The organism is Streptomyces sp. NPDC006134, from assembly GCF_040628835.1.
In the GTDB taxonomy this organism is placed as follows: domain Bacteria; phylum Actinomycetota; class Actinomycetes; order Streptomycetales; family Streptomycetaceae; genus Streptomyces.
Window position 1 is genome coordinate 31,878 of the sequence record NZ_JBEXTV010000023.1, and the last position, 57,671, is coordinate 89,548.

At 69.6% G+C, this 57,671-nt stretch carries 40 protein-coding genes, 10 pseudogenes and 1 CRISPR repeat array (1 of these 51 only partly in view); of the genes and pseudogenes, 27 read left to right on the forward strand and 23 right to left on the reverse strand.

The genetic code is table 11. The features are described from left to right. Window positions 1-58: 58 nt before the first annotated feature. Window positions 59-586, reverse strand: coding sequence for a hypothetical protein (locus ABZ340_RS17205; RefSeq protein WP_358782591.1), 528 nt, complete (start codon window positions 584-586; stop codon window positions 59-61). Window positions 587-1,298: 712 nt separating this feature from the next. On the opposite strand from ABZ340_RS17205, the gene ABZ340_RS17210 reads away from it, so the two are divergent. Further along, the gene (locus tag ABZ340_RS17210) at window positions 1,299-1,721 is read left to right on the forward strand and encodes a DUF350 domain-containing protein (RefSeq protein WP_358782592.1); all 423 of its coding nucleotides are present in this window, start codon (window positions 1,299-1,301) and stop codon (window positions 1,719-1,721) included. 52 nt (window positions 1,722-1,773) lie between these two features. On the opposite strand, the gene ABZ340_RS17215 is transcribed toward ABZ340_RS17210, so the two are convergent. Further along, window positions 1,774-3,372 (reverse strand): hypothetical protein, encoded by a 1,599-nt coding sequence (locus ABZ340_RS17215; RefSeq protein WP_358782593.1) that lies wholly within the window; start codon window positions 3,370-3,372, stop codon window positions 1,774-1,776. A 1,220-nt stretch (window positions 3,373-4,592) separates the two neighbouring features. On the opposite strand from ABZ340_RS17215, the gene ABZ340_RS17220 reads away from it, so the two are divergent. From ABZ340_RS17220 to ABZ340_RS17240, 5 genes and pseudogenes are all read left to right on the forward strand, one after another. Next, window positions 4,593-4,796: a hypothetical protein gene (locus tag ABZ340_RS17220; protein WP_358782594.1), complete on the forward strand. Its 204-nt coding sequence runs from the start codon at window positions 4,593-4,595 to the stop codon at window positions 4,794-4,796. Beyond that, window positions 4,793-4,954, forward strand: a complete 162-nt coding sequence (locus ABZ340_RS17225; RefSeq protein WP_358782595.1) for a hypothetical protein — start codon at window positions 4,793-4,795, stop codon at window positions 4,952-4,954. The genes ABZ340_RS17220 and ABZ340_RS17225 overlap by 4 nt, the downstream gene beginning before the upstream one ends. Window positions 4,955-4,984: 30 nt before the next feature. Next, window positions 4,985-5,083: pseudogene (locus tag ABZ340_RS17230) on the forward strand (3-oxoadipate enol-lactone hydrolase); the annotation flags it as partial. Window positions 5,084-5,309: 226 nt separating this feature from the next. After that, window positions 5,310-5,419: pseudogene (locus ABZ340_RS17235) on the forward strand (IS5/IS1182 family transposase); the annotation flags it as partial. Between the two features lie 213 nt (window positions 5,420-5,632). Further along, the gene (locus ABZ340_RS17240) at window positions 5,633-6,319 is read left to right on the forward strand and encodes a TetR/AcrR family transcriptional regulator (protein ID WP_358782596.1); all 687 of its coding nucleotides are present in this window, start codon (window positions 5,633-5,635) and stop codon (window positions 6,317-6,319) included. A gap of 52 nt (window positions 6,320-6,371) precedes the next feature. Here ABZ340_RS17240 and ABZ340_RS17245 read toward each other — a convergent pair whose 3' ends face one another. The 3 genes from ABZ340_RS17245 to ABZ340_RS17255 all read right to left on the reverse strand — a co-directional run bounded on the left by ABZ340_RS17245 (window position 6,372) and on the right by ABZ340_RS17255 (window position 10,666). Beyond that, window positions 6,372-8,843: a glycoside hydrolase family 3 C-terminal domain-containing protein gene (locus ABZ340_RS17245; protein WP_358782597.1), complete on the reverse strand. Its 2,472-nt coding sequence runs from the start codon at window positions 8,841-8,843 to the stop codon at window positions 6,372-6,374. Window positions 8,844-8,956: 113 nt separating this feature from the next. Continuing rightward, the gene (locus ABZ340_RS17250) at window positions 8,957-9,547 is read right to left on the reverse strand and encodes an NADPH-dependent FMN reductase (RefSeq protein WP_358782598.1); all 591 of its coding nucleotides are present in this window, start codon (window positions 9,545-9,547) and stop codon (window positions 8,957-8,959) included. Between the two features lie 15 nt (window positions 9,548-9,562). After that, window positions 9,563-10,666 (reverse strand): LLM class flavin-dependent oxidoreductase, encoded by a 1,104-nt coding sequence (locus ABZ340_RS17255; protein ID WP_358782599.1) that lies wholly within the window; start codon window positions 10,664-10,666, stop codon window positions 9,563-9,565. 266 nt (window positions 10,667-10,932) lie between these two features. On the opposite strand from ABZ340_RS17255, the gene ABZ340_RS17260 reads away from it, so the two are divergent. Continuing rightward, window positions 10,933-12,318: a glycoside-pentoside-hexuronide (GPH):cation symporter gene (locus ABZ340_RS17260; protein ID WP_358782600.1), complete on the forward strand. Its 1,386-nt coding sequence runs from the start codon at window positions 10,933-10,935 to the stop codon at window positions 12,316-12,318. Between the two features lie 436 nt (window positions 12,319-12,754). On the opposite strand, the gene ABZ340_RS17265 is transcribed toward ABZ340_RS17260, so the two are convergent. Continuing rightward, entirely contained in the window at window positions 12,755-13,057 is a 303-nt protein-coding gene (locus ABZ340_RS17265) for a hypothetical protein (protein WP_358782652.1), read from the reverse strand. Between ABZ340_RS17265 and ABZ340_RS17270 the strand changes: the two genes are divergently transcribed. Then, window positions 13,022-13,477 carry a proline racemase family protein gene (locus ABZ340_RS17270; protein WP_358782601.1) on the forward strand — a complete coding sequence of 152 codons (456 nt, stop codon included), beginning with the start codon at window positions 13,022-13,024 and terminating at the stop codon, window positions 13,475-13,477. The genes ABZ340_RS17265 and ABZ340_RS17270 overlap by 36 nt on opposite strands. Here the strand turns inward: ABZ340_RS17270 and ABZ340_RS17275 are convergent. The 3 genes from ABZ340_RS17275 to ABZ340_RS17285 form a co-directional block, all read right to left on the reverse strand. Beyond that, window positions 13,394-14,407, reverse strand: a complete 1,014-nt coding sequence (locus ABZ340_RS17275; RefSeq protein ID WP_358782602.1) for an EamA family transporter — start codon at window positions 14,405-14,407, stop codon at window positions 13,394-13,396. The two genes, ABZ340_RS17270 and ABZ340_RS17275, sit on opposite strands and share 84 nt — an antisense overlap. Continuing rightward, window positions 14,404-15,012, reverse strand: coding sequence for a TetR/AcrR family transcriptional regulator (locus tag ABZ340_RS17280; protein WP_358782603.1), 609 nt, complete (start codon window positions 15,010-15,012; stop codon window positions 14,404-14,406). The genes ABZ340_RS17275 and ABZ340_RS17280 overlap by 4 nt, the downstream gene beginning before the upstream one ends. A gap of 378 nt (window positions 15,013-15,390) precedes the next feature. Further along, complete coding sequence (locus ABZ340_RS17285; RefSeq protein ID WP_358782604.1) at window positions 15,391-16,014, reverse strand: transposase; 624 nt, start codon at window positions 16,012-16,014, stop codon at window positions 15,391-15,393. Here ABZ340_RS17285 and ABZ340_RS17290 point away from each other — a divergent pair. The 3 genes from ABZ340_RS17290 to ABZ340_RS17300 all read left to right on the forward strand — a co-directional run bounded on the left by ABZ340_RS17290 (window position 15,989) and on the right by ABZ340_RS17300 (window position 17,724). Next, window positions 15,989-16,507 (forward strand): hypothetical protein, encoded by a 519-nt coding sequence (locus tag ABZ340_RS17290; RefSeq protein WP_358782605.1) that lies wholly within the window; start codon window positions 15,989-15,991, stop codon window positions 16,505-16,507. The two genes, ABZ340_RS17285 and ABZ340_RS17290, sit on opposite strands and share 26 nt — an antisense overlap. A gap of 251 nt (window positions 16,508-16,758) precedes the next feature. After that, window positions 16,759-17,301, forward strand: coding sequence for a hypothetical protein (locus ABZ340_RS17295; RefSeq protein WP_358782606.1), 543 nt, complete (start codon window positions 16,759-16,761; stop codon window positions 17,299-17,301). Between the two features lie 150 nt (window positions 17,302-17,451). Continuing rightward, the gene (locus ABZ340_RS17300) at window positions 17,452-17,724 is read left to right on the forward strand and encodes a hypothetical protein (RefSeq protein WP_358782607.1); all 273 of its coding nucleotides are present in this window, start codon (window positions 17,452-17,454) and stop codon (window positions 17,722-17,724) included. A 274-nt stretch (window positions 17,725-17,998) separates the two neighbouring features. Here the strand turns inward: ABZ340_RS17300 and ABZ340_RS17305 are convergent, their stop codons facing one another. Together ABZ340_RS17305 and ABZ340_RS17310 are read right to left on the reverse strand one after the other, a co-directional pair. Next, complete coding sequence (locus ABZ340_RS17305; RefSeq protein ID WP_358782608.1) at window positions 17,999-18,298, reverse strand: hypothetical protein; 300 nt, start codon at window positions 18,296-18,298, stop codon at window positions 17,999-18,001. A 79-nt stretch (window positions 18,299-18,377) separates the two neighbouring features. Next, window positions 18,378-19,007: a hypothetical protein gene (locus tag ABZ340_RS17310; RefSeq protein WP_358782609.1), complete on the reverse strand. Its 630-nt coding sequence runs from the start codon at window positions 19,005-19,007 to the stop codon at window positions 18,378-18,380. Between the two features lie 355 nt (window positions 19,008-19,362). Between ABZ340_RS17310 and ABZ340_RS17315 the strand changes: the two genes are divergently transcribed. Beyond that, entirely contained in the window at window positions 19,363-20,223 is an 861-nt protein-coding gene (locus ABZ340_RS17315; RefSeq protein WP_358782610.1) for a helix-turn-helix transcriptional regulator, read from the forward strand. Here the strand turns inward: ABZ340_RS17315 and ABZ340_RS17320 are convergent. From ABZ340_RS17320 to ABZ340_RS17330, 3 pseudogenes are all read right to left on the reverse strand, one after another. Beyond that, window positions 20,174-20,679: pseudogene (locus ABZ340_RS17320) on the reverse strand (hypothetical protein). The gene ABZ340_RS17315 and the pseudogene ABZ340_RS17320 sit on opposite strands and share 50 nt — an antisense overlap. A 44-nt stretch (window positions 20,680-20,723) precedes the next feature. Next, window positions 20,724-20,992 (reverse strand): annotated as a pseudogene (locus tag ABZ340_RS17325) (histidinol-phosphatase); the annotation flags it as partial. A 117-nt stretch (window positions 20,993-21,109) separates the two neighbouring features. Then, window positions 21,110-22,102: pseudogene (locus ABZ340_RS17330) on the reverse strand (mobilization protein); the annotation flags it as partial. 95 nt (window positions 22,103-22,197) lie between these two features. On the opposite strand from ABZ340_RS17330, the pseudogene ABZ340_RS17335 reads away from it, so the two are divergent. The 4 genes and pseudogenes from ABZ340_RS17335 to ABZ340_RS17350 all read left to right on the forward strand — a co-directional run. After that, a pseudogene (locus ABZ340_RS17335) lies at window positions 22,198-22,452 on the forward strand (transposase); the annotation flags it as partial. Window position 22,453: 1 nt separating this feature from the next. After that, window positions 22,454-23,353, forward strand: a pseudogene (locus tag ABZ340_RS17340) (IS3 family transposase); the annotation flags it as partial. Window positions 23,354-23,872: 519 nt separating this feature from the next. After that, window positions 23,873-23,971 (forward strand): annotated as a pseudogene (locus ABZ340_RS17345) (3-oxoadipate enol-lactone hydrolase); the annotation flags it as partial. A 442-nt stretch (window positions 23,972-24,413) separates the two neighbouring features. Then, window positions 24,414-24,998 carry a hypothetical protein gene (locus tag ABZ340_RS17350; protein WP_358782611.1) on the forward strand — a complete coding sequence of 195 codons (585 nt, stop codon included), beginning with the start codon at window positions 24,414-24,416 and terminating at the stop codon, window positions 24,996-24,998. Here the strand turns inward: ABZ340_RS17350 and ABZ340_RS17355 are convergent. Together ABZ340_RS17355 and ABZ340_RS17360 are read right to left on the reverse strand one after the other, a co-directional pair. After that, a complete protein-coding gene (locus ABZ340_RS17355; protein ID WP_358782650.1) occupies window positions 24,940-25,242 on the reverse strand; it encodes a transposase in 303 nt (100 codons plus the stop codon). The genes ABZ340_RS17350 and ABZ340_RS17355 overlap by 59 nt on opposite strands. Continuing rightward, window positions 25,137-25,874: an IS5 family transposase gene (locus tag ABZ340_RS17360; protein ID WP_358782612.1), complete on the reverse strand. Its 738-nt coding sequence runs from the start codon at window positions 25,872-25,874 to the stop codon at window positions 25,137-25,139. Before ABZ340_RS17360 ends, ABZ340_RS17355 begins: the two co-directional genes overlap by 106 nt. Window positions 25,875-26,725: 851 nt before the next feature. Between ABZ340_RS17360 and ABZ340_RS17365 the strand changes: the two genes are divergently transcribed. After that, window positions 26,726-27,646 carry a DUF559 domain-containing protein gene (locus ABZ340_RS17365; RefSeq protein ID WP_358782613.1) on the forward strand — a complete coding sequence of 307 codons (921 nt, stop codon included), beginning with the start codon at window positions 26,726-26,728 and terminating at the stop codon, window positions 27,644-27,646. A gap of 57 nt (window positions 27,647-27,703) precedes the next feature. Continuing rightward, window positions 27,704-27,856: pseudogene (locus tag ABZ340_RS17370) on the forward strand (GNAT family N-acetyltransferase); the annotation flags it as partial. 307 nt (window positions 27,857-28,163) lie between these two features. Here the strand turns inward: ABZ340_RS17370 and ABZ340_RS17375 are convergent. From ABZ340_RS17375 to ABZ340_RS17395, 5 genes are all read right to left on the reverse strand, one after another. Beyond that, a complete protein-coding gene (locus ABZ340_RS17375) occupies window positions 28,164-28,655 on the reverse strand; it encodes a hypothetical protein (protein WP_358782614.1) in 492 nt (163 codons plus the stop codon). Window positions 28,656-28,861: 206 nt separating this feature from the next. Continuing rightward, complete coding sequence (locus tag ABZ340_RS17380; protein WP_358782615.1) at window positions 28,862-31,123, reverse strand: hypothetical protein; 2,262 nt, start codon at window positions 31,121-31,123, stop codon at window positions 28,862-28,864. 54 nt (window positions 31,124-31,177) lie between these two features. Next, window positions 31,178-31,993: a hypothetical protein gene (locus ABZ340_RS17385; RefSeq protein ID WP_358782616.1), complete on the reverse strand. Its 816-nt coding sequence runs from the start codon at window positions 31,991-31,993 to the stop codon at window positions 31,178-31,180. 102 nt (window positions 31,994-32,095) lie between these two features. Further along, entirely contained in the window at window positions 32,096-32,755 is a 660-nt protein-coding gene (locus ABZ340_RS17390; RefSeq protein ID WP_358782617.1) for a Crp/Fnr family transcriptional regulator, read from the reverse strand. A 43-nt stretch (window positions 32,756-32,798) separates the two neighbouring features. Then, window positions 32,799-33,290: a hypothetical protein gene (locus ABZ340_RS17395; protein ID WP_358782618.1), complete on the reverse strand. Its 492-nt coding sequence runs from the start codon at window positions 33,288-33,290 to the stop codon at window positions 32,799-32,801. An 881-nt stretch (window positions 33,291-34,171) separates the two neighbouring features. On the opposite strand from ABZ340_RS17395, the gene ABZ340_RS17400 reads away from it, so the two are divergent. From ABZ340_RS17400 to ABZ340_RS17425, 6 genes and pseudogenes are all read left to right on the forward strand, one after another. Next, window positions 34,172-37,222, forward strand: coding sequence for a DEAD/DEAH box helicase family protein (locus tag ABZ340_RS17400; protein WP_358782619.1), 3,051 nt, complete (start codon window positions 34,172-34,174; stop codon window positions 37,220-37,222). Beyond that, window positions 37,222-38,571, forward strand: a complete 1,350-nt coding sequence (locus ABZ340_RS17405; RefSeq protein ID WP_358782620.1) for a hypothetical protein — start codon at window positions 37,222-37,224, stop codon at window positions 38,569-38,571. The genes ABZ340_RS17400 and ABZ340_RS17405 overlap by 1 nt, the downstream gene beginning before the upstream one ends. Then, window positions 38,568-40,067, forward strand: a complete 1,500-nt coding sequence (locus ABZ340_RS17410; RefSeq protein ID WP_358782621.1) for a class I SAM-dependent DNA methyltransferase — start codon at window positions 38,568-38,570, stop codon at window positions 40,065-40,067. Before ABZ340_RS17405 ends, ABZ340_RS17410 begins: the two co-directional genes overlap by 4 nt. Window positions 40,068-40,101: 34 nt before the next feature. Next, entirely contained in the window at window positions 40,102-41,742 is a 1,641-nt protein-coding gene (locus tag ABZ340_RS17415; protein ID WP_181810944.1) for an AAA family ATPase, read from the forward strand. 5 nt (window positions 41,743-41,747) lie between these two features. Next, window positions 41,748-42,863 (forward strand): HNH endonuclease, encoded by a 1,116-nt coding sequence (locus ABZ340_RS17420; protein ID WP_358782622.1) that lies wholly within the window; start codon window positions 41,748-41,750, stop codon window positions 42,861-42,863. 356 nt (window positions 42,864-43,219) lie between these two features. Further along, window positions 43,220-43,579: pseudogene (locus tag ABZ340_RS17425) on the forward strand (transposase family protein); the annotation flags it as partial. A gap of 217 nt (window positions 43,580-43,796) precedes the next feature. Here ABZ340_RS17425 and ABZ340_RS17430 read toward each other — a convergent pair. After that, the gene (locus tag ABZ340_RS17430) at window positions 43,797-44,003 is read right to left on the reverse strand and encodes a hypothetical protein (RefSeq protein WP_358782623.1); all 207 of its coding nucleotides are present in this window, start codon (window positions 44,001-44,003) and stop codon (window positions 43,797-43,799) included. 120 nt (window positions 44,004-44,123) lie between these two features. Further along, a complete protein-coding gene (locus tag ABZ340_RS17435; protein ID WP_358782624.1) occupies window positions 44,124-49,127 on the reverse strand; it encodes a hypothetical protein in 5,004 nt (1,667 codons plus the stop codon). A gap of 499 nt (window positions 49,128-49,626) precedes the next feature. On the opposite strand from ABZ340_RS17435, the gene ABZ340_RS17440 reads away from it, so the two are divergent. From ABZ340_RS17440 to ABZ340_RS17450, 3 genes are all read left to right on the forward strand, one after another. Next, a complete protein-coding gene (locus tag ABZ340_RS17440) occupies window positions 49,627-49,896 on the forward strand; it encodes a transposase (protein WP_358782625.1) in 270 nt (89 codons plus the stop codon). Between the two features lie 9 nt (window positions 49,897-49,905). Continuing rightward, on the forward strand, window positions 49,906-50,724 hold the full coding sequence (locus ABZ340_RS17445) for a transposase (protein ID WP_358782626.1): 819 nt from the start codon (window positions 49,906-49,908) through the stop codon (window positions 50,722-50,724). Between the two features lie 892 nt (window positions 50,725-51,616). After that, window positions 51,617-54,999: a CRISPR direct-repeat array (repeat unit 29 nt; unit sequence CGGACCACCCCCGCGTCGGCGGGGAGGAC). Between the two features lie 513 nt (window positions 55,000-55,512). Continuing rightward, on the forward strand, window positions 55,513-57,671 hold the 5' portion of the coding sequence (locus ABZ340_RS17450; protein ID WP_358782627.1) for a CRISPR-associated endonuclease Cas3''. Its footprint extends 547 nt past the window's final position; the window shows 2,159 of its 2,706 coding nt (coding positions 1-2,159); the start codon lies at window positions 55,513-55,515; the stop codon falls past the right edge of the window.

Here is a 57,671-nt window from a genome sequence, read left to right on the forward strand (position 1 = left end):
CGGCCGGGGCGGGGCGGGGTGGGCCGGTTTCCGGCCAACGCCTCACCCGGTGTGTGCGTCAGGCGCAGAGAACGCGCGTCTCGGGCGTGTAGACCGGACCGCCGCTGTAGTTCGTGCTGTCGCTGAACTCGGCGTAGAAGTACGAGTAGAAGCCGATGTTCCCGTTGCAGCCGGAGTCGGCGGCGATCTGCAGCGTCAGGGTCACCGTCCGGCTCTGGCCGGGCGGGATGGGGGCGTTGTAGTTGGTGCCGAGGTTGGACGGACCGGTGCCCGAACAGGGGGTGCTGCCGTCGGCGGTGGCGAGGCTGCACCCGGTGATCGCGTACTTCAGGTCGGGGCGCTGGGTGGTCAGCCAGGTGGGGTCGATCGTCTGGTAGACGAACCAGAGGTCGTAGGTCTTGTTGTTGGTCAGGGTCATCGTCAGGTTCACCGTGCCGCCCGGAGTGGTGGTGGCGGCGTCGGTGGTGAACTTCAGATCGGCGGGGTCCGGGTCGGCCGCGCTCGCGGAGGGGGCCAGGCCGAACACGGCGAGGACGAGGGCGAGGACGGCGCTGAGACCGAGACGTCTCATCAAGGGCGATCGCATGGGCCGGGAGGCTAGGGGCGGGGTGAGCGCGCCGTCTGCCCCCGCGCCGGCGCCAGGGGGCGAGGACGGCCGAAAGTGGGCGCCCCGTGAAGTGAATGTGGAAGAAGTGTGTGGGGGGAGTGGAGGGTGTAGCGCGCACGGTGGAGGCGGTGCGGCGGACGGGGCCGGTGACGAGGCCGGCCCCGGCACCTCGGGAGGAGGGCGACGGCGGTATTGGCCGGTACTCGCCGTACCGCCTTCCGCCCGGAGGGACCGCCCCCGGGGCCGGCCGCGCACTTCCGGCCGGCGGACCGTTGCCCGGCGGCCCGCCGGACCGGCGCCCGGAACCCCGCGCCGAGCCGGGCGGTCATGACCTTGCGCGGTCGGCCGGAAGCCGCCGGTGGTCACGTCCCCACTGAAGTGCCGGTCCGTCACCGATGGGCGTCACCGACGGGCAGCGCCGCACTCGTCGTTGCGGCGGTGCCCGTGGCGCGCAGGGCACCTGCAAGGGCCGCGTTTCCTGTGACCGCGGCGGCCAGACACCCCCCGCGGCCGTCGACGGCAGCCAGGTGGTGTGGCTGGACGCGACGACGGGCACCACCGACGTGATGACCCGCGCCCGGTCGGCCGGGTCCCGGGCCGCACCGGTCGGGACACCGAACGAATGCGCTACATTTTGCCTCGCCTTGACCGCGATCTTTCACACGCCTCATGCCTGGGAGCCGGCAGACTCATGACCGACATCGTCAACGGACTGGGGCGGGCCGCCGCTTACGGCGCGCTGGGCCTCGTCCTGCTCGTCCTCGGCATCGTCCTGGTCGACGCGCTGACCCCGGGGAAGCTGGGCCGGCAGATATGGGAACAGCGCAACCGCAACGCCGCCCTGGTCCTCAGCTCCGCACTGCTCGGCATCGGCGGCATCGTCTTCACCTCCATCTGGACGACGTACGAGGACTTCGGCAAGGGCCTGGTGTCGACCGCGGTGTTCGGGCTGCTGGGCCTGGTGATGATGGCGGTGGCCTTCCTCGTGGTGGACCTGATCACGCCGGGCCGCCTGGGCGCGACACTGGTCGACCCGGAGCCTCACCCGGCGGTGTGGGTCACCGCGTGCTGCAACCTCGCCGTGTCCGCCGTCATCGCGGCCTCCATCGCCTGATCCCCGCACGCGGGCACCGCTCGACGCGGGGCCGCGGTCTCCGGCGCGAGGCTCACCCGCCGAAGACCTTGCCCGTGAACTGGACGCTGCGCGCCGCCATCGTGCCCGACTCCGCGACCGCCGCCGTCTCCGCGGGCTTGAAGATCAGATCGTAGACCCGCTGCATGGCGGCGACGTCGTGCCCGTGGTGCCCCTGCCCTCCGTGTCCCTGTCCGTGTCCGTGACCGCCGTCGTGGCCGTCCGGTCCATGTCCGGAGACCGCCGGTCCCACCCACGGTGCCTCGACGCTGACCCATGGCCCCTCGGCGAACCAGGAGACGCCCCCCACGGTCTTGCGGGTGACCTGCCCCGGATGCGCGGCGGCGTGCGCCGCGTACCAGTCCTCGATGCGGTCGTCGACCCAGCCGTGCAGGCGCCAGAAGAGGGGGTGTACGTGTGACGAGAACGTGTCGTTGAGATCGTCGTAGTAGAACGGCTTGCCGTCGCGCGTCACCTTGATCCACTTCTCGGACGTCTCGGTGGGCGGCCGGCCGCCCGGCAGCGGCGTGAGCGGATTCTCGGGATCCGTCGGAAGCGAGCACCACCGGACGTGCATCAGGTTGTGGATCAGCCACTCGATCTTCGCGCCGAGCTGGTCGAGGGACAGCGTCGCAAGGTACTCCGGGTTCTTGAACTGCCGCTCGAGGAACGTCATCCGTGATCGCCAGTACTCATCGCTCTTGACGGTCGCCAGCCCCTTGGCGGCGGTGTCACCCTGTCCTTGATCCCAGGCCCGGGGCACGGAAAATCCGTCGCGATTCCGTGACTTCCGGTCCGGGGAGGGAATGGACGCCCATGCCTGGATCATGGGCAGGCCGTGTCCGCTCAGCAGCTCGCGGACCTCCTGGATCATCTGGCGGTGCATGTAGAGGAAATCCTCACCGGCGCCGTTGTCCGGCTCCCGCACGTCGACGGTCCCGCGCGTGGGGAACTGGTTCGGGCGCGGCGGGGCCCAGCCGAGCTGAGTGATCTCCGCCTTGTCGCTCTCCGAGATGTCGCCGTCGCTCGGCCTGACCCAGTTGTCCCGCAATCCGTGCCAGATCGCGTGGTGCAGGCGATGGTGCCGCGAGCCCATCAACTCGAGCACCTCGGGGGGAAGCGGGATCACCTCGCGCGCCTCGACGAACGCGGGGCGCACCATGATGAACGAGGCGACGGCGCCGGCCGGGGACGCGCGATCGGCCGTCTGGTTCGGCGCGAGGTCGTCGTGCGGCTGGCTGCGCACGACCGAGCCGACGATCGCGTCGGTCTGCCGGCGGCCGTTCGGCCACCTGGTGGTGTAGTACCCGTCGTACTCGTACAGCCAGCCGTCGCTCCGGGTCTCGGGCAAGCCGTGGGCGTTCCACTTGATCCAGGTGACTCCGTCGCGTTCCTCGATCTTGCCGTTCAGGCGCATGTCGAGCGGCCTTTCCTCGGTGCCCATCTCGAACAGCCCGGTGAGCGCGCCCGTGACCGTGGGATGAAAGGTCATCACCCCCTGGCCGAAGAGGTAGCGGGACCACTTGTCGACGTCACCCTTCACGATGTTCCCGGGGTCGAGGCCGGGCAGGAGGTCGGATCGGTTGGTGAAGCTGCGGTAGGTCCAGCTGCCGGCGAGCAAGTCGTAGATCATGGCCATTCGCCCTCATCTCGTTCGACGCCGCGCTCGCTTGGAATCCGATGGGCGGCATGCCTCATCGACGCAGGATCCGCGGAAGGAAGTCCTCGCGTCGCGGCGACTGGTTCCGGTACGGACCGGGCTGTGCAGGCCCGAAGCCGCACAGGTGGTGACGGTGCCCGGGCAGGGCGCGTTGTGCGACGGAACCCCCGGCTCGACACCCGGTGCCGGCATGCCGCCGAGGGCGCATACACGGAGTGCGCCCGAGGTGCCGACCCGTACGGTTCTCGACGCACAAGCTCATGGCTCCGGCACCGTCAGGCACATCGCACATGGCGTCGGCTGCCGGCGATCGCCACCGCGTCACCGGCCGCGGCCACGATGGGCGCAAGAGGACCGGGCATGTCGAGCCTCCCCGCATGCCGGCCACCCCACGGGACCTTCAGCGGTTGCGGCCGAGCCGAAGCTGTGTCTCCACCAGTGTCCGCCACGCGCGCTCCCTCCGCATCCGGACGACCTTGAGCGCGGATTCCGCGGCATGAAGCCCGGACCGCTGCCACGACCGGTCTGCCACCGGCTGGAGCACCACATCCGCGCACACGTGCCGACCTGCTGCCCGGCCCTGCCGCTCACCCGCGTCACCGAGCGCTCGTGCGGTCGAGGCCGGCGACGGAGCGACAGCACGCTGCCCACGCTGCGCCGTTTCCTCGCTCACGTGGAAACCCCTGATCGGCGCCTTCGTCCGACGCGGACGTCCCGGATCCCGGTACCTGTCCCGGCTCGGCCGTCGAGGCGGCCGCGGCCCGCGGGGGAGCCGGTGGTGAGCACCGTCCGGAAGGTGCGCACCACGGGGCTCGCCTCACCGCGCCGCCAGACGAGCCGGACGGGCAGCGGCCCGGGTCAGGCTGGTGATCCGGCCGTGCGGGGACGGTCCCATGCGGAGGGGGAACATGATGAACGGTCCCCCCCGCGAGTCTGGCCGTCGGCAGGAGTGAGGCCGGCGCCAGGGGATGCCGGCGGGGCAGGGCCGCGACCAGGACGTCACGGAAGATCACCCGGCCGGTCAGGCCTCCGGGATCTCGTTCTCGTTCAGGGCGTGCGGGATCTCGCGTCGATGGCGGTGCCGTTCTGCTCCTCTTCATCGGCGGCGGACACTCCGTGGCGCGCCGCGGCAACAGGGCCTGATCAAGTGAACGACTTCTTCTCCCGGCCGGAACGGTCCGGCCTGGGCGCGGATGCTGCCCGTCACGGCGGCCGCCCGGCATCTGCTGCCGCCGGCCCGCTTCGGATGCGCGCTCACGGTCGTGACCGGAGCGGTGTTGTTCGTCTCCGGCACCGTCGCCGTCGGCAACAGCGGCGCGGCGCCCTGGAAACCCGGCCTCCTGATCGTGGCGGGGACCAACGTGGTGGTCTTCCACCGGGGGTCTGCCGTGGCGTGAACAGCTGGGACATCGACGCCCCGACGCCGGCGAGAGCGAGGATCGCGGCCACCGTGTCGATCCTCGTGTGGTGCGCGGTGATCGCCGCCGGCCGGCTGCTCGCCCACACCCGAGGGCGCCGTGAAGGGCAGGAGCCGCCGGGTTCCCCGGCCGTGTGAGATCCCGTGGTACACGAGAGGGTCTGGGGCGTGAGTGAGACACCCCCGAACACCCTGCAATACCGTTTTGACGGGCCGGAAGAGGCCCTGGTCCTGATCCTGGGCCCCTCACTGGGCACCACATGGCACAGGTTGCAGAGACCGTCTACGGGTGGCCACGCCAGTCCATGATGGGTGCTTTGTAGCAGGTCAAGGCATCGGGTCCGGTGGCGTCGGCGTAGTTGGTGACAGGCGTGTGACAGAGCCGATGACAGACCGAGGCTCCGTCGGGGAGCATCCTGGTGGGCCCTTGTCCGGAGGAGCCATGGGACGAAGCCTCCGCTTTGCCCAGTGGAGCCAGGACCGGGTGCGGGCCAGGCTGCACCGGGTCGTCCTCGACGAGCTCGGTGCTCGGGGTGAGCCGGACCGGTCGCGGTGCGCGATCGGCTCCGTCAGCGTGCGGGCGGCGAAAGGGGGCCGCTGACCTGACCGAATCCGACCGGCCGTGGCGAGCCGGGATCGAAGATTCACCTCATCACCGACCGATCGGCCGACACCGCCGGGCCGCCGAAAGGACCGTGTCCCAGCCACCGTCGGCTCACCAGATGAAACGGCGTCTGAGCCACGAAGCGGCTCCCGTCGCGGACCTCGGCTGACGGCCGGGGCCGGCCCCGGCCGGCGGTTGCCTAGACTGGGCGGGTGTCCACGTCCCAGAACCGCCCCGCCAAGCCGTCCGGTGTCCGAGCCCCGAAGCAGGAGCGCAGTCAGCGGTCGTTCGAGCTGGTTCTGGACACCACGCTGGAACTGCTCGCCGAGAAGGGCTACCAGGGTTTCTCGCTCACTGAGGTGAGCCGCCGCTCCAAGGTGTCGGTGGGTGCCATCTACACCCGCGTCGACGGCAAGGACGCCATCCTGCGCGCGGCCCAGGAGCGGTTCCAGGAGCTGCTGTCCGCCGAACACCGGGAACTCGTCCGGGGCGACCGGTGGGAAGGCAAGCCACTGGCGGGCCTGCTTCCCGAACTGGTCGGGGAGTTCGCCCGTCTGCTGCAACGGCGCGGGAGGGTACTGGGCGCCTTCATGCAACTGGGCGCGGTGGACGAGACGGTGGCCAGGGTCGGCAAGGCCGGCTACTTCGATCTCCGGGACCGTTTCACCGCCCTGCTGCTGGAGCGCCGCGACGAGATCCGTCACCCCGATCCCGAGCGGGCGGTCAGGGCCTGCTTCGTCACCGTCTACGCGACGCTCGCCCGCGCCATGGCGCTCGACGTCGCCGCGGAGGCCGCGGAGGCGGCCGGGAGCGACAGCGGTGACCTGTCCGACCTCATCGAAGATCTGGGCGGGATGGCGCTGTCGTTCCTGCGCTGCGAGGCCCCCGCGGGGAACTGACGGAAGGGCTCCGGTGCCGGGCGCGGGCACAGGCGCCCGGCACACCGCTTCGTCAACCGGTCGGGCCGGTACGGAGCCTGCCCGCCCGGTCGACGTACACCCGGAAGCGGTGGAAGACGTCCCGGCTGGAGCGGGCCAGCCGAATCTCCCAGCGCCCCGCGCGCGGCCGCCAGCCCCCCGCTCGGGTGTCCCATACGCTGAGGTCCCTCATGTCCAGGGGGATGTCGACGCGCCGATCCTGTCCCGGGGCGACGTGGACGGCGGCGAAGCCGGCCAGCTGCTGTTCGGGGCGGCCGGGTTCCGCCTCGCCGGTCTCCGTGAGCGGGGCGACGTACACCTGGACCACCTCCTTGCCGCCCTGCCCCGCCTCGCAGCCGAGGGTGACTCCGACGAGGGCGAGATGCCGGCCGGCGGGGTCGGCGTGCAGATGCGCGGCGCGCCAGCGGATGTCCGCGTAGCCGAGACCGTGGCCGAAGCAGAAGCGCGGCGTGATCTGCCGGGCGTCGAAGTGCCGGTAGCCGACCAGTGCGCCCTCGGTGTAGGCGAGGCGGCCGTCGGCGGACGGGCCGGTCGAGGTCACGGCGTGGTCGGAGTCCTTGCGGGCCAGCGTGACCGGAAGCCGGCCGCCGGGCTCCAGCACCCCGGTCAGGACGTCGGCCAGGGCCGGCCCGTACTCCTGACCGGGGAACCACGTCAGCAGGACGGCAGCCGCCCGGTCCGCCCAGGGCATGTCCACGGCGAAAGGGGCGTTCACCACCACGACGGTGCGCGGATTGGCCGCGCAGACCTGCTCGATCAAGTGGGTCTGGGCAGTGGGCAGGGCGAGCGCGTCCCGGTCCTGACTCTCCAGCGAACTGTCCTGGGTGACCCCGGCGAACACGAGGGCCGTGTCCGCCGCACGGGCGGCGCGTACCGCGCGCTCGACCAGATCGGTGGGGGCGGTGGGACGTGCGCCGAACTGCATGCCCTGGGCTCGGCCGCCGCCGGTGAAGCGCATCTCGAAATCGACGCGGACCTGTCGGCCGGCGGTGAGCTCGACCGGGATGCGGGTGACGTCGCCGTGGAGAAGGGCCCCCATCACGTCGGCGGGCATGGCCCGGGAGCCCCCGCGCCCGGCCTCCGCACCGTCGATGGACAGGCGTACGTCGCCGGTGCCGGCGAAGTGGAAGTCGTAGGTGCCGTCGGTTTCGGGTGTGAGCAGGCACGAGACGCGTACGAGACCGCCGGAGCCTGCGGGCAGGCCGGCGAGGGCGCCTATGCCGGGCAGCTCGGTGAACCAGACGAGCATGCCGGTGGCCCGGGTGTCGGTGGCCAACGGCTCGGAGACGGTGCCGTCGGTGCCGATCCGGTGGTAGGTGACGGTGAACCCGGGTTCGTCGGGTGAGCCGGTGGCCTTGGGCGCGAGGGGCAGCAGAGAAGGGACGCGGGGCTCGGACCGGGCGCCGGGTTCATGGGCCACCACCCGGGGTCCGAGTGTCTCGCGCAGTGCCGCCAGAGGGGTGCGCACCTCGGGTCCGAGCGCGATCCGCGCGAAGGTGCCGCCTTGGTAGGCGGGCTCGTCCGCGTGGGGACCGATCACCGCGACGGACGTGCCGGCGGCGAGCGGCAGGACGGCCGGGTCGTTCTTCAGCAGGACGAAGGAGTCCGCTGCGGCCTCGTGCAGTACGCGCCGGGCCTCGGCGGCGGGCCGGGTGTGCGGGCTGCGTCCGGCGGTGCGGCGTGACAGCAGGGCCAGGCGTTCGACGCTCTGCTCCACGGCGGTCGCGCAGGCGTCCCCGGCGCGTACGGCCGCGGCGGCGGCCGGACCGAGGTGGCGGGCCGGTCCCGGCATCTCCAGATCGAGACCCGCCGCCAGAGAGCCGACGGTGGAGTGGGTGCCGAACCAGTCGGACATCACCACGCCGTCCCAGCCCCACTGCTCGCGCAGGATCCGGGTGAGCAGCTCGGGGTGTTCGGCGCAGTGCCGTCCGTTCAGCTTGTTGTAGGCGGCCATCATCGCCCACACACCGGCGCGGGCCGCGGCGGCGAAGGGTGCCAGGTAGACCTCGTGGAGCGTCTGCTCGTCGATCCGGACGTCGTAGCCGTGGCGGCCGGCCTCGGTGTCGTTGCACACCAGGTGCTTGGCGCAGGCGGCGACGCCCTTGCTCTGAACGCCGGTGATCCAGGCGGCTCCGAGGGTGCCGGCGAGATACGGGTCCTCGCCGAAGTGCTCGAAGGTGCGTCCGCCGGCGGGGCTGCGGCTGAGGTTCAGGTTCGGGCCGAGCAAGACGTCCACGTCGCGCGCGGCGGCCTGTTCCCCGAGCAGTTCCCCAACAGCCCGGACCGTCTCGCGATTCCAGGTGGCGGCCAGCGCGATGCCGGAGGGCGCCAGCAGCGAGACGTCACGCTCGTCGAGGAGCTCGCCGGTGACACCCATGGGTCCGTCGATCAGGCGCAGGCAGCGCACCAGGCGGACCGGGTCGGAGTGCGTGGTGTGCATGTCGGCGCCGGCGGTCAGGCGGGCCAACGCGTCCAGTTCGTTCATCGGGGTTCCATGGGTCTTCGTCGGTGAGCCGTCGTTCTCGACGGGTGGCGGTCGGCGTGCCGGCGGTGTCGCGGGCCTGGGCGGACCGCTGGGGAGCCTGCCGGTTGGCGGGTTCAGGCGGCGCGAACGGCGACCGGCGCCGTCGCGTGCCGCCGAGCGAACTCGTGTACCTGGATGCCCAGCAGTTCCAGCTGGGCGGCAGCCGCGGCGTCCGCGCAGGTGCCGTCGGCCTCGAAGAGCCTGGTGCGCGCCGAGTTGAGGGTGACGCCCAGCGGTGTCGGCCAGCCGCGCATGGCGTGCACGACGTTGCGCAGAGCGGTCAGCGTGGTCCCGCACGCCTGCCAGCCGGCCGCGGTGACCACCAGGCCGACGGCGCGTCCGTCGAAGTAGACCCGGCTGTCGTCGCGCAGGTCCTCCAGCAGGTCGACGGCGTTCTTGACCAGTCCGGAGATGCCGCCGTGGTAGCCGGGGGAGCCGATGACCAGCCCGTCGGCCCGGCGTACGGCGTCGACCAGGCGCTGCTGCTCCTCCGTGCGCTCGGGACGCTCGGGGGCGTAGTGGGGGAGCGAGGCGAGGAAGTCGCCGCCGAAGTGCACGGTGCGGGCGCCGCGCCGCTCGGCGGCGGCGAGGGCGGTGCGTACGGCCAGTTCGCTGCTGGAGCCGGGGCGGGTGGTGCCGCCGATACCGACGATGAGGTGACTCATGACGTGGGGACTGCCTTACTGGTCGGTGGAGCGGAAGCGGGGCATGACCTCGTCGGCGAACAGGCGCAGGGAGGACCGGGTGAGGGCGTAGCGCTCGGGGGTGAGGGGGCCGTTGGTGAAGCCCATGAGGATGTTGCCGACGCCCAGCTGCTCGTAGTGGCGGAGCTGCTCGGCGACCGTGTCCGGGCTGCCGTGGAGGCACCAGGTGCGGATCCAGTCCTCGGACAGCGCGTTCGGCGGGTCGGGAAGGTCGACACCGCTGATCGCCTCGGCGCGCTTGTTGAAGGCGTGCTCGCGCTCGATGGCCTCCTGGTAGGCGCCGAGGATCGTCTCCAGTTCCTCCCGCGCCTGCTCGTCCGTCGGAGCGACGTGCACGCACTGGTAGGAGTGCGTGGTCCAGGACATGCAGTCGTCGATGACGCCCTGCGGATACCCGGAGCCGGCCATGGCCGCGCGGTAGGCGTCGAGGTACTTCTGGAAGGCGGTCGACGGCTCCCCGCTTGCCGGTATCGGCGGAACGAACGCCGGGATGAAGGCCGGCCAGCCGTACTTCGCGGCCCGGGCGGTACTCGCCTCGCGCATCGCCACGCTCATCAGCCGGTGGCGGTCGCTGTAGGGGGCGGGCACGATCCGCTGGACCACGGCGCCCTTGTAGGGGCCGTGCTCGAACTCGATCGGTTCGTCCTCGGCCTTCTTCGCCCACAGCCGCTGCACCAGTTCGACCTGGGCGTCCATGAGGTCCTTGGAGTCCTGGAAGTCGACGCCGAAGCCGATGGTCTCCTCGGGCGTGGTGCCCGATCCGATGCCGACCAGCAGCTTGCCGCCGGTGAGGTGGTCGAGGAGGTTGACCCGTTCGGCGAAGCGCACCGGGTGGTGCAGCGGCAGCGTGGTCACCGAGAAGCCGTAGTGCACGTTCCGCGTCCGGCCGGCCAGGTACGCCGCGAACAGGAACGGGTCCGAGGCCATCGGCGCGTAGCCGGTGAAGTGGTGGTCGGGCAGGAAGACGGCGTCGAAGCCGAGCCGGTCGGCCTCCAGCGCGTGGTCGGCCAGGGTCCGGATGACGTAGGAGTCGTCGTCGGGTCCGGTGGAACGGCCGACGAGGAACACGGAGAAGCGCACGGGGCACCCCCAGATCGCTAAACAGAATCGAGATTCTGAAACTAGGGGCGCCCGGGCCTTCCGTCAAGGTCGGAGCAGAGAAAACAAAAACAGAATTCTGTATTGACTACGCGTCGGCGGCATGACACGTTTCGGCCACCGACCTCGCAGCGGAACGCTCAGCGGCCCGCGCGTCGGACACGGCGGGGTGCGCCGAGCCGCAGCAGGCCCGCACCCGCCGCTCCGTACCCTTCTCCGTCTTCACAACGAAGTGAGCGTGCGCGCACATGGCAGATCCGACGCTCGCGGCAGCGCCCGCGCAGACCGTCCCGCGACGGCTGACCCGCGGCGAGAAGCTGGGCTTCGGCCTCGGCGACCTCGCCTCCAACCTCTCCTGGAACTTCACCGGCAGCTTCCTGCTGTACTTCTACACGAACGTCGCCGCCGTCTCGGCGGCCGTCGCCGGCACCCTCATGCTGGTGGCCCGCATCCTCGACGCGATCGCCGACCCCGTGGTCGGCGCCGCCGTCGACCGCACCCGCAGCCGCCACGGGCGCGCCCGCCCCTACCTGCTGTACGGCGCGGTCCCGTTCGGCGTCCTGTCCGTGCTCACCTTCGTCTCACCCGACCTCTCCCACACCGGCAAGGTCGTCTACGCGGCCGTCACCTTCCTGCTCATGGGCGTCGTGTACTCGATCGTCAACATCCCCTACGGGGCGCTGATGCCGCTCATGACCCGTGACGGGCACGAGCGCATGCAACTGGGCACGGCCCGCGCCGTCGGCATGTCGGTCGGCACCGTCTTCGTCGCCGTCGCCACCCCGCACCTGGTCACGGCGTTCGGCGGCGGCAGCGAGGAGCGCGGCTACCTCCTCACCGCCGCCCTGCTCGGCGCCGGCAGCGCCCTCTTCTTCCTGGCCACCTTCCGCGCCACCACCGAGCACTACCGCGACCTGCCCGTCCAGGAGGCGGCGGGCAAGACCGTCACCGGCGCCTGGACCACGGTCAAGCAGGGGCTGCGCAACGGCCCCTGGGTGCTCGCCGCCCTGTTCATGGTGGTCAACTTCACCCGCCTGGGGCTGCTCACCACCGTCACCGTCTACTTCTCCCTGTACGTCCTCGAGGAACCGTGGACGATCTCCATCCTGCTTCCGCTGATCTCCGGCTCCCTGCTCGTCGGCTCACTGGCCGCACCCCGCTACTTCGCGCGCCTGGGCAAGCGACGCGGCAACGTCCTCGCCCTGGCCGCGGGCGCACTGCTGTACGCCGTCATGCCCTTCACCGAGTCGGTCCTCCCCCTGCTGATCACCGTCTACGTGTGCGCCTGCCTGGTCATCAGCCTCAGCCTCACCTCAAGCTTCACCCTCGTCGCGGACGCGGTGGACTACCACGAGTGGAAGTTCGGCAACCGAGCCACCGGACTGCTGAACGCCGCCCAGTCCCTCGCCACCAAACTCGGCACCGCACTGGGCAGCGCGCTGGTCGCCGGCGTCCTCGCCATGACCGCCTTCGACCCCGGCCACGTGGCCGGGGCCACGGTGAACGGCCTGCGCTGGCTCTACTACGGAGCGCCGATCGCCCTGCTGCTGCTCCAGCTCCTGGTCATGTCGTTCTGGCGGATGGACACCCTGCACCCGCGCATCCTCGAAGAGCTCAAGGAACGACAGAAGTGATCCGCGTATGCTCGCGACGGCGCCGCCCTCATACCTCGTAATACCTCGTACCCGGCGACTTCGGCCTCCCCGACCGGCTGACGATCCTGATGCGGTCATCGAGATCGTCCCCGGCGCCGCCACCCTCTCCCACGTCGACGCGCGCGCCTCCACGGACCAGGACACCAATGCCCTGGACGACGCAGTGACGAGGAAGCGCTCGGTGGCGCGGTGGGGAGCCTGTCCCCTCCCCGCCGCCGAGCTCCGGGGCCGCAGCCGGGGTGGCAGAGGCGCTTGTCAGCCTGACACCCGTCTTCGAGTGTGGGAAGGTGCGTGCCCGCACCGGGCCTGCCACTGCGTCCGGCTCCTGCCTGCCTCTTGAGTGGGCGCGTGGGCCCTGGCCGGTGAACGCGGGCCGGGTGGAAGGGACCGGCAGTTACGGAGCAGGGCTGTCCCGCTACTTGCCGGCGCAGCACGTCGAGGTGGTCGACGTGAACCGGCCCGGCCGCGCGGCCCGTCGCAGGAACGGGAAGTCCGGCCCGGTCGACGCGCGGGAAGCGGCGCGGGCGGTGTCGAGCAGCCGGGCCCGTGTACGGGCCGAACCCGGCGACGGGCCGGTGCAGAGCGCGCGGATGGCCAAGCCGGCGAAGGATTCCGCGGCCGAGGCGCGCACGCAGGCGAGGAGGGTGAACCGAGCCGGGTACTGACCGACGCCCATCTGCTCGTGCCGGGCTCGACCACGGCCGGGCGACTCGAGCACTGCCGCGCCCACCTCGACGGTGTCCGCAGGCTCCTGCCGGGCGAGCCGCGCGGGTATCCGGGCATGCGCTCGGCTCTGGTCCTGCCGCCGACCCGCCCCGAAGCGGACTTCGGTCCCGTCGTCATGACGCAGTCCGGCTCCAGCCCCCTGTCCGGTACGAACTCCATCCGGGCGTTCCCCTGGAAGTGGCCGGTGGCGGCACGGTCCGGGCCGACGTCGCTTCCGGAAGATCCGTTTCCGGCCGGCTTCACCCTCAACGACATCTGGGGCACCGGAAACCGGAGCACGAGGGCGGAGCCCACCCCGGCCGGAAGGCGCCGGAGTGAGCGCCGCTGCTCAAGACGGCGGTGCCGCGTCGGGGACGGGAACGCTCTCGGGCCGGATCGCGTCGCCGACGCGACCGCTCGTGATCGGTACTGAGCCCGTGCGCGCTCCGGGTGCCGTGCGCTGAGGCGCCGTCAGCACCGCGAGGCAGCCCACGACCAGTGCGATCCCGGTCCAGCCCAGGGCGGGCAGACGCTCGCCGACGACCAGGACGGCCAGGACCGCGGCGACGGCGGGCTCCAGCAGGGAGAGGGTCGTCGCCGTACTCGCCGGGACACGGGCCAGGCCCCAGCCGAACAGGACGTAGCCGAGGAACATCGGCACCAGCGCCATGTAGACGCCGACGCCCGCGTTCGTCCACGAGGCGGTCAGCGGGGCGCCGGTGGCGAACAGGACCGGCATCAGGAGCAGGCCGCCGATGCCGAAGACGGCGCCCATGGCCGCGCCGGAGGTGGTGCCCCGGCTGATCAGACGGTGCGCGGCCCACGAGTAGAGGGCGTAGGTCACGCCGGCGACCAGACCGAGACCCACGCCGAGCACGGTCGCCCCCACGGACCGGCCCGTGGTGCCGGAGTCCGCCTGCGCGGCCTCGGCGGCGCACAGCAGCACCGTGCCGGACAGACCGAGCGCGGCGCCGGTCATCCAGCGACGGGTCAGGCGGCGCCGGTCCGCCACGCGCTCGATCAGGGCCGAGGCGAGCGGAGCCGAGCCGATCGAGACGACCGTGCCCGCGGCGACACCGGCCAGGTGCATGGAGCTGTAGAACGCGAGCGGGTAGGCGGCCACCGACAGCGCGCCGAGCAGGACGGTGCCGCGCCGCGCCCGCAGGCCGGGTGCCTGGCGGACGATGGCGGGCAGGGCGACGGCGGCCTGGAGCAGCCCGCCCAGGCCCATGGCCACGGCCCCGATCGCGAGCGGGCCGACACCGGGGGCGAAGGTGGCGGCGGTGCCCGTCGTACCCCACAGCAGTGAGGCGAGCAGGACGCACAGGGAGCCGGCGGCGGCGTGTCCGGCGGGGCGGCTCACAGGCGGTCCAGGAGGTGCTCGGCCAGTGCCTTGGCGTGGTGCAGCCGGGTGTCCGCCCCCTCCAGGCCGGCCCGCACCATCGAGCCCTCCAGCAGGAACGACAGATGCTCCGCGAGGCGGCGCACCTCGTCGTCCTGGCCGGGCAGCAACTCGGTGAGGTGCCCGACGAGCAGCGACTCCACCTCTTCCTTGTGGCGGCGTACGACCATGCGGCCCGCGTCGCCCGGGGGCAGCTCGGCGGCCGCGTTGAGCAGACCGCAGCCGCGGAAACCGCCCTCGTAGTCGAAGGCCGCGTGATCGGCGTAGGCGTCGAACACGGCGAGGACACCGGCGCGAGCGTCCGATGCCCGGGTGAGACGGCGCCGGTAGAGCTCCAGCCACTCCTCGTGCCGGGCGTCCAGGTACGCCTTCACCAGGTCCGCCTTGGACGAGAAATTGTTGTACAGGCTCATCTTGGCCACGCCCGCCTCGGCGGTGATGGCGTTGATGCCGGTGGCGGTCACACCGTCCGCGTAGAACCGGCGGGCCGCGGCGGCGAGCAGTTGCTCGCGCACGGTTGCCTTGCGTGCGCCGTGCCGGGCCGCAGCGTCGTCAGTGCCGTTCATGGGACCCTTTCCATGACTAGGTAGACCAGTCTACCTATACTGTCGCTGCGTCGGCAGCTTGGCGGCATCCCGCCCGCGCGCCGGTGGACGGGACGGGTCTCGACCACCGGGATGGGCAGCCGGCCGGGGGACGACGGTGTCGACCCGGAGGCCGTCGGGCGTACTGGAGGGGCGTGACCCGGGAGCTGGATCACCGCGGCCTTGGCCGCCGCGTAGCCGACCTGGGCGGCGCCGGTCCAGCGCAGCCCGGACGCCGACGCGATATCGACGACGGCGCCCCCCGCAGCCGCACTGCATGACCGGCACAGCCTCCTTGCGGGCGAGGAAAGCGCTGGTGAGGTTGGTGCGGAGCCGGTTGTCGCACCAGGGAGGGTTCGGTCACTCCTCCGGCACGGTGAGCGCCCGCCGCACGTGCGGGAACCCGGCGCGTGCCTCCCCGCGGGCGCCGCGGCCCGCGCCGGCTCCTCGTCCTCGCGGCCGATCACGGGCGGCTACGAGGAGGCGGAGCCCGACGTGGACGCCGTACCGGTGGGGGCGCCGCGCTGGTAGCGGGCTTGCGGCCGTGGGATCGGCCTCACGGCCCTCGCGCTCACGCACCCGACCGCGCAGCCGGTCATGGAACTCGGCGATCAGCCCGTGCCCGCGCCGGCGGTGGAAGAAGGCGTAGACGCGGCCCCAACCGGGGAAGTCCGCGGGCATCGCCCGCCAGGAGACCCCGCCCGCGACCAGGCAACGGATCGCATCCAGCATCTGGCGGTGGCCATAGCCCTCGGGCTGCCCGCCCCGTCCCTGAAGCCAGGCCGGCACCGGCAGCAACGGCCGGATGGCCGCCCACTCCGCGTCCGTCATGTCCGACGGATACCGGCGCACCCGGTCCGGATGGTCGGCCGCATTGCCGTACACGTGCGCGAGGCAATCGCACGACACGAGCGAAACGCGAGCGCTGGAGATGGCAGGGGCGATCGTGCGCAGCGCGATGACGGACGACCAGGGCGAGCGCATGTTCGTGGAGAGCCCCGACGCCATCGCGGAGCTTCGGGAACTGGTGGACCAGCGTCTCCGAACACGTCCGGCCGACTGCATCTGGGGCTACCGCACCCTCCTCGCGATCGAGGGGCAGTTCCACTGGAGCGCCGTACTCGGTGACTTCAGCGACGACTTCTACGAGGTGGCCTGTCCGCACTGCTCCCTGAAGGTGACCCTCGCCATTGGCGGATACGGGTACTACTCGGCTTGCCGGGACTGGGACGCGGGCGATGTCGACCGGCGCGACTTGCGGCCGGCGTCCGTTGCGGAGCTCGACGGCATGGGGCGGTGGATGTACGACCTCGCGGTCCGTGACGGCCAGGACCGACTGGTCGAGGGGATCACGTATCTCATGGGCTGCGCGGAGTGTCCGCGTTGTGCCCGTGTGTTCCGCATGGCGGACGAGTACGCAGCCGCCAACCTCCCCCCAATGTTTTCTGTTCGACTCGCCCGTTCCGAGATCGGTTGAGAGACGGCTTCTGAAATTCCCCACCCTTCGCTCAGGTGTTCCCCGGGCCCGCTCGCCTTGTCTCCCCACCCCAGGGGCCGCCGACTTGCAGACGGACAGCACACGGGAGGGGCCGGCCTGCAGGCGGACGGGATCTGGGGCGGGCAGATCGTCCGGAGTGGGTGCAGCTCCATCGCGGCACGGTGAAGGCACCCCTGGATGCCGGGGGTTGCTCTTGCTTGGAGAAGTGATCTGTTCTAGACAGAGCGCCCGTGGACGAGAGCATGGCCGCCGTGCTGGCGGCATTCATAGGCGTGGTCGGGGCCCTGGGTGGCACACTCCTGGGGGTATGGATGCAGCGCAGAGCCACCCTGGAACAGGTCGCTGCCCAAGAGAGAGCCGAGCAGCGTGGCCAGCTGCGCGTGGATCGCGCCGCATCCTATGCGGAGGTCATGGATGCTTCTGAGCGTTTCATTGCCTCTCTCGACGACGTTGTGGCAGCTCGACGCGGATCGGTTCCTCCCAACGCCCCGAGGGAGCAGTGGTCGGAGATGCGCGAGGAAAGCCAGTCCGCCATGAGGATGCTGCGCCGCGCGATCTGGAACGTGAGGGTGTCCGGGCCGGAGGAGATGGCGGATCTCGCGAAGGAGCTCTATGACGTGAACATGAAGCGCTTCAAGGTTGCCTTCGACTCTGCTCTCTCCCTCGAGGAGATGGACGCGCAATTGAACGTCAGAAACGCCGACTTCCGGCGGACACGCGCTGCGTTCGTCGCAGGTGCCCAACGCGTCCTCGGAAATGGCGTAGCCGGTTGATTGCTCAACCGAGGGGGGAACGAGAGCAGGGCTGGTGATTTTCACGGCTCTGGCCGCAGTTCCGTGATCTGGGAGGCTGTGGGCGCACGGTCGGTGCCAGAGAGAGGCAGGGCGGGCAGTGGCGGCGAACCGCTTGATGACAAGGCGAAGTTGTTCGAGGAAGTCGCCCAGGTCAGAAGCCACCGCATTGAACTCGTCCGTCCAGGACCCCGTCGTGGACTTGTGCACTCGGCCGTCCTCGGCGAGGGCGAAGAGGCTCCCGCCTCCGTCGCTGCCGAAGACGATGCCAAGCGCACCGTCCGCGAGGGCGACGTCGCCGTACTGGGCCAGGTGCTCGGTGACAGTGGAAGGCGAGTGGATGAAGTAACCATGCCCGACATCGGGCAGCGAAAGACTGTCGATCACGGCATGGAGCGCCAGTAAGGGCTGGAGCTTGAGGGGGTGGCCGGCCAGGGCTGCGGCCGCAGCACGGGCATCATCGTCAGCGAACGGCACCGCGTTGTCACCGGCGGGATAGCCGAACGGTCAGCCGTCACCGTATCGCTGATGCCGGCGGACAGGTCTGCACTTCGGCGCAGGCGCCACACCAGTACGTCGCTGACGGATTCTGTGGCCGGTAGTCCTGCGGCGCATCAACGGCTCGGGGGCCAGGTCGATCGACCTGGCCCCCGAGCCGTCAGCGGGTCGAAGGCGTAGGTCACGTGCATCGGCATCGGCAACGGCATCGGACCGGCGACCGAGACCATGTCCAGCAGCCTCGGGGGGCGGGGGAGTAGGCGGCGACCCGCAGCACGTAGTCGATCCGCCTGCCCAGGAAGTACGCCGTCCGCGTCACCTCCGCCCCCACCCCGAAACCGCCCGCGTCGGCCTCCCGCGTCATGCGGGCCGTACGGATGCCCTGGGTCCAGGCGGCGTCGTGACGCCAGTCCATCGCGTACGCCGCCAGCCGCGCGCACGGCAGCGGGATCACCCGCTCCACCACCACGTCGACACCCATCGGCAGCCCCCGTTCCCGGTGACAGTTCCATGGACCCACCGCGGACCGCCCACGGCAACCGGACGCCGTACCCTCCGCCTCACGGCGACCACGGTGCCTTGGTCTGCGGCAGCGCCACCTGTCCGGTGACGAACTCGCTCCACAGGCCGAGCCGGAACGCCTCCGGCTCGGGCCCCCTCACCGTCGCGAAGCTGCGCGGTCCGTCGGTGGCGCCCCAGGTCAGCTCGAAGCGTCGGGTGCCGACGCGCCGTTCCGGTGGTACGGCGGTGGGCGGCAGGATCTCGTCGAGCGCCCAGCGGTAGCCGCGGTCGCGGTACGGCCTGGTGACCTTCTCCCAGGTCAGTTCGAGGATCGTGCCGTTCGCCGGGATCACCACCAGGGCGCCGCGCAGACCGCCGGCAAGGCGGGTGTTGACGGCGTACACGTCCGCGGTGCCCTGCGGATACAGATGGCTGGTGCCCCGGCCGATCAGCGAGCCCTCCGGGCAGGCGGCCGGGCCGTCCCGCTCGGCGACCCGGCGGGCGCAGACCGGGAAGGACTCCGGGTGGAACTCCAGCGCCTGGTCGAAGAGGAACACGAACCTGCGGGCCCCGGCAGGCGGTCCGGCGGGCTCCGCCCTGCTGGTGCGGTCGAAGCCGATCCGCACGCCCCGCCCGCCGTCCCCGGTCACCCGGCCCGCCAGGGTGTCGGTGTTGGAGGGCCCCGCCACATCGGGTTCGTACGCCCGCTGCGGCCCGCCCGGCGCCGGATCCGGAGGCACCCCCGGCCCGCCCTCCGCCGCTCCCGCCCCCGGTACGCCCACCCCCGCGGTCAGCGCCGCCGCCAGCGCCAGTGCCGTCGCGGCCGCCCCGTGCCCCGCAGCCCGGAGCCCACCGTCCCCGTGTCGCCGCCCTCGCCATCCCCGCCGTGCCCGCATGTCGTGACTCCCCTTCCCGTCCGCCCCGTCAGGTCGTCCGCCCGTCCCCTCGCGCGGGCGGCCGTTCCATGCTGGCCCGGGTGTCCCGCCCGCCCCAGGCCCTGCCGGACCCTGGGTCTCCCGGACCCACCCACGGGACAATGAAGTCATGGACGCACTCAGGGAGTTGGGGAATTTCCTGCGGTCACGGCGGGCCCGGATCAGACCGGAGGATGTCGGTTTCGCCTCCGGTTCCGGCTCGCGCCGGGTCCCCGGCCTGCGGCGCGAGGAGGTGGCGCAGCTGGCCGGAGTGAGCGTCGACTACTACGTACGGCTGGAGCAGGGCCGCACCCGCGGGGTGTCGGACACGGTGCTGGACGCGGTCGCCGGTGCGCTGCACCTGGACGCCGACGAGCGGGACCACCTGATCCGGCTGGCCCGCCCGGACCGTACCGCCGCCGCGACCGGTGATCGGGCGGCGGCGGTACGGCCGGGGGTACGGCAGCTGCTGGACTGGATCGACGCCCCGGCCCTGGCGATCGGCCACCGGCTGGACGTGCTGGCCTGGAACCGCCCGGCCTGCGCACTCGTCACCGACTTCGCCCGCCTGCCCCGCGCCGCGCGCAACCTCGCCCGGCTGCACCTCCTGGACCAGGAGATCGGCCCACGCTACCCGGACCGCGACATCATCGCGCGCGAGGTGGTGGGCCATCTGCGGATCGCGGCCGGCCGGCACCCCCGCGACGGCGAGCTGCGTCGGCTCGTCGGCGAACTCCTGGACGGCTCCGCCGAGTTCCGGCGGCACTGGGAGCAGCACGCCGTGCGCGTGAAGTCATCGGGGTTCAAGCGCGTCCGCCATCCGCAGGCGGGTCCGCTCACGCTCGCCTACGAGATCACCCAGTTCCCGCACGACCCCGATGTGAGCCTGCTCGTCTACACCGCCGCGCCGGGCACCCCGGAGGCCGAGGCGCTGCGGGGCTTCAGTGGCCGGCACAGCACGGCGTGGGATCGGGAACCTCGAACGGTGTGAGCCGCCCGCCCGCCGCGGGCATGGCGGTCAGGACCAGCCGGCCCTGGTACCACTGGGGCGCACATGGCCGCGTGTGACCGGCTCGGTCGCCGGGTCCGGCGGCCCCGCCGCGCCCAGCACCGTCACGGCGTCGATCGCGGAGCGGGCCGGCAGTTCGCCCACCGTCAGCGTGCCGGTGAGGCGATCGGCGCCCGGATGGAGCACCGCGCGGCCCGCCACGTCGGGGACGCCGTCCGTCACCTCGTATCCCCGGGCGGCCAGCCGCTCCCGGTAGCCCTGCCGCGCCGGCGTGGTGAGGGAGAGGACCACGCGCGGCCGGTCGCCCCGCAGCAGGTGCGTGCAGCCGAACATGCCCTCAGGGAGGGCGGGTTCGGCGGCCAGCTCGCGCAGCAGGTGGTCAGCCGCGCGCAGGTCCTTCAGGCCCGCGTCCACGGTGAGGACGTACGGTCCGGTCACGACGGCAGGACCCACACCGGGTTGGATTAAAACCACAGGTCGCGTCAGGGGACGGCGTCACCGACGACGCCGAGGGCGGGCCCGGCGGGGACGGCGGCGGCGCCCATCGCGCCGACGGCGGTGCGGTTGCCGTCGGTGCCGCGCAGCCGGACGTAGACGGGGCGGTCGACGTGACCGAGGTCGCAGGAGAGGCGGACTGTGCCGGCCGACCTGCCGACCTCGTACGACGTCACCACCTTGGCGGTCGGCACGGTGAAGGGTCCTTGTCCTGCACCTCGCCGGTCACGTCGCCCCGGATGACGTCGGCGCGGGCCGCGCACGTTGCTGAGGGGAGGTCCGTTTTCCTGAATACCAGTCGCCCATCGGCGGCAGACGGCGAGGGTGCCCCAACCGCCCCACCTGCGGCAACCCACGACCCCCTGAACACCGATCACCGCCCGCGGTGCCGGTGGCCCCTCGCCGTGGTCCCGCCGGCCTTCCGCCCGGCAGGACTCTGTGGGAGGGAAGGCCCGTTGGGCAGCGGTACGGCCCGGGCGTCGGCGGGAAGGCCGGCGGCCCGCCGCAGCCGCCACACCAGCACGTCGCCGACCGACTCGGCGCTCGCCAGCTCCCGGTGGGCGGCGACCTCGGCGAGCAGCGCGGTGGGATCGTGTCCGGCGGCCTCGGTGTCGGCCAGGGGCGCAGCCAGTGCCGCCCAGCCGGGCTCGGCCAGGACCTGCCCGGCCAGCTCCGGCAGCGCCTGGCGCAGCCGGGCCGCCTGGCGGCGCGCCACCGGCAGAGCGAGCGAGCGGCCCCGTACGGTCAGCGCCCCGATCGAGTACGCGGCAGCGGCCCGGTAGGCGGCATGCAGATGGTCGGCCGCCAGACGGGCAGCGGCGGCCTGTTGGGCGTGCTCCTTCCTCGCATGCCAGTGAGCGGCAACGGTGACCAGGAAGAACGCCATGTCGATCACCATGGCGGTGGCCGCTCCGTCTTTCCCGCGGCCGAGTACGGGGCCGCTGTAGACGAGGTCGCGGGCAGCCTGCCGCAGCGCCCGGTCACGCCCGCGCGCGGCCCGCACGTGCGACCGGGAGGCCGGCTCGAACGCGGAGGCCGCGTCGCGCAATTCGCGGCGGGTGTGGAGTGCGGAGGTCTTCGCGAGCGCGTCCAGGACCTCTCCCGCCGCGGCGATGCAGGCCGCCGTCACCGTATCGTCCACCCGGTCCATGACCAGCACCGCCTCCCACAGCGCCGCGCTCGCCCGGCGCCGCGCCTGGGCCGGGCCCGACGGCACCACCGGCTCGACAGGTTCACCGGCCCGGCGGACGGTCTCGCGCAGCTCTTCCCGCACGGTGCGCTCGCGCCCCATGCGCGTGGCCTTGCGCCGTTCGGCGCTGGTGGGCCGTTTGGCGGCGGTGCCGTCACCGGGGTTGAGGCGGCGCAGTGAAGCTTCCCCTTGATCGTGGACACCTGGAAACTGGGAACTTGAGGTTCCAGAGGAAGTAGCACCAGGGGGGAAGCAAGTACACGAAGCGGTACACCGAGGAGTTCAAGCGGGACGCGATCGCGCTCGTCGATTCCTCGGGCAAGACGGTCACTGCTGTCGCCCGGGAGCTCGGCATCAGCTCCGAGTCCCTGCGTGGCTGGTACCGCCGGGCGAAGGCGGACCGGGGCGAGGGCGGGTCCGGCGAGCTGACCGGTGCCGAGCGCGAGGAGCTCAAGCGGCTGTGCAAGGAGGTCCGCGAACAGCAGCAGACGATCGAGATCCTGAAAAAGCAACGGCCTTCTTCGTGAAGGAGAACGACCGGTGAGCGAGCTGTACCGGTTGATTCATGCGGAGAAGGCGACCTGTCCGATCGTCCTGCTGTGCCGGGTGCTGAAGGTCGCCCGCTCCTCCTGTTACGCCTGGCGCGAGGGCGAGGCTGCCCGCTGCGCTCGTCAGGCTGCCGACGACACGCTCGCGCACGAGATCGCCGTGGTGCACATTGCCTCCCGCCACACCTACGGTGTCCCGCGCATCCACGCCGAACTGCGCCGTCTGGGCCGGCGGGTGAACCGCAGGCGCGTCGCCCGCGTGATGCGTGAACGTGACATCCGCGGTGTCACCCGCCGCAAGAGGCGTTCGCCGACCCGGCCTGATGTGAAGGCGAAACCGGCCCCGGATCTGATCGGCCGCGACTTTCATGCCGGGCGCCCCGGCACCAAGCTGGTCGGCGACATCACCTACCTGCCCACCGCAGAGGGCTGGCTCTACCTCGCCTGCTGGCCGGACCTGGCCACCCGCGAGGTCGTCGGCTACGCCATGGCCGGCCACCACCGCGCAGAACTCGTCGTCGACGCGCTCGACATGGCCCACGGCCGGGGCGGACCGGAGCCCGGCTGCGTGATCCACAGCGATCGCGGCAGCGAATACACGTTCACCCAATTCCGGGAACGAATAGGGAAGTCCGGGCTGCGGCAGAGCTGCGGACGCACCGGATCATGCTTCGACAACGCTGCCGCGGAGAGCTTCTGGGCCCTGCTCAAGGAGGAGATCGGCACCCGTACCCGGCCCGACCGGGCCACCGCCAGCGCGGAGGTCTTCTCCTTCATCGAGACCTTCTGCAACCGCCGCCGACTGCGCAAGCACAAGACCTTCGGCTGTCTCACCCCAGCCGGGACCAGACAGCGGTATCAGCACGCCCTCGCGGCATAACCATCACGTGTCCGAGATCACGGGGAAACTTCAGATCACATCCTCGCCCGGTGGGCCGGGCACACGAACGTGAGGACCACGAAGAAGTGGTACGTGAAGCCAGACGTGGAAGACCTCCGCGAAGCCGCCACCACGTGGGATGGCCTGCACGGTGAGACGGAGGGGCGCGCGTGGGTTCGGCAGCGTATCCATGGGTGGCCTTCAGGCTGCTGATCGGAGTGGCCTCGGAAGGTTCCCGGTTGCGCCGTCCGGACCTTCGGAACGGCGTCACATGCTTTGCTGCACATCCGGAACAGCTGGCAACTGTGCTGATGGAGGAAGCAGCGCGTCGATGCGAGGACCGGGCGGGAGTGCGGCCAGGAGGCCACATTGCCTCAGGGGTACACGTACACGCCGAAAGGCCTCAGACTCGATCGATGAGGATGCCGGCAGTGTCCGACGCGTCGAGCCGCGAGGGCCTCGGACCGCCGGCTTCCCTCGGCTGTGTGAGATTTCGTGATACGTGAGAGGGTCTGGGGCGTGAGTGAGACACCCCCGAACACCCTGCAATACCGCTTTGACGGTCCGGAAGAGGCTCCGGTCCTGATCCTGGGTCCCTCACTGGGCACCACATGGCACAGGTTGTAGAGACCGTCCAGGGATGTCTATGCCAGTCCAGCGCGGGCATGAAACCGCAGGTCAGGGCTTCCTGGTCCAGGAGCGGCTGCCCAGTTGGTGATCGCTATGTGATAGACGGGTGATACGGCGAGGCCCCGCCGAGGACCATCCTGATGGGGCCTGCGCGCGGAGCCGTGAGACGACGAAGCCGCACTGGAGCTCTCCGGTGCGGCTTCGTAGTGAGTGCGGCTGCGCTGTCGGGCGCGATGTGGTCGGTGCCTCATGCGGCCTGTCCCTGTGACGCTTTTGGGGTGCGCCTACTTTGCGATTGCACTCGCCTATACGCCTAAGAAGCTGTTGTCTTTCCGTACTTGATCGCCAGGTTTCCGCTGGTCAGGCATAGGTTCGTGGTTTCCGTGGCAGGCAGGACGCGTCGTGTCGGCGCTGTCGTGGAGGTTCAGGGATGCCGTCGGTGATGGGGTTGCTGGAGGAGAGGGAGCGGGACGCCTCCCGGCGGGTGGAGGTGCTGCGCCAGGAAGCAGAGCGTGTCCTGGCCGAGCTGCGGGAAGCGGAGCTCTCCTGGGAACGATTCGTGATCGCGCGGGAGGCGGTGGCCGAAGTTCTTGCTGCTCCTGCCGGTGAAGAGCAGGCTGCCGTGTCGCCGGAGGGGGATCCTGAGCCGACGCCGACGCCGACGCCGACGCCGACGCCGACGCCGACGCCGACGCCGACGCCGACGCCGACGCCGACGCCGATGCCGACGCCGGGAGGCGGGGTGGCGGCGGGGTCGGTGGTGCCGGTGTGGTGCGAAGGTCTCGTGGCGTCGGTGCTGGCGCCGGACTGTCAGCGGATCCTTGAGGTCCTCGCCGGCTCCAAGGCGTCCTTGTCGTGCAGGGAGCCGGCCGGCCGGCTGGGGGTGGAGCCGGTGCCGGCGAAGGTCGAGGGGGTGCGGTCGAAGGCGAACCGGCTGGTCGGGCGGGGCTGGCTCCTCAAGGAGCCGTCGGGGCGGTTCGCGCTCGCGCCGGGACTGCGAGGCGGCGGGTCATGAGCATCGTCATCGACCACCGGATCATTGCCTCGCTGGAGTCACACCGGCGCTCGTAGTCGCGTGCCAGGCGCCTGGAGCGCATCAGCCACCCGAACGTGCGCTCCGCCACCCACCTTCTCGGCAGCACCACAAAACCCTTCAGGTCGTCGGTGCGCTTGACGATTGTGACGAGAAGGTGCAGCACGGCCAGCGCCCAGGAGACGAGTACGCCGGTGTAGCCGGAGTCGGCCCACAGCCTGGTGATGGGGGGGGGAACCGCGTCCGCAGGATGGGCAGCATCTCGGCGGCGGCCTGGCGGTCGGTGACATCGGCGGCTGCCACCCGGATCTGCAGCAGCAGGCCGATCGTGTCGCAGATCAGGTGCCGGCGCCTGCCGTTGATCTTCTTGCCGCCGTCGTAGCCCCGGCTGTCGGCGCCCACCACCGCATCGCCCTTGACCGACTGCGAGTCGATGACCGCGGCCGTCGGCTCCGCCTCCCGCCCCTCGGCCTCGCGGACCTTCCCACGCAGCCGGTCGTGCAGCTCGTCGATCAGCCCGTACTCCCGCCAGCGCCGCCAGAACGCGTAGACCCGGTCCCAGGCCGGGAAGTCCACGGGCAGCGCCCGCCACTTGACGCCGTTGTCGACCACGTAGAACACGGCGTCGAGCATGACGCGGTGGCAGTAGCCCTCCGGCCGACCGCCCCGGCCCTCCAGCCAGGCCGGTACCGGCAGCAGCGGACGGATCACCTGCCACTGCTCATCGGTCATGTCGGTGTCGTAGGCCCGGACCCGGTCGGGGTGGTCGGCCGCGTTCCCGAACCGGTGAGCGAGACAATCGCACACCGTGCCCGCCGAGTTGAAGTCATCGCTCTCGACCGCGTACAACAAGGACAACAGGGCCTCCAGGCGCGTTCTTGGTCTCAGCAACCCCGAACTGCACCAGAGGCCCTGCCTTCATGCACGGCCACCGCAGAATCACCCACCCCAACCGCCACTTTCGATCACATCGCACTCAAGATCGAAAGGGCAACAGCTTCTAAGACGCCGGTTTCGTCAGGTGTTCCGTTGTGCTGAGCTGCGGATGGTGCAGTCGAGGACGAACGCTCGGACGTTCAGGTTCCTACTCTCGTTGAACTGAGCGGCCTGGGCATCGTAGGTCTCCTTCAGGCCGACAGGTGTCTGCCCTGCAGCTGGGGGCTTGCGTTCCTTCGCCAGCCACTGGTCGGTGGTGAAGAAGGCGATCAGGTAGATGCCGTTGCGGTGCCCAGCGCGGCGAGGTGGTCGTCGGCGAGCTGGGTTTGCATGGCGGTTTTGATCTTGTCGTGCCAGTTGCCCCTTACTTCGATAGCGACCTGGGCCACACGCTCTTCCTGTCGCTGCGGTGAGGAGCGAGTCGCCGCAGCGGTGGGCGCCGCCGCGTGGCAAGTGGCTGTCTTCTCGCCCTGCCCGAACTATGCCGCGCAAACCTTCGTGGAGATCATCGAAGCCGACGCCGGCCTATCGCCCATGTGCGGGCCGTCGTGCAGGTCGAGCAGCAGGGTCAGATCGTGCTCCCCGCCATCTGTTGACGAGGCCCAGCAGCGCGAGAGCTTCAAGGATCTGGTGCAGGCAATACGTCGACGTCGGCCTGCACCATCGCGACAGCCACGCCATCCGGTAACGGACGTGATCAAACCCCGGACGGGCAGACCACCCCTGTCGTACCGTCACACCACAGAACAGCGTCAACTCGCCCAGGAGCTCCAGTGCCGTCCATCTATCTCGCCGGAAAGATCGGCCCAGGCGACTGGCGTTACGACCTGATCGGCTACCGGCTCCGCGGCGCCTGGGAGGTAGACGATGACCACCCCTCCGAGCCGTGGCCCGTCCTGAAGCGCGGCGTTCTTGGCTTCTTCGACTACGTTGGCCCGTACTTCGTCAGCGACGACCACGGCTGTGGCCACGGCCCCAATACCCACGGTTGCGGCAATGACGGCGCTGTTCCCTGTTTCACCTATGAAAATCTGCCCAAGAGGAATCGGGTACGGGAACTCTGCCTCTCGGCCATCGACACAGCAGACATCGTGTTCGCCTGGCTCGACGACCTCACCGCCTACGGCACGCTCGTCGAGATCGGCTACGCCAAGGGACGCGGCAAGACCATTGTCATCGCAGCACCCGAGACACCCCAGACCTTCGGATGGTTGTCGGAGGCCAACGAGGTTGGTATCGGGATCGCGGACAGCGCCACCAACGATCTGTGGTTCGCCTTCTCTTGTGCCTCAAGCACCATCGCCGCCGTGACTCCCCTTGAAGCCCTCAAGGAGGTCGTGCGCCTATCCCCCGATCTTGAGTCCCCTATCGAGCAGGCATTCTGGGGGGCCTACGTGCAACAGATGCCACGTGAGTTGAACGGCCTGAGGGCTCAGCACCCAGTCTTCGGCGGTCGGTACCGCATTGACTTCGCTTTGCCCAAACAGAAGATCGGCATCGAACTCGATGGGTACGCGTGGCACTCCAGTCCCGAAGCCTTCACCCGAGACCGGGCCAGGCAGCGCGAACTCGAACTCGACGGCTGGCGGATCGTCCGCTTCAGCGGCTCGGAGATCATCAAAGATGCCGACGACTGCGTCCGTCAGGCCGCGGCGTTCGCCGCCAGCATCGAACGCGACCGACCAACCTCTTGAATCCCCAGGACACACCCGCTACCAGGGGAGACATGACGGTCCAACCGATAGAGACCGGTCCTCGCTGTACCGGAACTCGACCCGCTGTTCGTCGCTGACGAAGCGCAAGGACGGGGCATTGGACGACTGCTCGTCGCGCACGTGCAGTCCGAGGCCCGTGCCGCCCGGCTCGACCGTGTGAAGGTCGTGTCGCACCTTCCCGCCGAGGACTCCCTTCGTCCTGTCCTCGTGGACAGGGCGAAGGCGTCTGTGTGCTTGTGGAAACCTTGGGGTCAGGGGCGTCGGTCGGTCGGCTCGTCCAGCCTGGGCGAGGTCAAGGGCGACTCAGCGCTGGATGCCTGGTCGGGTGTGGTGGCTTGGTGGCCGTGGAGTCGATAGACCATTTCGTCGGGACAACGGTCCAGGCGGGCCTGGCGCCAGGCGACGTCGTAAGACAGAGGGGTTGGGCTGCGCCGTTGAATAAGCAGGGCTCGTAGGCTCGTCAGGGGGGCCAACAGTATCCGCCACACGGCGAGCTTCATGGGTGCGCCCTTCGGGATGCTCCTTCAGACCCGGACCTGTCCACTGGCGCGATGCTGTTGGGGAGACTGCCGCCGTTGAGAGCCTTGAGGGAGTCGGACAGTACGAGCATGGCCTGCTGTCGCTTCTCGATGTCCGTAAACCCTTGGCCGACCTGCTCCCACTGCTGCAGGAGTGGGAACCACCAGCGGTCGCAGGAGCAGATCAGACGAGCGAGGCGCTGGAGTTCGGCAACGTGATCGTCGCCCAGCGCGCCTGGGGTGTGGTGCTCCAGTTGGTCCAGGACGACGAGGTCGGGGTGGTCGTAGAGGTTCTCCTTCAAGAAGCGGAGGCGGCGGATGCGTTGCTCGTCCGCCGTCCGCTGTGCCAGTAACTCCTGTGCTGCGGTGGGCAGACCGAGAGCCGCGTGGACGGTCAGCAGGCAGTAGTTCGGCGCACGGCGAGGCAACTGGCCGAGGGCGGCGTTGATGGCGTCCTGCGCGGCGGGCACGTCCGAGGCTCCCAGACGGGCTGCTGCCTCGGTGGCCGTGGCATGCACTGCGGCGCGTACTGTCTCTTCCACGTTGGGCGGTACGCGTCGGCGTGGTCGCCAGGTGATCGTGTACACGGCCTCGAACGAGATGCCGTCGGTGGCGCTGGGCAGGAGGCGCGGCTGGACGGATGTACTCGTACGGACGGCGCGGTGCCACGGCCGCCTCATGCGATGTTCTCTTCGAGCGGGAAGACCGTGTGCAGACGGCTGTCGACGAGGTGGTTGTAGAAGTCGTCAGCCACGCTGACGCCTTCAGCTGTGGCAATGCCACGCAGCTCGTTCATGAGCTTCATGCCGGCCTCGAACATGTTGTGGCCGCGTAGCGCCGGCAGAAGTTGTTCGCGCAACTGCGTGTAGGCGCCGGGGTCGCCGGCGCAGGAGCGGATCCAGTCCGTCAGACGCGAGATGACCTGGGCAGCGGTGTCCGCAGAGGAGAGCAGGTCGTGGACGGCTCGCTGTACGTCGATGTCTGGGGGAGGGGAGCACACGAGCCATGGCGTGCCGTCGCGGCGTACGGTCATCAATGCGAGGAAGGCCAGTGCGCCGCTGCGTGCGGAGACCTTGCCCTGTTGCCAGCCGTGGACCTCACCGGCCAGTCGCTGGGCCACGGTGGGGTGCTGGACCAGAGCGTCAAAGGCATCGAGGACTTGGCTGACTACGGCGTCGTCGTTGTTCTTGTGCGCGACGCGGCGCAAGCGCACCATCGCTCGCTTGGCCAGAGATGTGTCGACGGAGGAGTCCTCCAGGATGCGTCGGCACAGTGCAATCACGGCGGGCGCGTAGCTTTTCTGCTCCGCCCACCCGTAGAGCGCCTCCCACGCCAGGCGTCCGACATGTTCGTTGCGCACGGCGCTCTCCATGACCGCACCGAGCACCTGTGGGTGACTGCCGCCGACGAGTTCGCTCAGTGTCGTGAGGTAGTCCACCGTTCCGTGCCGCACAGTGAGCTCGGCCAGCGCGGCCACTGCGTGGTCTTCCGAATCGGCGCTCTGGGCTGTCGCGACGAGCCAGGTTAGCAAGGGCTTGCGCACGAGGTCGTAGTTGTCCCAGACGTATTCCAGGATCGCGCGTCCGTAGGCGGGCCGGTCGAAGACCACCGTGTCCTGCATGTCGACTCGGCCCCCGACATCCTGGATACGCCGACGCATGCCCCGTCCGGCCAGGGCACTGATGGTCGGTGAGGACCCCGTTGCTGCGCCAGGAGCGTCGGTGCTGCGCCCGATGGCTTCCAGCAGAGCGGCTGCACTGTGCGCGACGACGGGCATGGGTGCGGACTGCTGCACGGCCAGGGCCAGCAGCAGACAACGGTCCTCCACTGTGAGTGAGGGGTTGTCGTGGGTGTGCAAGCTGTTGGTCTCGCCGAACAGGCTGTCGAGTTCACCGCGCCAATCGGTCAGCGCCGCGATAATGCGTTCTTCTAGAGTGCTCTGGGTTTCACTCTCGCCGTCGGCCTGTGCGAGCGACTGCTGGGAGGTGGTGTGGGTGTGTTCCTTCCAGGCCATCGCGACGGTGTGTGCGGCTCGAACTGCGGCCACCGCCGTCAGTCCGCGCAAGGAGGCGGTGGCCTTGGGGAGGGACCGCAGCGATGTGACCAGCTGGCTGTAGCCGTAGCCGTTCAGATGCGCTTCGACCACGTCCTGGGCATCGGGCGCCTCGTGCAGACGAACCACTTGGATGCCGTCACGATCGCTGAGGCGGTGATCCTTCCACAGGTCCTGTGCCACGGTCAGTACCAGGTAGGAGCGGCAGTCGCGGAGGTGGGTGGCGTGTTGCGACAGCGCGTTCAGGAAGTCGGCCGATACCTGGTCGTTCTCGGGGTGTTTGAGGTCAAGCTGGTAGGCGTGCGCCTTCTCCAGCGGCAGGCGGCCCTTGGTGGGGGTCTGCCAGTCCGCGTCCAGCTTGACCACGGTGGTGTTGTTAGCGGTGTGCTCGGCCAGCAGCCGCAGAGCGAGGGTTGTCGAGCCGCATGAGCGGGGCGCCACAATGATCGTCACCGGTTGGTGAGGGCGGCTGGTGACAGGATTGATGATCTGCTGCCAGACCGTGTCCCAGTGCGAGCTGCGAACGAACGGCTGATCGAGCAGCTGCTCGCGACTTTGTTCAACGCCTTCCAGTAAGTCGCGCTTTCGGGTCTCCAGGATCAGCTCTTCGATGACGTTGGCGACGACGTCGGCATCCCCGTACAGGTGTGTCGCTGCGCCGGCGGTTTCGTGCAGGCGCGGCGTGGCCTGGACGGCATCCGTCGATGGGGAAGCGGGGGACGGGCTTGGGCTGCCGAGGCCCGTGTCCTGCTGATCGGGAGCCCCGGTGGCGGGTCGCCACCGGCGCGGCAGCCAGCTGCCGGAGCCGTTGGACTGGTTTTCGCCGGCCTCGCTGGACGGCGGGTTGGTGTCGGAGCGGGCGGGGTCGAACGGTACGTCAGGCATTCGGGAACTCCAGGGTGGGTGAGGGGTGAGCGGCAGAGCGGGAGGCTGGGCGCCTCACCGCTGGCGACGGTCGATCCGCACGTTCTTGATGCGATTGGCGATCGTGGGGTCACTGACCTGACCGTGGAACTGGATGGTGCCGCCGCTGCTGACAGCCGGTGTTGCCGGCGCATCGCTCGGCTGCGCGGTAGAGGGGGGAGTAGACGCCGGCGGCGCGGCATCGGTGAGGTAGGGACGTACGGCCGGGCCGGTCAGACCCGGCACATGAATCCGGCAGGGCTGCTCGAAGCCGGGCTTGTCGCTGACGCGGGCAACTGCCCCGAGGAAGTGGTGCTGACCCAGATCCGGCGTGCGTCCCGCGTGCACGGTGCGCTGGTAGACGACCTCGGAGAGCGCGGCTGCAAGGAAGGCACCGCTGTCCTTCGCGGCGGACAGTGCCTGGCGGGTTGCCTGACTGTCGAGTAGCCGGGCGGTCTCGTTGATGGCGTTACCGCGGTGGTCGGGGACGGACAGAGGGCCTACGTGCACGCTGGCCCGCAGTCGCAGGAGCGGACTACTGGCCAGCCGCTGCTGTTCGTAGCGCACCAACGCTGCGTTGAGTCGCCCCAGCAGGGGGTCCACGAGCCGTGCCAGCACCGAGGGCGGGAACAGCAGGACCGCCCCGTCGCCGCTGTCCTTGTAGCTGCCAGGCAGTTCATTCGGGTCGGGCAGCTGACATTCGGCGAGCACGGTTGCCACGATGTCGTCCACGTCGCAACGGGCGGCGGCCATCTTCGCTTCGGCGATCTGGCTGTACTTCTCCATGTCGATCGCCACGAGGGCGAGTTCAGCGGGCACGTCCAAGGGCTCTGCATGCAGCGGCGCATTCATCGAGCACCGTCCTTTCAGCGCAGGCGGTCGGGAGAGTGCCCATGCTGATCGGGAGGCGTGCCCACCGCTGCCCAGCAGTGGGCACGCACGAAGTGCGGCCTGTCACGCCTGCGTACGCGCGTGCGACTGAATCGAATGGATGTCGCGAACGAGGAGCCCTCCACCTGAAGTGGTGCGAACCCAGTCCTGCTCGCGCCAGGGCTTGAGGGCGTTGACCACCGCATTGCGGGAGGCGCCGATCATCTGAGACAGCTCTGTCTGTGTCAGCCGTACGGCGAGACCCGACGCTGAACTGGATGCGGCTTCGACCAGTCGGGACAGGGCTGACGCCAGGCGTAGTGGCACAGAGGCGGTGGCCAGTTCGAGTCGGACGGCTTCCGATTCCCTGACTCGGGCAATGGCATGGCGCAGCAGAGGGGCGAGCAGATCATGCTCCTCGACGAACGTGAGGAAAGCGGCGGCAGGGATGATGCGGATGTGGCAGGTCTCCGCGGCGATGACTGTGGCGGTGCGTGGCTGGGAGTCCAACACGGCCAGCTCTCCGAGTAACTCGCCGGCGCCGCGCACGGCAAGGAGTGTTCTTCCCCCGCAGTCCCCCGCAAGAGTGATCAGCGTTGACCCGGATTCCAGCACAATCACGTGTGTTGCTGGATCCCCCTGGCGGAGTAGCACACTCCGAGCGGGCCTGATGCGCTGCGGCGCGAGCGCCTTCAGTCGTGCCCATAACTCGTCACCGATCACCGTGGCATGCGGCTGATACACGCGTCCCCCTGCTGTGCGGCCCCGACATACTTAGGTGATCGTCTCAACTAGCCAGAATATTGCTCAATAGGCATATTCCAGCCATCGAGAGAGCTGCTAGGGAAAAATCCACGGCCAGGCGGGCCGCTCGCAGCTTCCTGTCCGCCAGCCAGGCAAGCACCTGCAGCCGGTGGGCCTCGACATGCCGTTCAAGCTCCCCACGCGCGGCAGCACTCACACCGACCCGGTCACTGACGACCGCCTCGCTCATCAGCTCGGCGCGTAACCCCGACCTCGGGACTACGGGTCGCAGGGTGAGCAACGCAGCCCCAATCGCGGCAATCAGTAGCAGGCACATCAGTACTAGGGAGATGATCGCGAGCAGGGGCATGCCATCTGCGCTCGACAGCACGGCAACCCCTGCCGCCAGCAAACCACCGGCTATTCCACACAACGCCGTTGCTTTCGTATCTGCCCGCTGTACCTCGACAAGGGCACGCTCGGCATGCCCTTGGATTCGTTGCACCTCCGACGCAAGTCCCCATGGCTCGTGCATACCGCCCACACCCTCCGCAGCCGTCGTGTGCTTGTCATGGCGGTGACCAGCTTGCTCGCGGTCGCCAAGGCGCGTTGCCTACCGCAGAGCACGAAGAGCGCTGGGTTCCTCACTCCGGCCATCTGAAGGTGGTAGCCATAGAAGTGTCGATCTCGGCGAGTCGGCACGGACGTGGGAGCACACGGTCGAGTTCGATGTCAGCTGATAGGCGGGTGTCATGACGGGGAGGTCGCGGAGAGCTCTGCCCCGGCGTGCCCGCGGGCTGAGCAGCGGCCCGCCCTCGACTTGAAGCGACGTACTACGGCGGCATGGTGCCAGTTTCTGTTCGTCGGCGACGGGCGGTTCGAGTCAATTCGCTCGAACGATCGGGCTGACGTGGCTGGAAGCCGGTTAGACGGAGAACAGTAGGTTCCTGGCGGCGCGAGCCGGCCGTCCGCGAGTTCATCCACCGCACCCGCAAAGAACTCGGCGTCGCCGCCTGAAGCACCATCGCGGCCAGTCGCTTCTCGCGAAAGCAGCGTCGGTCGCCGCGGGTCGGCCGGAAGCAGAACCAGGCGGCCCGGGTGGACCGCGAGCCCGGCTCCGCGCACATCAGGCCGTCCCTGCCCTCCGCGCCCGCCGGTCCCTCCCGCCGAGATGGCCGCGCCCCTCCTGAACGCGGGACCGGACGGGCGGGCACGGCCAGCCCACTGGCTGGTATGGAGGCTTCGGTTCACGCGCGGCTTCTCCGAGCGCATCGAGCGGGCTGATCCACCGAACCCGGTACGCAACCCACCTAAATCTGGCAAAGCGTCAGTGTTGTGGGCAGGGGGCGGACGGTAGGGTGAGAGCCGTTCTGTAGCGGATTCCGCGGCGCCGCAGTGCAGGTAGGGAGGGTCGGCGTGGCTCTGGAGCCGAGCGCGCTCGAAAGCCGGTTCATGGACCTGGCTCTCGCGTCAGCCAATTTCGGGTTCCTGCTTCCCTACGAGCCTCTTCTTGTTCTTCACGGCGCATCCTGTGAGGCCCGCGCGGCTACTGCTCCCGCTGATGCGGTGGCGGCGGCACGCCAGTTTGGTGAGGTTCTCGCCGCTGAGGTCGGCCACCGGACCGGGGTGCGCCTGCCCGCGGGTGATCAGCCGGCCCGTCTGGACATCCTGTCTCGCGCCGGGGTGCTCGTGCCGCAGGTCCTGGACGCGTTCAACGACCTTCACCGCTTCGACGGCGGTACACGCGAGGGGCGGGAGGCGGCGGCGCACCTGGTCGAGCGCTGCTTCATGCTGGCCGCCTGGTTCTTCCGTGCCCTGACCGGCGACGCGGAGTCGATGAACTTCGTCCACGCCGCTGCGTCCGATCTGAGTGTTCTGGCGCAGCGGGTCGCTGCGCTGGAAGAGGACCTGCCCCGTCTGCGCCGCGAATTCGACCTGCGCGTCTCGCCGGTGACCCTGGCGGTCGCCGAACGTGAACAGCTGATCGTCAGCGCGCGCGATGCCGCCTATGAGCCGCTGCGCGAATCCGACATTGCCGCGGAAGTGCAGCGCAGGCTCGCCAAGGCGGGTTGGGACGTGCTGGGCGCTGGTGAGGAGACTCAGCTCAACCGCTCCCTGGGCTGCGTCCTGGTGGAGCCCCGCCTGGCTGGAGGACGGCGCGCCGACATGCTGCTGACGGTCGGCGGACAGGTGGTCGGGATCGTCGAGTGCAAGCGGGACGGTGCCGATCTCACCAACGCCATGGAGCAGGCGGGCGCACTGGCCGAGGCCCCGGCGGGCTCCTTGCCGTGGCCCGTGTGGCACTCGCCGCTGCCGTACCGGTATGTGAGCGATGGCCGGCGTCTGCTGTTCTGCGACGCCAATGACCCCGATCCGCACGCTCGCCTCGTCAGCGGCTTCCACCAGCCCCGCACGCTGGCCCGCTGGCAGCGCGAGGCTGAGGCGGACAGCGCGGCGCCGACCTACCGGGCCCGACAGGCCGCCTACCTGCTGCGGCAGGACGAGGGACTCGACCAGCTCCGCAACCCCCAGCACGGGGCGCTGCGGGCCATCGAGCAGGCCCTTGCGGCCGGTCAGCGGCGGGCGCTGGTGCACATGGCCACCGGCTCCGGGCGGAGTTTCACCGGGGTGTTCACCGCCTACCGGCAGCTCCGCTACGCGCGCGCGGGCCGGGTCCTGTTCGTGGTCGACCGAAAGCTGGCCGTGCACCAACTGACCGCTCAGCTGCGCCAGTTCAGCATGCCGGACGGAGGGCGCCGTCTCGATGACGTGTACCACGTGCAGGAGCTGACCGCGGACGGCCTGGACCTGTCGGCTTCCGTGGCCGTGGCCACGGTGCAGCGGCTGTCGGCCATGCTCGCCGGCACGCCGGCACCCGAGGACGGCTCCGACCGCGTGTCGGCGTACGAGACCGCCGAACGGCAAGCGCATCCCGATGCCACACCCCTAGAAGTGACCTACTGCGAGGCGCTGCCGCCCGACGCGTTCGATCTCGTCATCGTCGACGACTGCCACCGCGCGCTCTACGGACAGCGTCGTGCCCTTCTTGAATACTTCGACGCTCCCATCGTCGGCTTCAGCGCGACGCCGACCGCTACCGCTCTCGGATTTTTCAAGGGCAACCTGGTCGACTCCTACACTTACGAACAGGCCGTCGCCGACGGCGTCGCCGTGGACTACTCCGTCTACGAGATCCGGGTCGCCGACGACCGGCAGCCGGCGTTCGCCACCCCCGTCGACGCTGTCGGTGTGAAAGCCAACAGCTCGCGCCGCGCCCGCTACGAGGACCTGGACGAGGAGCTGGCTTCCACTGCGGGGCAGGGCCCGGCGCGAGCTGTCCCCTCCGAGCACCTGGCCGCGGTGGTGACGGCTTTCCGCGACGCGCTGCCGACCTTGTTCCCCGACCGGACGCAGCAGAGCGGCGCGCTCGGCGTGGTCCCCAAGGCCGTGGTGCTGGCGCAGGACGGATCGCATGCGGACGAGGTCGTGGAACGCATCCGCGACGTGTTCGGCGCCGGGGACGTCTTCTGCCGACGGATCACGCACCGCGACGCTCATGCGGTGCACCTGCTGCGGGAGTTCCGCACAACACCGCAGTTCCGGATCGCGGTCGTGACGGATCTGATCTCCGGGTTCAGCGACATGCGGGCGCTCGAGTGCCTGCTGATCCTGCGCGAGGTGCGCTCCGCCGCCTACTACGAGCAGCTGCTGGCCATGGGAACCCAGACCATCGCGTCCGCGGAGCTGCGCGCCGTCACCCCGGGGGCGATTGCCAAGACGCAGCTCGTGGTCGTCGACGCGGTGGGCGCTTCGCGTCACCTCCAGCCGCTGGTGAATGTGACGGATGCATCCGGGCAGGCGGGGCGGGCCGCCTTGGAGCGCCTGCTGAGCCGTGCCGCTGACGGGCTGGTGACGCCGCAGGAGACGGCCGAACTCGCCATCAGGCTCGCCCGGCTCATCCCCGCGCTCAGTGACGCCGACGGCGCCGAGATCCGGAAACTGGCGGGCCAGTCCCTGCAGGAGCTGGTGACCCGTCTCCTCGACTCCGTCGACTCGGATCACCTGGCACCACTGCGCCAGGCGGGAGGCAAGAGAGCCGTCGAGGACGAGCGGCGGGCGGCCCTTTTCCCGCTCGCCGAGAACCCCGAACTCCAAGAGGCGCTCCTTGGCCTGTACGACCGGCCAGCCCCTTTGCGGGTGGCGGCATCGAGCCGGCGTCGCCGAGAAGCGGAGACGGTGCGCGGGCGTCTGGCCGAGTTCATTGAGCGGGCCGGACCCTTCAGCTCCGCCCAGCTGTGGTGGATCGAGAAGATCGCGGACGTGGTGGCGACCGAGACCCGCTTCGCCCCGGCGTATCTGGACGGCGTCCCCTTCTCGGCGCGCGGCGGCACGGACGGCTTCCTTGACGCCTTCGGGCCCGACGCCGCGATCGACCTCCTGGACGAACTGGGCAGGGCCCTGGCGTGATGAATGAGGTGCCTGCCGGCTGGAGGATCGTCCGGCTGGCCGACGTGCTGAGCGAACCGCTGGTCAACGGACGGTCTCCGCGCCCCGGCGAGGGCGGATTGCCCGTACTGCGCATGACGGCGCTTCGGGCAGCGACTGTGGACTTCACCCAGTCCAAGAGCAGCGACCGCAGTGACGACGGCCGCGCGATACTGCTCGCTGAACACGGGGATGTGCTGGTCGGCCGGGTCAACGGTTCACATTCCCTGGTCGGCGAGGGCGCCCTGGTGGACGGCCCCCCGGCCCCGACGGCCATCCCCGACACCATGATCCGAGTGCGCGTACGCCCGGATGCCCTCGATCCGCGCTACCTCGCACATCTGTGGAAGTCGCCGGTCATGCGGCGTCAGATCGAGGCACGTGCCCGCCAGGGCGGCGCAGCGATCTGGCGGATCAATCAGCGTGATCTGGCCGACGTCCTGCTACCGCTGCCCTCTGTGGTGGAACAGCGCCGGATTGTCGGCCTGTTGGAGGACCACCTCGCCCGCATCGACGCCACCACGATCCGCACCAACGGCGCCCTCGACCAGGCCGACGTCCTGAGCCGTACTCTGACCGCGCGGGCAGGGCGCGGGGCTCTCGCCGAAGCCGCTCGGATTCCCGCGGACCTGCCCCGGGTGTCGGGTGTTGGTGACGGGACACTGCCCGGCCTGCCCGAACGCTGGCGATGGACCCGCCTTGACGATGTCGCCGAGGTCACCCGCGGCATCACCCCGCCCGGCAAGCAGGAGTGGAATCCCGCCGATGTGGACGTCTCCTGCCTGCGGGTCGCCAACGTGCAGCGCGGCCGCCTGGACCTGGACGACGTCCGCACGATCCGGCTGCCCCCACCACGGGCCCAGGCAGCTCGGCTGCGGGCGGGCGATGTGCTGCTGACGGGCGGCGGATCGAGCGACAGCCTGGGCCGCGGCTGGATCTGGGAGGAGCAACTGCCCCACTGCGTCCCCCACAGCCACCTCTTCCGTGTCCGGATCACCGCCCATCAGCTCCACCCCGTCCTGCTGGCCTGGCACGCCAACGGCTTCGGCCGCCAGTGGTGCAAACACAACGCCAACCAGACCGTGGGGCCAGCGTCCATCAGCCTTACCAGGATCCGGCTCATGCCGGTGCCCGTCGCTCCCGTAGACGAGCAGCACCATCTGGTCGCGGTGGTCCAGGCGCACACCACGGCCCTGAACGCGGCCTCCGCGGCCGCCGAACGCGCTCTCGTGGTGGCCGGACGGCTGCGGCGTAACCTCCTGGAACGCGCCTTCACCGGTCACCTGTCCCCTCCGCTTTCCCCGTCCGGGCAACAGGAGTCTGTGCTGTGAACCCCACCGTCTCCTCCCGCCCCGGATACGGCCAGGCCCTGGTGGACCGGCTGTGGAACTTCGGCAATGTGCTGCGCGACAACGGCACCTCGGGCCTGGAGTACATCGAGCAGCTGGCCAGCCTGATCGTCCTCAAGCGCGCCCACGAACAACGCCAACGCCCCCTCAACGGGCAGGACGTACTCGGTTTCGACGCCTGGGCGCAGCTCACCTCGACCGAGCGCGACCACCTGATCCCGGTCTACGAGCAGATCCTGGACCTGCTCGCCGCCCGGCCCGGAACGCTCGGGCTGCTCTTTCGACGGGCACAAAACCGCATCCCGGACCCTGCCCTCCTGCACCGATTGATCGTCGACGTGGTGGACCGCCACCAGTGGTCCGCAGGCGACATCGGTGCCGTCTTCGAGGCGCTGCTGGTCCGCATGAGCACGGACACGAAGACCGGTGCCGGCCAGTACTTCACCCCTCGGCCGCTGATCGAGGCGATCGTGCAGTGCGTCCAGCCCGGCATCGACGACACCGTCGCCGACCCGGCCTGCGGCACCGGCGGTTTCCTGATCAAAGCCTTCGACTACCTGGTCGACCACTTTCCTTCAGGTGTCACCGCGGCCCAGCGCAAGCGGCTTGACCAGGGCGCCTTCTTCGGCACCGAACTCGTCGACGCAACCGCACGGCTGGCCACGACGAACCTGGTCCTACACGGCGTCACCCGGTCCGACGAGGCCCACCCGTGCATCACCGTCGGGGACGCGCTGGCCCGCCCGCCGGTCAAGCGGGCGACGCTGGTGCTCACCAACCCTCCGTTCGGCCGCCGCTCCACCAGCGATGAGCCCTACCGGGAGGACTTCTGGACCCTCACCACCAACCGGCAGCTCAACTTCCTCCAGCACATCCACAGCCTGCTGGAGACCGACGGCCGCGCCGCTGTCGTGGTGCCCGACAGCGTGCTGTTCGAAGGCGGGCCCGGTGAGCTGATCCGGCGCCGCCTGCTGTCCGCCTGTGACGTGCACACCCTGCTGCGGCTTCCCACGGGCATCTTCTACGCCGGCGGCCTCAAGGCCAGCGTCCTGTTCTTCGACAAGCCCGACCCGCGCCCCGACGGCAGCCCGTCCACGACACGGCTGTGGGTGTACGACCTGCGCTCCCCGCACACGGCGACGGCCAAGCCCATGACGGAGGCCGGCCCCGACTACGGCGACTTCGTGTCCGCCTACCGGCCCGGCCGGCCCCGCAGCGAACGGGTCGAGACACCCCGCTTCCGGTCCTTCGCGGTCCAGGAGCTGCTCGCCAGGAGCGGCGTCAACCTGGACCTTCAGATCGCCGAACCCCCGCCCGGGCCCTTCACGCTGGAAGAGCCCGAGGCCGACCTACACCGCATGGCCCAGGAGATCACCGCTGAACTGGGCGCCGCCCTGGCCGAGTTCGCCTCCCTGACCGAAGCGCTGCGCCCCTACGGCGTGCACGCCGACAGCCCAGATGGTGAGGCGGAGCGGTGATGGCGACCAGGGGCGCCACGACCGGGAGGATGCCGTGCGGCTGCTGCGACTGAGCCTTCCCTCCTACCGGGGCCTGCACCACTTCGAGCTGGACCTCACGGACGCCCTCGACGGCGGCCATGCCATCGCCACCCTGATCGGCCCCAACGGCGGCGGCAAGTCCCGAGCCTTGCACGCGCTCGCCGAGATCTTCGGCGCCCTGCACCGGCCCGGGCGCCGTGCGGGGTTCGCCTTCGAGCTCGACTACGAGGTCCACGACAGGACGGTCCGGGTCGTTCAGACCTCCCCCGATAGCTCTCCCGAGCTGACCGTGAGCACCTCATTGGGCCGGCCGGTCCGGGTGGCCCGCGCGGTGTGGGCGCAGCATCTGCCCGATCACGTCTTCGGCTACCAGGCGCATGCCCAGGCCCCCTGGACCAGCGAGTTCGAGCAGCACCGCCGCTTCGCCGCCCGTCGCATCGGCCAATGGCGGCGGCAGTGGATGAAGGACTTCGACCACTGGCGCGCACACCACACGCCGGACGAGGCAGAGCTGTGGACCGAGCAGCTCACCCTGCCCATCAACTGCCCCCTGTACACGCCGGTGTTCCTGTGCACGCCCGCGCACCTGCCGCTCCTGCTCCTCGCGCAGACCACCCACTGGTCCGACTCGTTCGGCACCTACCTGCGCCGCCACTCCTACCTCCAGCGGGTGGCCTCCGCGGTCCTGCGGATCCGCGCGCCACGCGCCGCACGCGCCCCGCACCTGGCTGCCCTCCCGTACTGGGGCCTGGGCGGACCCGCCCGCACCCTGTTCGCGGCCGCCGCCGAATCGGGGCGATTCGGTCTCATCCCCGACGCCGACCCGGTGGACGGAGCCGGCAGCCCCGCCGAAGGGTTCCAGATCGACCTGGGCACCGCGGAGGACGTCCGCGCCTTCCGTAACCTCTTCGACAGCGACCTGTCGATGTTCGGCCTGCTCGCCACCCTGCTGGACGCCGGCTACCTCACCGTCGACGTCCGCCTGGACAAACCCGGCGCGCTCACCGTCGGCCTGGACGACCTGAGCTCCGGGGAGCAGCAACTCCTCACCATTTTGGGCCTGCTGCGACTACAGCGGACACATGAGTCGCTGTTCCTTCTGGACGAGCCCGACTCCCACTTCCACCCGGAGTGGAGCCGGCGCTGGTACTCCTCCGTGCGCAGCGTGCTGGGACCGCATCAGCACTCGCAGTTCCTCACCGCCACCCACGAACCGCTCCTGGTGGCCAACATGACCCGTGAGCAGATCCGCGTCGTCACCACCGACGTGGAGGGCCAGGCCACCGCGGTGATACCCCGGGCCAACCCGCGCGGACAAGGCGCCGGCGGCCTGCTGACCACCGACCTGTTCGACCTGCCCACCCAACTCGACGAGCACACCCAGGAGCTGATCGACCGCCAGTACGCGCTGCTCCCCGAGGCGGAAGGCGACCCGGTCAAACAGGCCGCACTGCGCGACGTCACCGCCCAGCTGGAGACCATGGACTTTCCCAACTCCGACCGTGATCCGCTCGTAGCGGCCTTCCTCGCCGAGCTCCACCGCAGACGCCTCGCGCTCCTCGAGGCCGCGCAAGGCCCCAACCCGCCCTCGCCCGAACGACTGCAGGCCCTGGTCGCCGAGCTGTTCCACGAGCGCTTCTCGTCGGTGATCTGACACCGATGAGACACGTGAACATGCAAGGGCTCACCGCCCCGCCGGCCTGGGCAACCAAGGCCAAACGCACCCTCGACGCGGTCAGAGCCGCCGTCGCCGCCGGCACCAAGCGCACATTCACCATGCACTGGACCGAGGACGCCGTACGCAACCTGCTCCTCGAACTAGTCGGCGACAAGTGCTGGTACTGCGAGACCCTCATCGTGCGCGCGGACATCACCGTCGACCACTACCGGCCGAAATCCGAAGTACTCGACGTGCCCGGCCACCCGGGTTACTGGTGGCTGGCCTACGACATGTCGAACTACCGCATCGCCTGCAGACACTGCAACAGCGGCGGAGCCCGCTACAACGGCGTCCGGGAAGGCCGCGCCAAGGGCAGCCAGTTCCCCCTCATAGGCGGAACCCGCGCCCGCACGGCAGCCGACGACCTGGACCGCGAACAACCGCTGCTCCTGGACCCAGCCCACCACAGCGACCCCGACCTGCTCGGCTTCGACAGCGCCGGCTACGCCCGGCGCAGCAACACCCCCTACTCGCTGGCCGAAACGAAACGCGGCCTGTGCCGCGCCGACGAAACCATACGGATCCTCGCGCTCAACGACTCCCACCTCGTCCCGCTCCGCAGCCGCCTCATGCGGGAGGTCGGCGTGCTCGCCCGCTACGGTGACAAGACCGACATCCAGCAGCTGATCGACGACAAAGTGGGACCCAAGGCGCCATACAGCTCGGCAGCCGCCATGGCCCTGGCCCTGCATCGCGCCTGCGACCGGCCCGCCGCCGCGCCCACCACCGCAACGACGCCCACACCCGCCGTCGACCCGGCACGCTCCCGAGTCGACCTGCAAGACCTGCTGCAACATCTGGACCCGGACGACCTGAAGGCCGGCATCACCCTCACCGGCCGGCACGAGAAGAAGGTCCACCAGGCAGTCCTGAACCACGAGGGCCAGATCAACGTCCTGGGCCGCCCCTGGCGCACCCCGACCACCGCCGCCAGGGCCGCGACCGGCAGCAACAAGATCGACGGCTGGGATTTCTGGCGTCTGACCATCGCCGGTGTGGAGCAGACCCTCGCCGAGTTCCGCGCCACGCACTTCCCGCCACCCGCACCAGCGTGAGACATGGGTGCCGGCGGTGAGGACGACGACGCGGCCCATGTTCGCTGTGCGATCCTGAGCGGCAGCCCTATCCGGGTTGAGGTGTTGTTGCAGTGATCGGGTTCAGTACGTGGTGGGCTTTGCTCCGCTATTTGGACATCTGCGAACTATGCAACCAAGCTCAGGCTACCCGAGTTGATCGAGCAGCCCGTGGACTCCACCAGAGCGACCGCTTGAACTCCTCCGAAATACCGCTGTGCAGCCATGGCGACACCTCCATCTCGGACCCCACGATCCGATCCTCAAGAGACGCCCACAAACGAGGAAACCCCACCTGCGGACTCGACCTGCCGAATGCACTCGTGGAGTGGGTCACGATGCTCGTGGTCACCCGTGAGGGCGACCGCTGCTGCAAGCCCCGTCCGTCCCAACGTGCGCTGGTGGCAGTGGTGTACCTGCGTGAGCACACCACCCGGGCGAGGATTGCCGCCGGGTTCGGAATCAGCGAGTCCACCGCCCAGGCTTACACCACCGCGATCGTCGGCCTGCTCGCCGAACGAGCGCCCGGCCTGCTCAAAACCCTGCGCGAGGCAGACCCGGACTTCCTCCTGCTCGACGGCAGGCTTGCCGAGTGCGACCGCGGCGGCGACGGACGCGCCGACTCCCACAAGCACCGCCGACACGGCGTGAACGTGCAGGTGGTCACCGATCCGGGCAGCCGGCTCCTGTGGCTCTCTTTTGGTGCGTTCGCGATGGCGGTGCGGGAATCCTGGCCGAGGGCGGTGAGCGCCGCGTCTACCGGACACCTTGGGCGGATGTCCAGGTGGCGAACTGTTCGCGCCCGGTGGCGGTGAGGGTGAAGACCGAGGCACGGCGGCCGGTAGGCACATTCTTCCAATGGAGATCACCGGCGAACGAGCCAGGCAGCAAGCTCAGTGGCGTTCTGTTAGCAGGTCACTGGCCTTGGAAGGCGACCGCGTCGGGATGGTTGGTGAGCCACCAGCGGCATACGTTCCAGTGGTTGTCCTTGCCGCCCGCGTCGTCGAACGTCACCACGGCAACGACCGGGCCGCTGCAGTGAGGACTCGGTCGGGTGTGCATGCTGCACCTGAGCTGGTTGTCCGGCGACACCTCGTCGATGGCCGTGATGACGGATTTCATGTCATGAGCCTACGGCGATGTCGAACAGGTGCTTGCCTCCTTGATGTCAGTGGCATTGTGCCCGGCCGCAGGGAAGAGGGACGAATGACCCGGCCCGGGGCCAAGTCCGGCGACGGCCTGCTACCGGATGCTTCTCTTGACTTCGGTCACGATGGTCCCAACCTTGCCTGGGCCCTGTGCCGTGCGGCCAGCGCTCTGGCCGAACTCTCTCCAGACACGGGGGTGCTCGGCGGTCACAGGCTGCCGTTCACCGGTCATGCCCTGGACCAGGCAATGGCCGCTGCGCTCGAGGCGGTGCTCGAGCCACTCTCTGGACGCGAGGAGACTGTAAGCCCTGCCGCTCGGGCGGTCCCATGTCAGGTACTGCACCTGCAGTTGCCCGTCGGTGTCGTACCAGAAGGGGCGGTCCGGGTCGCGCCGCAGCCTGCTGTCTCTCAGGAGTGGGTCACTGAGCAGCGTCACGGAGACGGATGCGTCGAGGGAGCAGTCCAGGCTCTGACCATTCCAGTTGTAGGTCTGGTCGGTCGGAATAGCGGTGACGGGTTCCCCATCGGGGTCTGTGGCGAACACCATCCGGCCCTGCGGCTGTGCGGCGAGGGTGCGCTCCAGCCAGTCGTCCTCGTCACCTTCCATCGGACCGTCCGCCCACTGCTCTGCGAGCTCCAGGAGCAGCTCTTCCCGACGCTTCTCCCTGCGCTCCCGCCAGATGGCGATGGCGACACTCCTCTCCGATGCCGGTGGCCCAGGGGCTGGCTCCGGAGAGGAGAGATCATCGTCCTCTGGGACAGGGGAGTCGTCCTCACCGTGATCGGATTCGTCGTACTGAAAGCTACTCACATGCCAGGACTCGGGTTCCGGATCGGTCCAGGGACTGGGGATGGTGGGGAAGTCGGCCAGGAGAAGGCTGTGGCGATCGGGCCCTTCGGGCATCAGCCGGTTTGTGAACGAACGTCCCTTAAGCCATGTGAGCAGGCTGGTGAGTTGGGGGGCAGGCACGAGCCAGCTGTGGATGCGGTGCCATTGCTCTCCCTGGCCACGGGTGACGTTCCATCCTCGGCCGTCGTGGTCGTCCATGGCCTGTTCGTAAAGGACGATCCACTGCCTGCCGTCGCTGTCGGTGCGGATGCCCAGTTCGTCGAGGTCGGGCAGGTTGTCCGGACGGCAGATCCATTCGTCGACGCCCTCGTCGTCGGGCAGGTCGGGGACAGGTGGTGCCAGCGGGTGTGCGGGGTCGGCGATCGCGAAAGTGGCGTGGTCGGCTTCGTCTGGACTGTTGTCGTCGTCGGTGTCGGAGAAGGGGTGTCGGGCCGGAGGAAGGGAGGGGTCGATGTCGAGCAGCGACAGTCGTGCCGCTCCGGGGTATTCGGCGGCGTCGTGCTCGGTTTGCCGGTGGGGGTGCCGGTGGTTCGCCAGGCGTTCCACGAGCTCGTGGAGGGCCATCCACTGGTACTTCTTGCCGACCCGTTCGCCCTTGTGTGACTGGCGGGAGCCAGAGTGGCGGGAACGCATGTTGTCGAATTCGGCGAAGAGTTCAGGCGTCCAGCCCAGGCTGGCGACGCGGGCGAGGACCCAGCGTGCGGCCCACTGTGCGTCGACGTGGGCAGCGGCGAGGCGTTCGTCGTCGGCCGGGGGCACTCGGCAGGCCCGCAGCAGCGCGTACTGGTCCGGGTCGAGGACGTCCCTTGCCTTCCTCCCGGTGAGGAGTTGTTCAACGGCAGCCAGTGTGCTCAAGGCGGGCCGGACGGACTCCGGAAGGCTTTGCGCGAAGGCCGGAATACGGGCGGGGTCGACGACGACAGGATCGTCGGCGCGCTGCCACGCCGGCCGACGGGGATAGTCGGTCGACAGCGGCAGCAAACTGAAGTGCCTTACGGCCGGCCGGACCTGGTAGTCCGCAAAGTCTCCCAGGGGTGAAAGGGACGAGCGGAGCGATCCCCACAGCGACTTGTTCTGCTCCCGCCGCGGGAAGAGCACGTCGAGGTCCTCCTCCGTAGGAGCCTGCCCGATCGGAGGGCAGGCGTGTGGATGCCTGACCGCGTTTGCTTCCTCGCCGGTGACGGCTCCAGCATGGTGCGCCAAGGTCACAACGCGTGTAGCCGCTTCGCACAGCAGCCCGTTCCGTGAGGCGTGCGCGGGCGAATCGACCGCGCCGTAGGAGTACGTGAGGAGCCGCCGAGCGACTGTCCCGAGGAGGTCGTGCTTGCCGTCGTCCTCGCTGCGACGGGCCAGGACTCCATAAGCAACCCACACCAGACGCTCGAAGAGGTAGGGATCATCGATCTTCTCCGCGTCCTCGTGGAGGAATCTGTCCAGGAGGGAGACGAGAACGTCTCCGTGCCCCAGAAGCAGCTGCACCAGGGCCTTGGTGGCCCGGTCGCGCAGGAACCGGTTGGAGGACGTGAGGGTCCACACCAGTGTCGTAGCGGCCAGCCGGACGACTTCCTCGTGGTCGGCTCCGGCCGTCTGCACCGGTCGGCGGGTCCGGTCCCCGAGCCGACGCCGGACCGTGAGGGATGCAGGGTGGAGATGGCGCGGGGTGGGGTACTGCTCGGCCCAGCGCAGCAGCCGGTGCAGTGCCGTGACGTCCCACAGCAAGGAGTAGGTCTCTACGCCCCACCACGCGTCGCGCTCGGGCCGCGGTTTTCGCAGCAGCACCCGGTGGAGACGGTCGGCGTTCAGCAGATGCCCCGGCTCGGCGGTGACCGCTACCGCCGCCTCTAGCACGTCGGAATTGCGTCCGTGGCGTGCGGCGGTCTCGTTGAGGAGCTCGATGGTGCGTTCGTTGACGCTGCGTGTGCTGCGCAGTGGAAGCGTTTCCAGGAAGCTGCGGGCCAGCCGGTAGCCTCGTGCGTCCGCGCGTCTGCCGGGGCCAGCTGTGGCCTCTGCGGATGTGGGAGAGGCGGCCAGCAGGTCGATGAGTTCCGTCCCGGTTTGTTCGGGCAGGAGAATCGACGCTGCTTCCTGGTAGTTCGGGGCAGCCTGCCTCAGCCAGCTTCGCAGCGCGGAATCGGCGGTCAGTGGGTGTCCTTCGCGTAGCGCGTCGATCTCGTCCTGGTGGGCAGCGAAGACCGACCGTACAACGCGGTCGTCGCCGAACGCCTGGTAGGGGAAACCGATACCGGTTGCCTGGTCGGCCTTGTAGGTCCGCTCGTTGGACACCAGGCCCTGGGCGAGGAGCTGCCCGAGCATCGTGGCCGGCCACGACGTGGCCGCCGGTGCGTACGCGTCGACAAGAGCGCGGGCTTCATCACGTGGCAGCACGGAACGCCGTGCGGCGGCCATGCGCGCCGCCAGGGCGTCCACCGCACGGTGCACGGGCCGCTCCAGGGGATCGAGTCCGAGCCGGGAGCAGATGGTCTCCGCACGGTGGTCGACATAGGCGTCGAACACCGCGCTCCGGTCACGCGGATGGCCGCCCGAGCCGCCACGCTCCAGGCTCTTGCTCAGACTGTCCGCGTACAGCTTTACGAACAAGGGGTTGGTGAAGACCGAGGCCAGCAGGGGAGTGTTGGGAAGAACCGCCGCCACATCCCGCAGGTAGCTCTCCAGCCCCTCCATCTCCCGTCCTGCAAAGCCGGAGTGCACGGAGACTGGCACATCGAAGCGATCAGGCACGACGATCGACTTGAAGGTTGAGCGGCAGGACACCAACAAAGCGATGTGCTGGTACCCGGCCAGACGCACCTGCAGCGCGAGCAGTTCGCTCTTCCAGTTCCCGGCGTCGTCGGAGTCATTGAGCGCATCGATGATCAACAGGAAGCGGCAACCGCTTGCCGCGCCAGCGGCGTCCATCGCCTGGAGGAAGTCCCGCTCGGCAAGCGGCCCCAGGCCACGCTTCTGCGCGACCTCACTCAGCGTGTTGTGCCCGGTGAGCTCCTGCCCGAACACCACCAGCGCCGGACGGCCCTCGTCTACGGCCCGCCGCGCGGCGTCGACCAGCAAGTGCGTCTTGCCCTGCCCTGCCTCCCCCAGGAGCAGCCAGGTCTTCTTCTCCGCTGTCTGGGCAGCGGGACTCCGCAACAAGCCGTCCAGGCGCTCGCAGGCGTCGAAGGCACGAGCCAGAGCGCGCTCGCACAACCATTGCACGCTCTGCACCGCGGTCACCGGAGCGTTTGCGCCCCGTCCGGCCGCAGGTATGGCGTCGTCGCTTTCACGCTCTTCCTCGGTGAACCGGTTAGCCAGGTCCTTGAACTCACCCAGCCGCTCCAGCATGTCCTCCACCACAGCAGAACTCTGCTCGGCGGGGAAACCGGACGTTGCGCATGCAGCGGACAGGTCGTGGACCAAGGTGTGGGCGCCTTCCCGCAACGCGGGCGTCCACGCGTGCACCCACCGCGCCAGCGCCTGATGGTCGGGGCTGCTGGCCGGCGCGGGATAGCTGTCGTACCAGCGTGTCATCTCGGAAAGGAGGGTCACCACAGCGGCCTGCAGATCCCGGGATCGCTGGACGCCCTGCCTCAAGAACTCCTGCGGCAGGGCGCACGCATCCGCCACACGCGCAAGGGGCAACGTCACATGATGCTCGGGTGTGTACCGCGCCTCGGCCAGACGCTCAGCAAGCGTGACCTGTTCCCTGAACCACTCGCTGCCCAGCGCCCGCCGTTCGAAGAAGAACCACTGACGCCCCTCATTTCCAGGCCGGGTCAACCGCTCCAGCAGCTCACCGCCACCGACGTAGCGGATGTCCACGTCGGCAAGACCGGGCAAGTCCTTCTTCCACCGGGCGACGTTGCTGTTCCACCGCTCCCTCGCACCGGTACGCGCCTTCCCGCGCGGGGTGACAGGGGTGGGGTCGGAGAGGTCGAAGGGGGTGAGGAATTCAAGTCGGACGATCTTCCGGTTCGCGATGTTCTCACCGACTGTTTTGGCGCTCTTCTTCGCCTGAGGGATGAGATCGTCGATGTTGTGGACGAACTTGACCTGGTATCCGTGCGCAGCACTGCCGTCGGGCGCCTGGTCATACCATTCGACGCCGCCGTCCGGAGCAGCAGTCTTGATCGTCTCCCAGCCCGGAGGCGCCGGCGTCCGGAGCTGGAAACAGAGTTCCTCGAACGCGCGATGCTGGCTGCCGTCCCATTCCCGGATGCTGTGCCAGTTGTGTGCCCTGCTGTCGTTCGATGCCACTGCCGTCCTCTGACCGTCCCGCCGCCCCACTGTGCGCGTGTCGGATCCCAGCGTAGAGGGCTGCGCTGACACACCAAGTTTTCCTGGGTCGATGGACCGGATCAGGCGTAGGAATTCCGTTGTAGCCGGTGCTGACCCGAGCGCTGCCGGCCATGACGGTCAGGAGTGGACGGTAGTCAACGCCTTGTCAGCGCGCTCAGTCATGTTGAGCATCGGTTCGGTCGAAGTCATCCGGCAGTGATCGAGTCATGCCGCTGTACCGGGATCGATGGGACGGTTGTGCAGTGCCGTCCCAGGCGGAGGTCTGACTCATGAGATCTATGACCGAAGTGTCCAGCCACAGACCTGTCGACTGTCGTCGCGGGATGCTGCCTGCCACCGAGCCACAGGGCGTGTCCCAATAGGGGCCTTGCCGAGTTCAGGCGCCATCATGGTTCAGACCGTCCATGCGGGCCGGTGCGATCCGCCCAGCACGTCACCACCCGGGAGGCGAACCACCATGACGACCAGACAGCGCAGCACCTCCTCGAACACGGACCCGCCCGTGCGGAGAGAGGTCGTACTGGGCGTGGACACGCACGGCGAGATGCATGTCGCTGCCGTGACCTCCCCGCTGGGGAAGGTCCTGGGTAACGAGTCGTTTCCGGCCACGGCGGCCGGCTATCGGCAGCTGCTCGTGTGGGCCCGCAAGCGGGGGACGGTGCGTCGGGCCGGCGTGGAGGGCACCGGCACCTTCGGCGCGGGCCTGTCCCGCTACCTGGTGACCTAGCAGATCCAGGTGTTCGAAGTGAACCGGCCCGACCGGTCGGCCCGCCGGTTGCTCGGTAAGTCGGACCCGCTCGATGCGCAGGCCGCAGCGCGAGCCGTGCTCAGTGGTCGCGCCCGGGCCCAGGCCAAATCCGGCGACGGACCCGTGCACAGCGCCCGGATCTACAAACTCGCCAAGGACTCCGCGGTCAAGGCCCGCACTCAGGCGATCAACCAGCTCAAGGCCGTCCTGGTCATCGCCGACCCCGCCCTGCGGGAGCGGTTGTCGACCTTGGGCAATGCCGAGCTGTTCCGCACCTGCGCGACCCTCAGCCCGCCCGATGGTGGGGGAGACGAGGACGCGGTGGCCCAGGCCACCCACATGACGTTGCGCATGCTCGCCGAACGCATCGAACAGCTCAGCGGACAGATCAACGAGCTGAACCAACGCCTGACCCGGCTCGTCGAACGCTACGCGCCGCAACTGCTCGTACCGGTGGGCATCGGCCCGGACAGTGCCGCCACTCTCCTGATCACCATGGGGGACAATCCCGAGCGACTGAACACTGAGGCGTCCTTTGCTGCCCTTTGCGGAGTCAGCCCCATCGAGTACTCCTCTGGCCGGCGGTGCACGCGTCGGCTCAACTACGGCGGCGACCGTCAGGCGAACGCTGCCCTGCACCGCATCGTGTTCACCTGCCTGCGCCACGATCCGCGCACCCGGGCGTACTACGAACGCCGCACCCAGGAGGGCAAGACCCGCGGTGAGATCATCCGATGCCTCAAGCGATATGCCGCCCGCGAGGTCTTCAACCTGGTCAGACCGGTTTCCCGCGCCCCCGCGTTATAGGGGCCTCGTCGTAGCGGTCCTAGGATGTCGGATGGCCCCCAACGCTGGCATCGTTGTACTCCGGAACTCCGCTCTCGAGTACACGGAGCAGGGATGCCGTGACGACGCGCGTCTTACGGCCGATACGCAGCACGCGGCAGGGAAACTGCCCGCTGCGGATCAGGTCGTATCCCTTTGCACGTGAGAATCCGAACGCTCTTGAGGCGTCCTCCACGCTCGCCGTTCCGTTCCAGGTGGCGCGGATGTGGGCAGAGCTAAAGGGAGGGGCCAGGGCTTCGTCGATTCCTGTGTACATCCGAGTTCTTTCGTCTTGACCGGTTGCCACCCCATTCCGGGCCTACGGAGGTCACTCGCGCAGGTGCTCGGGGCCACCGTCAATACTCCGTACCATCGCCGGTTTGGCTAACCGGCGATTCTGGGCTATGTTGTCCCGCCTTCCGTAGAGAACCGCCTCTGGCGGAGTGAAGTCCGATCACGGAGAGCGAGTTGTGTCCAGTGAGTGACGCCATTCGCGGCGCTGCATCAAACGGCAGCGGTCGCCCAGCAGTACGAATTGCAAGCGCATCTGTTACCAGTGAAGTACGTCGTCAAGTTGTTCAGTTAAGGGAGCTGACCTGCGGTGATTCCACCGTTCCTGCCGCTGACCTGGGGAGTTGTGCCTTTCAGCGTCTTTCACGAACATGCAGTCTTGTGTGGACGATTCTCCCCACGCGCTCCCCAGCGACGCGGATACTCCCCAGATTCTCCCCAGGGAAGCCGTCGTCGAGAGCAGTTCCCGGTGGCAGCGTGTTCCCGGCCCACCAATAGGTGGACGCGCTGAGTCACTGATGCGAGCTGACCGGTTTGGAGCGGGCAAGGCGTCTCCGCGGTCAGTTGCCCCGTACAGCTCAACCGGACCACCCCTGCGTCGGCGGGGAGGACGCTCCCATCAGCTCGCCGGGATTGCGTACCCGCGGATCACCCTTGCGTTGCCGGCGGGGAGGACGAGAAGCCGACCATCTACCCGATCCGGGACTTCGGATCACCCCCGCGTCGGCGGGGAGGACGGTCGGCCCTTGCGCGGGCCCTCCGGCGTGGCGGATCACCCCCGCGTCGGCGAGGAGACTCGAGGAACGCCTCAGCCGCCTTCTTCCCGCCCGGAACACCTCCGCGTCGGCGGGGAGGACCCCCGCGCGGTGAGCACGTTGACGACCGACCGCGGACCAACCCCGCATCGGCGGGGAGGACGAGCCGCCCCAGCCCACCGCCGGCCCCGGACCCGGACTACCCCCGCGTCGGCGGGGAGGACGGTGGCGCCGCCCCGCTGTGGTGCCGGAGTGCCGGACCACCCCCGCGTCGGCGGGGAGGACTGACACGTCTGCAACGCCGTGCCGTCATTGGCCGGACCACCCCCGCGTCGGCGGGGAGGACGCGATCAAGTCCGTGACCCTGAACATGGACGACGGACCACCCCCGCGTCGGCGGGGAGGACGAGCGCACGGACGGCGCCTTGCTGCCGTCCGCCGGACCACCCCCGCGTCGGCGGGGAGGACCCCGGCGCCGGTCTCACGCACCACTGCGACGGCGGACCACCCCCGCGTCGGCGGGGAGGACCATCTTCCGGCGCCGCATCATCGCCCGCATGACGGACCACCCCCGCGTCGGCGGGGAGGACGAGCCCGGCCCCGACGCCCTCGTGCTCCTCGGCGGACCACCCCCGCGTCGGCGGGGAGGACGCCACGTTCAAGGACCGGGATATGCGGAGGCACGGACCACCCCCGCGTCGGCGGGGAGGACGGGCCGCGCTGCTCCTCGAACGGGACGTCCACCGGACCACCCCCGCGTCGGCGGGGAGGACTGGGCCCGGCACTCCCGCTCCATGAACGGCTACGGACCACCCCCGCGTCGGCGGGGAGGACGAGCCCGGCCCCGACGCCCTCGTGCTCCTCGGCGGACCACCCCCGCGTCGGCGGGGAGGACGCCACGTTCAAGGACCGGGATATGCGGAGGCACGGACCACCCCCGCGTCGGCGGGGAGGACGGGCCGCGCTGCTCCTCGAACGGGACGTCCACCGGACCACCCCCGCGTCGGCGGGGAGGACTGGGCCCGGCACTCCCGCTCCATGAACGGCTACGGACCACCCCCGCGTCGGCGGGGAGGACGCGAGGATCTTCTCCGCCAGCCCCTGAACTCGCGGACCACCCCCGCGTCGGCGGGGAGGACCCAGGAGTCGCATTCATCGCACCATCCGTCCGCGGACCACCCCCGCGTCGGCGGGGAGGACGGGGCCCGGGGTCAATGGAGTCGGTGGTCAGTCGGACCACCCCCGCGTCGGCGGGGAGGAGGTCTGCCCGAGCTGCCGCAGGGAGGAGGTGAGCGGAACCACCCCCGCGTCGGCGGGAGGACGGGTAAAGCGCCAGCTCGGCCTGCGTCCGCGCCGGACCACCCCCGCGTCGGCGGGGAGGACGAACGCGACCTCGAAAACAGACCCCACGTCGTCGGACCACCTTCGCGTCGGCGGGGAGGACTCGCGAGACGGAGACGCCATCATGGCACTCGGAGGACCACCCCCGCGTCGGCGGGGAGGACAGGACGAGCCGGACATGGCCCGCACCTGGAACCGGAACACCCCCGCGTCGGCGGGGAGGACTGGGTGCACGGCACGAGGGAGGGCGTCCAGCACGGACCACCCCCCGCGTCGGCGGGACTGCGCCGCGCTGCGCTCCTCCATCTCCTGGAGCGGACCACCCCCGCGTCGGCGGGGAGGACGCACCGCCACCGAAGTGGCTCGCGTCGATGAACGGACCACCCCCGCGTCGGCGGGAAGGACTCCCCAAGAACCTCTACGTGGCCCCTGGGGACCGGATCACTCCCGCGTCGGCGGGGAGGACCGCTGCCAATCCGGGGCCCGCTCCACCAGCACCGGATCACCCCCGCGTCGGCGGGGAGGACTCCGGCGTGTCCCGGGCTTCGTCCCGGGCGCGCGGATCACCCCCGCGTCGGCGGGGAGGACCGTCCGTCGGTGGGGTTGATGAAGACCTTCCGCGGACCACCCCCGCGTCGGCGGGGAAGGACGCCCTCGACCGGCCGCGCGGGTGGACCTTGCCGGATCACCCCCGCGTCGGCAGGGAGGACCGAACTGGGGCAGGATGCCCTTCGCGTATGCCGGACCGCCCCAGCGTCGGCGGGGAGGACGCAAACGCGGCGTAGCCTTCCACAACCGTGCGCGGACCACCCCCGCGTCGGCGGGGAGGACACGCCGACCGAGTAAGACCCCACAGCCCCCGTCGGAACACCCCCGCGTCGGCGGGGAGGACTCAGAGGCATCCGGACCGGCCGGAAGTTGAGCCGGATCACCCCCGCGTCGGCGGGGAGGACCGCGTCCTTGAACCCAGCTCCGGCAGCGGCAACGGATCGCCCCCGCGTCGGCGGGGAGGACGTCCAGTCCGCCACCGAAGATCACAGCATTCACGGACCACCCCCGCGTCGGCGGGGAGGACAACCGAAGGGAGAACGACACCCTGTCCGAGAACGGACCACCCCCGCATCGGCGACGAGGACCTTGCCCGGGCGGTGAAGGAGTACACCAACGTCGGACCACCCCTGCGTCGGCGGGGAGGACGCGACGATCACCAAGGCCGAGGTGTACCTGTACGGACCACCCCCGCGTCGGCGGGGAGGACCGCGCTGCGTCGGGGTCGGCCCACGGATCCGTCGGATCACCCCCGCGTCGGCGGGGAAGACTCTGGCCCTGTACGCCGATCCATGCTTGGGCGACGGATCACCCCCGCGTCGGCGAGGAGGACCCGTGACCCGCGCGCTCACCACCCCGTCCTGGCGGACTACCCCGCGTCAGCGGGGAGGACGTGTCGTGCTCGTCGGGGGTGGACCGGGTCGTCGGACCACCTCCGCGTCGGCGGGGAGGACAGGCTGTGGAGCAGGTCGTAGTCCTCCGCGAACGGAACACCCCCGCGTCGGCGGGGAGGACGTCGTGCACTACGACCCCGACGCCGAAGAGGGCGGAACACCCCCGCGTCCGCGGGGAGAACACCGTCTACATGCTGCTGCGCTGCAACGCTTCCGGAACATCCCCGCGTCGGCGGGGAGAACACCGCACAGGACTCGGCGAGCAGGTCGATGAACGGATTACCCCCGCGTCGGCGGGGAGGACCTGTACATCACCTTGCCGTCCGCGTCCACGCACGGATCACCCCCACGTCGCGGCGGGGAGGACGCCAGCAGGACGGCCTCAGCCCGGTCAGGGGACGGATCACCCCCCCCGCGTTGCAGGGAGGACCAGAACGAGCGGGTCGGCCCCCTTTGTAGCCGGATATCTCGTCCTGCGGGGTATCCCCGCTGCGCGGAATGTGTTCAGCCAGCGGCGATCGTCTTGAAACAAGAGGTGACGGACCCCTGGGGTCCGTCACCGTTGGCTCAGATGAGCCAGCTGACGAGTTCGCTGATCAGGGCACGGATCACCGCGCTGACCACTACGCGTGAGGCTTCGAGTAGAACCTCGCGACGCAGGACGAACTTGTGCAGGAACCGGGACACTGTATCTCCATGGCACAGACAGAGCCGAGGTTGCGCCACATCCCTCGAGAGGGTCGTGCGTTCTTCTCGAAGTTGCCGTTGCCTGGAGAGCCAATGAGGCTCCGCGCACCTCCCAGGGAGGCGTGCAGCGGTATGTACTCTACGACGGGAACCCGTTGGTGTAGCAGTGGTTGAGGGAATTACCCCCGCCGGCCTTCGAATAGGTGAAGCGGGATGAAGGCACACCTGCATGGATCCGCGACGAGGAGCACCCCATGTCTCTGGACTCCCGCCTGTGGGGCAAGGCTGCCGGGCTGGGCAAGAACGCCCGCGGAGCTCACCGCACGCACCCTCTGATCTGTCATCTGCTGGATACGGCAGCCGTCGCTGAGGTCGTCTGGGATGAGCTGCTGACCGCGCACCAGCGGAGCATGGTGGTCGGGGCGCTGCAGGTTCCGGACGAGGAGGCGCGGGCGCTCGCGGCGTTCTGGGCGGGGCTGCACGATATCGGGAAGATCAGCGTGCCGTTCCAACTGCACCGGAACGGCCCGAAGTACGCGGACGGAGGGCTGCTGGCGCAGGAGCTGAGCGGTGAAGAGGGGTACGGATTTGCGGCCGGCGCCGCGCAGGACAGGCAGTCGCATGAGGCGGCGGCGCACTGGTGGCTGGCGGGGATCTTCGCGGAGATCGGCTATCCGTCGTCGAAGCGGCGTCCGCAGTCCCAGCTCAGTCACGCGGTGGCCCAGTTGCTCGGTGGGCACGGCGGTCGCTTCCACCCGGTCGTCTACGACAAGGATTCGAGGTGTCCGGTCGCTCGCCACCCGGGTCTGGGCACGGGTAGGTGGGAGGAGCAGCGGCGGAAGCACTTCGATGAGGTGCGCAGAGTGACAGGGGCGAAGTCGGTTCCGCAAGGGCGGATGACGCCGGGAGCGGCTGTCGTTCTGACGGGGTTGGTGACCTTGTCGGACTGGCTGGCCAGTATCGACGATGAGATTCGGGCCAGGCTCAGGGAGGAGGGGTGGGCTGGAACTCCTGAAGACCTGGATGCTTACTGGCAGGTCGCCCGCGCAGCGGCTTCCCGTCTGGTGCAGCAGAGCGACCTGCTCGGGACGGGTTTCGCGCGGCCGGCCCCGGTTCAGTGTGCTGGTGGGACGAGTCTCGGGGCGAGCGTGGCGGGCCAGTTGCCTGATCTGGTGGCGGAGCACGGGCCGGGCTTGGTGGTCGTGACGGCTTCGCCGTCGGAGGAGCGTACGGAGGCAGCTCTTCGTGCAGCGGCGGTCCTTGGGCATGCAGCGCACGCGCGCGGTCTCTTCTATGCGCTGCCGACCGGCTCAGCGGCCGACAGCCACATGGCGCAGGTGCATGCCTTCGCTGAGCAGGCCCTGACGGGTCCCTGGCGGTCGCTCCTGCTTCACAGCTCTTCGCGGTTGAAGCCGGCGGAAGCCGCGAAGCAGTGGGCGCATGCGAATGCGGCCGGTGATGTCAGCGCGGAGCCTGGTGAGGAGTGGGCCCTGGCAGCGAACAGCTGGCTCAATTCCCATCACCGCGCGCTCCTGGCCGCGCTCGGCACGGGGACGGTGGACGAACTTCTCCAGGCGGTCATGCCGGTGAAGTTCAACGTGATGCGGCTTTTTGCCTTCTCCGGCAAGGTCGTCGTGGTGGATGAGGCCCATGCCCGTGGTGCCTGGGGGCAGAAGCTGATGCTCCGGTTTCTGGAGTGGGCCGCCGCGCTGCGGATTCCCGTTGTCCTGGCCGCGATGTCTGCGGACAGGTCGGTGGACGCGATGCTGGCGGCCTATCGCCGTGGCGCTGGAGGGGGCAAGGAGCCGATGGTGCAGCCTCGCCGGCTGCCTGCTTGGTCGTTCGTGGATGCTAGTTGCGGAGGCGGGCACCTGCCCCGGCAGCCTGCGGGGGCCGTTCGTGCTGGCACACTCAGTATCGAGGTGCTTGACGGTGCGCCGTACGAAGAGATCCAGGCGGCTCTTGCACCCCTGGTCGCGGCCGACGACGGCAGGGCCGTCATCTACCGGCCGACGCCTGCGGAAGCCATCCGTACGTTCCGTCAGCTCTCGCAGGACCTGCCCGGCCTCGATGTGACGTTGGTCCATGAACAGATGCGCAACAAGGACCGATGGCAGCGTCTCGCGGCCTGCCGGAGCACCTTCTCTCCCGACGGCGGCGTCAGCGGCCCCTGCGTGCTGGTGACGACGCCGATGCTGGAACATGTCAGGGGCCTGCGCTTCGACCTCGTCGTATCGGGGCTGGCACCGCTCGCGGACCTGCTGGCCCGTGCGGCACAGAGCGCGGGTGACCAGCCGCGGCTCGTGGTGCTCCGAGCGGACGACAAGTCCGAACTGGACGATGCCGCGCTGGTGCGGCGTACTGACATGGTCCTGGGGGCCGGCAGGACGGTTTCCATGCCGGAAGAAGTGCC

Coding starts and splice junctions, on each gene's coding strand:
- ABZ340_RS17420 (WP_358782622.1), top strand. CDS start 41,748: ATGAGACACGTGAACATGCAAGGGCTCACCGCCCCGCCGGCCTGGGCA.
- ABZ340_RS17250 (WP_358782598.1), bottom strand. CDS start 9,547: ATGAGTCACCTCATCGTCGGTATCGGCGGCACCACCCGCCCCGGCTCC.
- ABZ340_RS17385 (WP_358782616.1), bottom strand. CDS start 31,993: ATGAATGCGCCGCTGCATGCAGAGCCCTTGGACGTGCCCGCTGAACTC.
- ABZ340_RS17280 (WP_358782603.1), bottom strand. CDS start 15,012: ATGAACGGCACTGACGACGCTGCGGCCCGGCACGGCGCACGCAAGGCA.
- ABZ340_RS17395 (WP_358782618.1), bottom strand. CDS start 33,290: ATGCACGAGCCATGGGGACTTGCGTCGGAGGTGCAACGAATCCAAGGG.
- ABZ340_RS17220 (WP_358782594.1), top strand. CDS start 4,593: ATGCTGCCCGTCACGGCGGCCGCCCGGCATCTGCTGCCGCCGGCCCGC.
- ABZ340_RS17430 (WP_358782623.1), bottom strand. CDS start 44,003: ATGAAATCCGTCATCACGGCCATCGACGAGGTGTCGCCGGACAACCAG.
- ABZ340_RS17440 (WP_358782625.1), top strand. CDS start 49,627: ATGACGACCAGACAGCGCAGCACCTCCTCGAACACGGACCCGCCCGTG.
- ABZ340_RS17290 (WP_358782605.1), top strand. CDS start 15,989: ATGACGGACGACCAGGGCGAGCGCATGTTCGTGGAGAGCCCCGACGCC.
- ABZ340_RS17205 (WP_358782591.1), bottom strand. CDS start 586: ATGCGATCGCCCTTGATGAGACGTCTCGGTCTCAGCGCCGTCCTCGCC.
- ABZ340_RS17380 (WP_358782615.1), bottom strand. CDS start 31,123: ATGCCTGACGTACCGTTCGACCCCGCCCGCTCCGACACCAACCCGCCG.
- ABZ340_RS17305 (WP_358782608.1), bottom strand. CDS start 18,298: ATGGGTGTCGACGTGGTGGTGGAGCGGGTGATCCCGCTGCCGTGCGCG.
- ABZ340_RS17405 (WP_358782620.1), top strand. CDS start 37,222: ATGAATGAGGTGCCTGCCGGCTGGAGGATCGTCCGGCTGGCCGACGTG.
- ABZ340_RS17350 (WP_358782611.1), top strand. CDS start 24,414: ATGCCGTCGGTGATGGGGTTGCTGGAGGAGAGGGAGCGGGACGCCTCC.
- ABZ340_RS17315 (WP_358782610.1), top strand. CDS start 19,363: ATGGACGCACTCAGGGAGTTGGGGAATTTCCTGCGGTCACGGCGGGCC.
- ABZ340_RS17215 (WP_358782593.1), bottom strand. CDS start 3,372: ATGATCTACGACTTGCTCGCCGGCAGCTGGACCTACCGCAGCTTCACC.
- ABZ340_RS17245 (WP_358782597.1), bottom strand. CDS start 8,843: ATGAACGAACTGGACGCGTTGGCCCGCCTGACCGCCGGCGCCGACATG.
- ABZ340_RS17210 (WP_358782592.1), top strand. CDS start 1,299: ATGACCGACATCGTCAACGGACTGGGGCGGGCCGCCGCTTACGGCGCG.
- ABZ340_RS17285 (WP_358782604.1), bottom strand. CDS start 16,014: ATGCGCTCGCCCTGGTCGTCCGTCATCGCGCTGCGCACGATCGCCCCT.
- ABZ340_RS17260 (WP_358782600.1), top strand. CDS start 10,933: ATGGCAGATCCGACGCTCGCGGCAGCGCCCGCGCAGACCGTCCCGCGA.